The 57,671-nt window shown below is 37.6% G+C and carries 28 protein-coding genes (2 of these 28 cut by a window edge); all 28 read left to right on the top strand.

The features are described 5' to 3' along the window. Positions 1-1,548: the 3' portion of a sodium:solute symporter gene (locus ACM55M_RS16050; protein WP_416858696.1), read on the top strand. 33 nt of this gene lie to the left of the window's left edge; 1,548 of the gene's 1,581 nt are visible here — the last part of the coding sequence; its start codon lies off the left edge, out of view; it ends in the stop codon at positions 1,546-1,548. Between the two features lies 1 nt (position 1,549). Next, on the top strand, positions 1,550-3,730 hold the full coding sequence (locus tag ACM55M_RS16045; protein WP_416858694.1) for an alpha-L-rhamnosidase-related protein: 2,181 nt from the start codon (positions 1,550-1,552) through the stop codon (positions 3,728-3,730). Between the two features lie 4 nt (positions 3,731-3,734). Continuing rightward, complete coding sequence (locus ACM55M_RS16040) at positions 3,735-5,420, top strand: hypothetical protein (RefSeq protein ID WP_416858692.1); 1,686 nt, start codon at positions 3,735-3,737, stop codon at positions 5,418-5,420. Between the two features lie 224 nt (positions 5,421-5,644). Continuing rightward, complete coding sequence (locus ACM55M_RS16035) at positions 5,645-6,760, top strand: glycoside hydrolase family protein (RefSeq protein ID WP_416858690.1); 1,116 nt, start codon at positions 5,645-5,647, stop codon at positions 6,758-6,760. A gap of 117 nt (positions 6,761-6,877) precedes the next feature. Next, on the top strand, positions 6,878-10,240 hold the full coding sequence (locus ACM55M_RS16030) for a glycoside hydrolase family 2 TIM barrel-domain containing protein (RefSeq protein ID WP_416858689.1): 3,363 nt from the start codon (positions 6,878-6,880) through the stop codon (positions 10,238-10,240). A gap of 59 nt (positions 10,241-10,299) precedes the next feature. Further along, positions 10,300-13,719, top strand: coding sequence for a glycosyl hydrolase (locus ACM55M_RS16025; RefSeq protein ID WP_416858687.1), 3,420 nt, complete (start codon positions 10,300-10,302; stop codon positions 13,717-13,719). After that, complete coding sequence (locus tag ACM55M_RS16020) at positions 13,716-15,149, top strand: sialate O-acetylesterase (RefSeq protein WP_416858686.1); 1,434 nt, start codon at positions 13,716-13,718, stop codon at positions 15,147-15,149. The genes ACM55M_RS16025 and ACM55M_RS16020 overlap by 4 nt, the downstream gene beginning before the upstream one ends. 124 nt (positions 15,150-15,273) lie before the next feature. Next, positions 15,274-17,577 (top strand): DUF5703 domain-containing protein, encoded by a 2,304-nt coding sequence (locus ACM55M_RS16015; RefSeq protein ID WP_416858685.1) that lies wholly within the window; start codon positions 15,274-15,276, stop codon positions 17,575-17,577. A gap of 88 nt (positions 17,578-17,665) precedes the next feature. Then, positions 17,666-20,122, top strand: a complete 2,457-nt coding sequence (locus ACM55M_RS16010; RefSeq protein ID WP_416858684.1) for a pectate lyase family protein — start codon at positions 17,666-17,668, stop codon at positions 20,120-20,122. A gap of 73 nt (positions 20,123-20,195) precedes the next feature. Further along, the gene (locus ACM55M_RS16005; protein WP_416858683.1) at positions 20,196-22,217 is read left to right on the top strand and encodes an aceric acid hydrolase; all 2,022 of its coding nucleotides are present in this window, start codon (positions 20,196-20,198) and stop codon (positions 22,215-22,217) included. Positions 22,218-22,730: 513 nt separating this feature from the next. Further along, complete coding sequence (locus ACM55M_RS16000) at positions 22,731-25,946, top strand: SusC/RagA family TonB-linked outer membrane protein (protein ID WP_416858682.1); 3,216 nt, start codon at positions 22,731-22,733, stop codon at positions 25,944-25,946. A gap of 27 nt (positions 25,947-25,973) precedes the next feature. Continuing rightward, entirely contained in the window at positions 25,974-28,001 is a 2,028-nt protein-coding gene (locus tag ACM55M_RS15995; protein WP_416858681.1) for a RagB/SusD family nutrient uptake outer membrane protein, read from the top strand. 90 nt (positions 28,002-28,091) lie between these two features. Beyond that, positions 28,092-29,792, top strand: a complete 1,701-nt coding sequence (locus tag ACM55M_RS15990) for a polysaccharide lyase (RefSeq protein WP_416858680.1) — start codon at positions 28,092-28,094, stop codon at positions 29,790-29,792. Positions 29,793-29,899: 107 nt separating this feature from the next. Next, the gene (locus ACM55M_RS15985) at positions 29,900-30,568 is read left to right on the top strand and encodes a DUF3826 domain-containing protein (protein WP_416858679.1); all 669 of its coding nucleotides are present in this window, start codon (positions 29,900-29,902) and stop codon (positions 30,566-30,568) included. A gap of 42 nt (positions 30,569-30,610) precedes the next feature. Beyond that, positions 30,611-32,317, top strand: a complete 1,707-nt coding sequence (locus tag ACM55M_RS15980) for a polysaccharide lyase (protein WP_416858678.1) — start codon at positions 30,611-30,613, stop codon at positions 32,315-32,317. 94 nt (positions 32,318-32,411) lie between these two features. After that, positions 32,412-35,498, top strand: coding sequence for a DUF6298 domain-containing protein (locus ACM55M_RS15975; RefSeq protein WP_416858677.1), 3,087 nt, complete (start codon positions 32,412-32,414; stop codon positions 35,496-35,498). An 18-nt stretch (positions 35,499-35,516) separates the two neighbouring features. Continuing rightward, positions 35,517-36,926 carry a glycoside hydrolase family 140 protein gene (locus ACM55M_RS15970; RefSeq protein ID WP_416858676.1) on the top strand — a complete coding sequence of 470 codons (1,410 nt, stop codon included), beginning with the start codon at positions 35,517-35,519 and terminating at the stop codon, positions 36,924-36,926. Positions 36,927-36,980: 54 nt separating this feature from the next. Beyond that, positions 36,981-38,558 (top strand): glycoside hydrolase family 28 protein, encoded by a 1,578-nt coding sequence (locus ACM55M_RS15965; RefSeq protein ID WP_416858675.1) that lies wholly within the window; start codon positions 36,981-36,983, stop codon positions 38,556-38,558. Positions 38,559-38,671: 113 nt separating this feature from the next. Next, positions 38,672-39,646: a glycoside hydrolase family 43 protein gene (locus ACM55M_RS15960; protein ID WP_416858674.1), complete on the top strand. Its 975-nt coding sequence runs from the start codon at positions 38,672-38,674 to the stop codon at positions 39,644-39,646. Between the two features lie 84 nt (positions 39,647-39,730). Further along, a complete protein-coding gene (locus tag ACM55M_RS15955) occupies positions 39,731-41,593 on the top strand; it encodes a sialidase family protein (RefSeq protein WP_416858673.1) in 1,863 nt (620 codons plus the stop codon). Between the two features lie 45 nt (positions 41,594-41,638). Next, positions 41,639-44,434: a glycoside hydrolase family 78 protein gene (locus ACM55M_RS15950; RefSeq protein WP_416858672.1), complete on the top strand. Its 2,796-nt coding sequence runs from the start codon at positions 41,639-41,641 to the stop codon at positions 44,432-44,434. 13 nt (positions 44,435-44,447) lie between these two features. After that, positions 44,448-45,878 (top strand): alpha/beta hydrolase family protein, encoded by a 1,431-nt coding sequence (locus ACM55M_RS15945; protein ID WP_416858671.1) that lies wholly within the window; start codon positions 44,448-44,450, stop codon positions 45,876-45,878. Next, entirely contained in the window at positions 45,862-48,339 is a 2,478-nt protein-coding gene (locus tag ACM55M_RS15940) for a glycoside hydrolase family 95 protein (protein ID WP_416858669.1), read from the top strand. Before ACM55M_RS15945 ends, ACM55M_RS15940 begins: the two co-directional genes overlap by 17 nt. 317 nt (positions 48,340-48,656) lie before the next feature. After that, positions 48,657-50,225, top strand: coding sequence for an MGH1-like glycoside hydrolase domain-containing protein (locus ACM55M_RS15935; protein WP_416858668.1), 1,569 nt, complete (start codon positions 48,657-48,659; stop codon positions 50,223-50,225). Between the two features lie 223 nt (positions 50,226-50,448). Further along, positions 50,449-53,205 carry a glycoside hydrolase family 78 protein gene (locus ACM55M_RS15930; protein ID WP_416858667.1) on the top strand — a complete coding sequence of 919 codons (2,757 nt, stop codon included), beginning with the start codon at positions 50,449-50,451 and terminating at the stop codon, positions 53,203-53,205. A 3-nt stretch (positions 53,206-53,208) separates the two neighbouring features. Then, complete coding sequence (locus ACM55M_RS15925) at positions 53,209-54,357, top strand: sialidase family protein (RefSeq protein WP_416858666.1); 1,149 nt, start codon at positions 53,209-53,211, stop codon at positions 54,355-54,357. 133 nt (positions 54,358-54,490) lie between these two features. Continuing rightward, on the top strand, positions 54,491-55,363 hold the full coding sequence (locus tag ACM55M_RS15920) for a sugar phosphate isomerase/epimerase family protein (RefSeq protein WP_416858665.1): 873 nt from the start codon (positions 54,491-54,493) through the stop codon (positions 55,361-55,363). A gap of 151 nt (positions 55,364-55,514) precedes the next feature. After that, positions 55,515-57,671 carry the 5' portion of an alpha-d-galacturonidase gene (locus ACM55M_RS15915; protein ID WP_416858664.1) on the top strand. Its footprint extends 570 nt past the window's final position, so only the first 2,157 of its 2,727 coding nucleotides appear in the window; the start codon lies at positions 55,515-55,517; the stop codon falls past the right edge of the window.

Genomic DNA, 57,671 nt, shown 5'->3' with positions numbered 1-57,671 from the left:
GATTTTATAATTGTTGCTATTTATTTAGTGACCTTATTGGTCATTGGTTATATGGTAAGTGTGAAACAAAGTAAGAAAAACGAAACTCTTTTTCTGGCTGGGAATTCCCTTAATTGGTACAATATAGGATTTAATATGTGGGGGACTAATGTTGGTCCATCTTCCTTATTGGCTTTTGCGAGTATTGGATATGCCACAGGAATTGTAGCAGGAAATTTCGAATGGTATGCTTTCGTTTTTTTATTGCTGTTAGCAATGGTTTTTGCCCCGCGTTATATTGCAAGCAAGGTCAGCACCATGCCCGAATATATGGGTAAACGCTATGGCGACAGCACCCAAACCATTTTGGCTTGGTATGCGATGGTGAAAATTTTGGTAAGTTGGTTGTCTTTGGGATTATTTAGTGGGGGTATTTTGGTACGCCAGATTTTAGGAATACCCATGTGGCAAAGTGTGACTGTTTTAGTGATTTTTTCAGGGATTTTTACTTTTGCCGGAGGTTTGAAAGCCATTGCAAAAGTGAATGTGTTCCAAATGATTTTACTAATTGTGGTGTCGCTTACATTATCTTATCTAGGATTGCAAAAAGTAGGAGGTATTGAAGCTTTGATTGCCAAAACACCTGCAAATTTCTGGAATTTAGTGCAACCGGCAAACGATGCACATTATCCTTGGCCTGCAATTTTATTGGGTTATCCTGTTGCGGCAGTGGCATTCTTTTGCACCGATCAATCGATGGTCCAAAGTGTATTGGGAGCAAAGAATTTGGAGCAGGGTCAACTTGGAGTTAATTTTATTGGTTGGTTAAAAGTAATGGCGTTGCCTTTATTTATTTTGCCGGGGATTCTGTGTTCTGTTTTGTATCCGGAACTAGGAAAAAATTCCGATTTGGCGTATATGACAATGGTTACCAATTTATTTCCTAGCGGAATGAACGGTTTGGTAATTTGCGTTTTAATTGCAGTTCTAGTGGGTACCATTGGTTCATCGCTTAATGCGTTGAGTACGGTTTTTACCAATGATATTTATGTAAAAAAAATCAATCCGGCGGCAACTATTAAAGAACAAATAAAAATTGGTCGCATCACGATTGCTGCCGGATGCGTGTTTGCTATTCTTATCGCGATTGCGATTGACAATATAAAAGGTCAAAATTTATTCAATATTTTTCAGGCGGTTTTAGGGTTTCTTGCTCCGTCTTTGTCGGTGGTATTTTTATTGAGTATTTTTTGGAAACGCACCACAAAGAAAGCCGTAAATGGTATTTTATCTTGGGGATCTGCATTTAGTCTGTCAATTGGTGTACTGTATTTATGGATTTTCCCTGCCGATGTTTATACCGCTTGGCCTCACTTTTTACTGATATCATTCTACATTTTTGTAGTCTTGTTAGTAGCGGCAATTATCATTTCATTGGTTGATAAAAATCCAGAAACCACTTTTGTAAGCGAAACTAATGTTCCTAAAACCAGCAAACGAGTGAAAATATTATTTGCCTTATTGGGACTAACTATTTTGAGCTTATACCTCATTTTTAATTTTAATTAACATGAAAATATTGTCTTCTTTACAACAGAGTTTTAAAACGGTTGTTTGCGTTTGTGCATTATTATTTTTGTCAGAGGTTGCTTCGGCGCAAACTTGGATTTGGTATCCGGGGGATTTCGAAGTTTGGCTAAGCAATAAAATGCAAGTAAGACGCACAGAACGCGAAGCAGTATTTCCCCCGCTTTGGCAATATTACAGTCCTTACGCCTTGGTAACTTTTCAAACAGAAGTTAATATTCCAGAACCAGACGAGGTAAAAATCTACTCGGAAGGATCTTTTCAATTACTTTTAGATGGTGTTCAGGTTTACGGGCAGCCAAAATCAATAAAAATTCCTGCCGGAAAACACAAAATTTCTTTTAAAGTTTACAATCAGGAAGTTTTGCCGGCTATTTATATTGCGGGTAAATATGTTAAATCTGATGCGTCCTGGAAGGTGACCAATGAAGATAAGCTTTGGATTAATGAAGCCGGAAAGGCACAACAATCGGGGACACCATGGGTGCCTGTTGGTTCCTGGAATTTTGATTCACCAGAGAATAAGCCTTCCGGGTTTAAACTAACAACCACACCCTGGAATGCCAAAAAATCAGAAAAAATAGGAGCTGGTCAGTTGGTAGATTTTGGTAAAGAAACTTTTGGTTATATTAAAATTCACGGTTTAAAAGGAAAAGGTAAAGTAGCACTTTATTATGGTGAATCTCGGGAGGAAGCGCTGGATTCTGCCAGATGTGAAACACTGGACCATTTATCTTTTGATGGAAACCAGCCCGAAACCTACACACATGATGGGTCGAAAGCATTCCGCTATGTTCAGGTACAAGCAGATGCAACGGTAAAATATGATTCTATTTCGATGCTTTATGAATATTTACCATTGGACTATCGTGGAGCATTCAAATCTTCAGACCAAGTATTGAATAAAATTTGGGATGTGTCGGCTTATACGATGCATTTAACATCTCGCGAATTTTTTATAGACGGAATTAAACGCGACCGTTGGGTTTGGTCTGGTGATGCTTATCAAAGTTATTTAATGAATTATTATTTATTCTTTGATTCGGCTTCGGTAGAACGAACGCTGTTGGCGCTTCGTGGTAAAGAACCTGTGACGGCTCATATTAATATCATAATGGATTATTCGCTGTATTGGTTTGTGGGTGTTTACGATTACTATTTACACACTGGCGATACGAAATTTATCAAAACTTTTTATCCACGAATGAAATCACTTATGGAATTCTGTTTAGAAAGAAGAAACAAAAACGGATTCTTGGAACCATTAGAAGGCGATTGGGTTTTTATTGATTGGGCGAACGGATTACCAAAAACCGGCGAGGTTAGTTTTGAGCAAATGCTTTTAGCGAGAAGTTTAGAAGCCATGGCAGTTAGTGCTGAAATTGCAGGTGAAAAGGATGACCAGAAAGAGTATAAAAAATTAGCGGATGATTTAAAAACAAAATTATTTGATGTGTTTTGGGATAAGAAAGAAAACGTTATGAAGCACCAGCGTATAGACGGTAAAATGCAGGATATTGTAACCAGATACGCTAATATGTTCGGTATTTTTTTCAATTATTTTAATGAAGAACAAAAACAAAGTATAAAAAAGAAGGTGTTGCTCAATGATGATATTCTTCAAATCACAACACCCTACATGCGTTTTTACGAGCTGGAAGCATTGTGTGCTATGGGCGAACAAGATTATGTGTTGAAAGAAATGAAAGACTATTGGGGAGGAATGTTAAAAGAAGGCGCTACTTCTTTCTGGGAAGAATACAATCCAAACAAAAAAGGAACAGAACATTTAGCTATGTATGGACGCCCTTATGGAAAAAGTCTTTGCCATGCTTGGGGTTCCAGCCCAATTTATTTGCTTGGAAAATATTATTTAGGCGTAAAACCTACTGCTCCGGGTTATGCTGAATTCGAAGTGAAACCTAATTTAGGTGGATTGGAATGGATGGAAGGAAAAGTGCCAACACCAAACGGAGAAGTGGCCTTGTATGTAAGTAAATCAGAAATCAAAGTAAAAGCGGCTGAAGGTGAAGGAAAATTGGTTTTCGAAAGTAAAAACAAACCTAAAACTAATTCTGGAACAATTACAGAATTGTCTAAAAACAAATACCAATTAACTGTACAACCGAATGTGGATTACCAAATCAGTTATAAAGCACTTTAAGGAAATGAGTCTAAAAAGTAAATCTATTTATAAGTTACTCTTGGTTTTTTTGAGTTTTTCAGTTTTGGCTCAAGGCCCAAAAACCGATGGAGTTAAAAATTCCAGCTGGCAAGAGGCTTCTTTTGAAGTTGTCAAGTCTCATTACAAGACATTCAAAACAACTCAATACGCACACGTATTCTCTGGAAGTAAACACAATATTGTTCGAATTCCTCCAGAATTACAAGGACTAACTGGTGTGGTACTTCCTTTGGATAAATATAAAAATGGAACAAATACTCCATTAAAATTAAAATTTAAGGAATCGGTACAAGTGCTTATCGGTATTTTCCAAGAAAAAAATAACGTCGAATACCTTCAATTAAATAATCAAACTAATGCCAAATTGGTTCTTGAAAATGGAGTGACAATAACAGGTTTGCCTCCGGTGAATGTATATGCAATTTCTTTTCCTAAAGGAACACATATCATTAATCTTGAAGGAAAAGGACTGTTTGCAGTCTTGGGTGTAATAAAAAATAATCAACAACCCCTTTCTCGTAATGTGGAATTTCCAGATGGAAAACTTTGGAATCCAACGTTTATAGTAGAAGGATTTTCAGATGAGAAGCCACTTTTTGAAATTATTGGCGGAGAAAATAAACCAGTAATTGATGAAGGATTTCCTGGTGCCGAAGGAATTCAAGGCGGTTTTGAAGGCGGTCGTGTGGTAAAAGTTGGCGATAGCTACCATATGTTTCCAACGGAAAGAGCTGGTGAAAAAGGGGTAGAAATGTATTACGACCGTGTAAAAACCAAAATTGGGCATTGGACAAGTAAGGATGCCATTCATTGGAAAAGAGAATCGACTATTTTGCAAGCCAGTGGAACGTATGCCATCACAGAAGACGACAATCCGATGAACGATCGACGTGCTGCGATTTGGTCTTATATGCCTGTTTTTGATGAAAAAGCAAACAAATGGTACGGCTATTATTTAGCTTATACCGTTCATAAAGAAATTCAACCCAATCACTCTTTTGGAAGAATTTGGAGATGTGAATCAACTGTTGATGGGATCACCGGAATTGGCGGCCCTTATGAAGATATGGGAATCATTATGGAACCTGGTTTAGATTCTCAACCTTGGGAAGGGCGTCAGGGCGTGGCTTCTTTTTTTCCATACAAAGTAGGAGATAAATACCTTGGGTTTTATAGTGGAGCCTATCCATTTGAATCTTGGGCGGATTATCCGAAGAAATCTGGAAAAGGTTGGTTTGTGGCATTGGCCGAATCGAATAGTTTAGAAGGTCCGTGGCAACGTTTGAATAAAGGATTAGAACCTATAAAAACGATACATCCGTCATTTGTTGAAAATCCAATTGTGAGTCAGTTGCCAAACGGCTTATACATCGCTATTTTTGATGGAGGCCCAGAAGGCTGGGGGCATCATCTACCGAATATGATTGGATATACACTTTCAAAAGATGGAATTAATTGGGGTGAAGCACGCTATCTGCCAATAGAAACTAAAGTAGATAAATGGTGGGACATTATGCGAACGCCACTTTGTTTAATTCCGGAAGGAAATGATGTGTACACAATTGTTTATAATGCCATTGATTTGAAAAAAAGATTTCACCCCACAGGAATGGTAAAAGTGAAATTGAATAGAGAAGTTATGGATGCCCGATTGAAGGAATTGAAATAAAAAAATGGAACACGGATGACACGGATTTACTTCGTAAAGCACAGATTAAAACGGATTTGTAGCAATTTAAGATAATAACAATCTGCTAAAATTCTTTTTAAATCTGCGTGCCAAAAAAATATAGCACGCAGATTTAGCAGATTTTATGTTATAGATTAAAGAAAAATCTGCGAATATCAGTTTAATCCGCATCATCTGTGTCCCATCAAAATTAAAATTAGAAAATGAAAAATACAATACAATATCTCGTTTTGTTAATCGCAACTTTGTTAATCGCAAGCTGTGCAACTACCAAATACAAAAAAAGAGAAATCAACGAAACCGTAATGCAGGAGATTTACAACGAAATCAAAACGCCTTATAAATACGGTTTGGTGATGGTGCCAACGGACAACTCTTATAAAATGGATTGCCCAAGCGTATTCAGGAAAGATGGAAAATGGTTCATGACCTATTTGATTTATGGAGGAAGAGGCTACGAAACCTGGTTGGCTGAAAGTGATGACTTATTGCATTGGAAACATTTAGGAAAAGTGATGTCCTTTTCTGAAAATGAATCGCATTGGGATGTCAATCAAAAAGCGGGATATATTTCGTTGCAAGACCCAACTTGGGGTGGGAGCTACGAATGGGAAAAGTATGATGATAAATATTGGATGAGTTATTTCGGCGGAGACAGCAAAGGTTATGAAGCTGGCGTCTTGTCAATCGGGATGGCATATACCAAAGAATCGCCGACAAAAGCACACGAATTTGAGCGTTTGGACAAGCCCGTTTTAACGCCAAAAGATGCTGATGTAAGTTGGTGGGACAATAGCACGATGTATAAAAACACGGTGATTAGAGACAAAGAAAAAATTACGGGACACAATTTCATAATGTACTACAATGCCCGTGGCGATAGTTTGAAACCGGCAAAAGGCGCAGAAAGAATTGGAATGGCAGTTTCTGATGATATGAAAAACTGGAAACGTTACGGTAAAAATCCATTGTTGAATAATCACAAAGGAATAACGGGAGATCCATACATTCAACGAATTAATGATACTTGGGTAATGTTTTACTTTGGCGCTTTCTGGAAACCGGGAGCTTTCAACCGATTTGCTGTTTCGAATGATTTAGTTCACTGGAACGACTGGAAAGGGGAAGACTTGATAAAATCATCTGAACCTTATGATGATTTGTTTGCCCATAAATCTTTTGTTGTAAAACACGATGGAGTTGTCTATCATTTCTATTGTGCGGTGAATAAAGGAGAACAAAGAGGAATTGCAGTAGCAACTTCGAAAGATTTAGGTAAAAGTGAAACGAATTTTGTTGTTTTAGAAAAGAAGAAGTAGAGTATTAAGTAGGAAGTATCAAGTGTTAAGTTGTTAGAAGTACAACTTTATTGGGTTTTTCCAGTTTCGTCTCCCTCCCCTTCGGGGTGGGATTTTATAAGTTAAATAAATAGTGTTATGATCAATTTAGTTCAATGGTTTTTAGTAAAAAAATGTTTGAAATTTGTAGTGTTTTCAAACCTAATTCGTATTCCTGCTTTTGTCTTAATGCTTAATACTCTTTTCTTAATACTTCCATTTTGCACCATACAAGCGCAATCCGTAACTGGCGAGCCGGCAGGAATTCCGGAATTACATAAAAAACATGAGTTTGCCCCTTGGGAAGACCCGACAGTGACGAGTATTAACAGGCAGCCTTCCAGAGCAACAGGGTATTCCTATACCAATGTTGAAGATGCTCTAAAAGGCGACAGAACAAAAAGCCGACTCCAAATGCTTAATGGCGACTGGGATTTTAAATATGCGGTGAATCTCAAAGAAGCTTCGAAAGATTTTTATAAAACAAAAGTATCCGGTTGGGATAAAATTCAAGTGCCTTCCAACTGGGAGTTAAAAGGCTACGATAATCCTATTTATAAAAGTGCGGTGTATCCGTTTAGACCCATAAATCCTCCTTTTATTCCGAAAGATTACAATGGTATCGGTTCTTATCAACGTAGTTTTACTGTTCCCGAAAATTGGAAAGACATGACCATAACCTTGCATTTTGGAGCCGTGAGTTCTGGTTTTCAGGTTTGGTTGAATGGAGAATTTCTGGGTTATGGAGAAGACAGTTGTTTGCCGTCAGAATTTGATATTACCCCTTATTTGAAAGAAGGCGAAAATGTGGTTTCGGTTCAGGTGATTCGCTGGGCAGATGGTTCGTATCTGGAAGATCAAGATCATTGGCGCGTAAGCGGAATCCAACGTGAAGTGTTCATTATGGCAGAGCCAAAATTGCGCATTCAGGATTTCTTTTATCAAACCAAATTAGACAAGGAATATAAAGATGCAGTTTTCCAATTAAGACCAAAAGTCGAAAACTTGACGGGTAAAAAAATCAAGGATTATACTTTTCAGGCACAATTGTATGATGCCAATAACGTTCCTTTATTCAAGGAACCGCTCCAAAAACCGGTGATTGAAATGATCAACGAAAGTTATCCTCGTTTGGATAATGTTCGTTTTGGAATGTTTGAAGAAACCATCAAAAACCCATTGAAATGGAGCTCCGAAGAACCAAATCTTTATACTCTGGTCGTATCCATAAAAGACCCGAATGGCAATATTACAGATTCAAAAAGCTGTAAGGTTGGTTTTCGTTCTATCGAATTTTCCAAAGAAAACGGAAAAATGCTCATCAACGGAAAAGAGACTTATGTATATGGTGTCAATCGTCACGACCATCATCCAACCCGTGGAAAAGCCGTTACAAGAGAAGACATTAAACAAGATATTACAACGATCAAGAAGTTTAATTTCAACTTTATCCGTACCAGTCACTATCCAAATGATCCTTATTTTTATGAATTATGTGATCAATACGGAATTATGGTAATGGATGAAGCGAATCAGGAAACACACGGAATTGGCGGAAAATTAGCCAATGATCCAAAATGGACAAACGCCTATTTGGAGCGTATGACCCGAATGGTCGAAAGAGATAAAAATCATCCGTCTGTGGTGATGTGGAGTTTGGGTAACGAAGGAGGAAAAGGGCCAAATCATTCGGCAATGGCAGGTTGGGTTCACGATTTTGATTTAACCCGTCCTGTGCATTACGAACCGGCGCAGGGGAATCCGAGATTGGAAGGTTATATTGATCCCCTTGACAAAAGATATCCTAAAACGATTGACCACGCCTATCGATTTGAAAATCCGCAAGACGAACCTTATGTCGATATGGTGAGCCGATTTTACCCAGGGGTTTTCACGCCTAAATATTTGGTGGATCAAAAGAAAGATACCCGACCAATTATTTTCGTGGAATACTCTCATGCAATGGGAAATTCCGTAGGGAATTTAAAAGAATTATGGGATGAATTCCGTTCGGTTTCAAGAGTTATTGGCGGATGTATCTGGGAATTCAAAGATCAGGGATTGGTAAAATTCGATTCAAGATCAGGTCAGGAATATTTTGCCCACGGTGGAGATTTTGGAGAAAAATACCACGACGGGAATTTCAACACCAAAGGAATTGTTGATTCTAACGGAAAACCAAAAGGTTCGATTTTTGAAAATAAATGGGTGTATCAGCCTGTCGTTTCTACATTAAAAGAAGGGTTTCAATTGGAGATTAAAAATCGCCAAGCGACAAAATCTTTGGCAGAATACATTCCGGTTTTGAAAATATTGGAAAACGGGAATGTTGTCAAAACCCAGATATTAAAACCTTTCAATTTGGAAGCAGGACAATCTACAATTTTGAATGTGAGTCAGTATTTGCCAAAAATGAAAAAAGATGCCGAATACTTTTTGAATATTGAATTCCAGCTTTCGAAAGATGAACTTTGGGCTTCGAAAGGTTACGCTGTTGCAGAAGATCAGTTTCTGCTGAAAAAGAAAGAAGCAATTTCTGAATTTAAAAAATCAGGATCAATTAATGTTTCAGAATCAGATTCTGATTTTAACATCAAAGGAAAAGCTTTCGACATAAAAATTAATAAAGCAAACGGAGCGTTGAGTTCGTATGTTTTCAACGGAGAAGAACAGGTTTTTTTGCCATTACTGCCTAATTTTGTTAGACCACTTACCGATAATGACAAAAGAGGATGGAAATCGCAAAAGCTTCTGAAACAATGGTACAAAGCCAAACCAAAATTGACGAATATCAAGATTGACAAGTCAAATGCGGAGATTAGAATCATCAGCGACTACGAAATAATTAAAGATAGTGCCAATGTTAGCGTGGTTTACAACATCAAACAAGATGGAACGATAAAGGTTGATTACCGTTTAAAAGCTTCTAATAAATTACCAAACATCCCGAAAATTGGGATGCAAATGGGAGTTCAAAGAAAGTTCGACCAAATTTCGTGGTATGGAAAAGGAGAATTGGAGAATTATAGCGACCGAAGTTTTGGATCGTTTGTAGGGAAATATTCGTTGCCAATTAATGACTTCATTGAGCATTATGTAAAGCCACAAGAAAATGGTAACAGAACCGAAGTAAGATGGATGGCGCTTACAACACCTCAAAAAAATAAAGGATTGTTGGTTGTAAATGATGCTAAAGTTTTAAGTATGAGTGCGTGGCCTTATGTCCAAGAAAATTTAAGTGCAGCCACCCATACTTTTGATTTAAAAGATCCTGGGTTTTTGACCGTAAATGTCGATTTAATTCAAATGGGTGTTGGTGGAAATGACAGCTGGTCTCTAGTGGCTCAACCTATGGAGAAATACCAGATTCCTTCTGGGAATTATGAGTACAGTTTTTACATTGTTCCTTTCACCGGTTCAAAAAATGAATTGGGAAGTAACTTGAAGAAATTTAAATATTAGAATTTAGACCTGACAGGTTTTTAAAACCTGTCAGGTCTAATGATTAAAAAACAACAATAATGTTTCAAAAAAAACACTTCTTTTTTATTTTACTTATTGCGGGATTCGTTTCCGCACAGGAGATTCATAAAAAAGAAAACACCTCATTTCAGCCTACAACCGAATCCTCAAGACCTTGGGTGTACTGGTATTGGATGCAAAGCGCTTATTCTAAAGAAGGAATCACAGCCGATATAGAAGCAATGAAGCAAGCAGGAATTGGAGGTGCTTATTTGATGACCATTAAAGGGCCAGCAAATCCGCCGTTGATCGACCCACCAGTTTTACAATTAAGCAAAGAATTCTGGAATTTGGTTCATTGGGCATTGACAGAAGCAGACAGAGTAGGTGTGAAAATTGCATTCCATCCCGCTGATGGTTTTGCCGTTGCCGGAGGGCCCTGGATAACTCCTGAAATGTCGATGCAAAAAGTGGTTTGGGCCGACATTACAGTAAATGGAAATAGCATTAAAAACCTGAAACTACCAGTTGCGAATCATTACAAAGATCATTATAAAGATATTGCGGTGTTTGCCATTCCGGTAAAGGATACGTATGTCACATCAAATAAAAATCGTCCAAAAATCACTTGTACCGTAGCCGATTTTGACGCTTCATTTTTAAGTAATTCAGATAAGGATGATCAATTTAGATTAAAGGAAAAAGGATGGGTTCAGTATGAATTTGATAAGCCATTTTTGTGTAAATCGATTCAGATAGAAACCAAGGGAAACAACTATCAGGCGCATCGTTTACTAATTGAAGTAAGTGATGATGGTAAAAACTTTATAAGCCTTGGTCGATTAACAACACCAAGACACGGTTGGCAAGATGTTGATGCATTTTACACGCATAGCATCGTTCCGACAAAAGCCAAATATTTCAGGTTTGTTTACGATCCCGAAGGAACTGAACCAGGTGCAGAAGATTTAGATCCTGCAAAATGGAATCAGGGACTAAAAGTCGCTAAAATACTTTTGTCTAGTGAACCATTAATTGATAATTATCAGGGGAAATCAGGAGCGATTTGGCGTTTGAGTCCACAAACTTCTGTTGAACAAATTGGTAAAAGTGATTGTGTCGATCAATCAAAAATGATTAACATTTCTAAGTTTGTTGATGAAAATGGCGTTTTAAATTGGAAAGCTCCTTCTAAAGGAATGTGGCGAATTCTGCGTCTTGGCCATACATCAACAGGTCACGAAAATGCTACTGCAGGTGGAGGAAGAGGATTAGAAGTAGATAAGTTTAATGCGGAAGCGGTTCGTTTTCAACTGGATCATTGGTTTGGAGAAATGCTTAGAACTGCGGGACCGGAACTGGCATCTAAAGTGGTAAAAATTCTCCATATGGACAGTTGGGAATGTGGCAGTCAAAACTGGTCGCCCGTTTTTCAAGTTGAATTTAAAAAACGCAGAGGCTATGATATTGTAGATTATTTGCCGGTTATGGCGGGGATTCCTTTAAATGATATTGAAACTTCGGAGAAAGTATTGTATGATGTTCGGAAAACGATATCAGAATTAATTGCCGATAATTTCTTTGGAACGCTGGCTGATGAAGCTAAAAAAGCAGGAGTGAAATTTAGTTCGGAAAATGTAGCGCCGACGATGATGAGCGATGGACTTTTACATTTTAAATATATCGATTATCCAAGTGGGGAATTTTGGTTGAAAAGTCCAACGCACGACAAACCAAATGATATGCTCGACGCTATTTCAGGCGGACATATTTACGGAAAAGATATTATTCAGGCAGAAGCTTTTACAGAGTTAAAAATGGATTGGGATGAACACCCTGGAAATTTGAAGACTTTGGCCGACAGAAATTATGCACTCGGAATTAACCGATTTTTCTATCACGTTTTTGTACATAATCCGTGGACGGACAGAAAACCCGGAATGACTTTAGATGGTGTGGGTTCTTATTTCCAAAGAGACCAAACTTGGTGGAAACCTGGAAAAGCCTGGGTTGATTATTGTCAGAGAGTTCAATTTCAATTGCAAAAAGGGAAGCCAGTTATTGATTTGGCAGTTTTTATTGGAGAAGATTTGCCTTCGCGTTCGGTTCTTCCGGATCGATTGGTGCCATTTATTCCTAATGTTTTTGGGAAAGAGAGAATCGCAAGCGAGGCTATTCGATTGAAAAACGAAGGTCAGCCTTCGATTAAAATTCCTAAAGAAGTATCTTCTTCTAAAAATTCAACCGATATGTCGCAATGGACAAACGCAATGAATGGCTATCAATACGACTCTTTTAATGCCGATGTTTTGTTGAATAATACTAAAGTTAAAAATGGGAAAATAGTTTTTAGCAATAGTATTGAATATGGTGCTTTACTATTTCCGGGAAGCCATAAAATGGCGCCCAATAAAATGATTTCTTTGGCTGTAGCCAAAAAAATATTGGAATTGGTAAGAGAAGGAGCGACAGTTTTTATTGATGAAAAACCGGATTTACAACCGGGAATGCAATTAGAAGCAGAACATAAAAAGTGGCAAAGTACAATTGATGAAATTTGGAATAATAAGTCTAATGCAACTTCTTGGAAAATAGGAAAAGGAACTGTAATTAAACTGCCTTATTTAGGAAATGATTTTGCATCAATTGGAATTCAGCAAGATGTTTATTTTCCTAAATTAAATCGAGCCGATGCAGAAACTATTGCTTGGACACACCGTAAATCCGAGATTGAAGAAATTTATTTTATTTCGAATCAAAAAGAAGAAAAAAGACAAGTGGAAGCTTCGTTTCGAGTGGTTGGGAAAATGCCGGAATGGTACAATCCTGTTACTGATAAAACAACCGCTTTAATAAATTGGAAAATAGAAAATGGACGCACGATAATTCCATTAGTATTAGAAGCAAATGAATCTGGTTTTGTTGTTTTTAAAGATAAAACGAAAGAGATAATTGCTAAAGGAAATCAAAATGGTTCTGAATTTGAAACCATACAAACGGTGGATGAAAATTGGGAACTACAATTTGACCTTGCATTTCATGGCCCGAAAAAATCAGTTAAAATCAACAAACTTTTTGATTGGAGTATATCAGCTAATGATAGTATTAAATATTATTCTGGAACGGCAACCTATGAAAAGGAATTGATTTGGAAAGGGAAAACCAAAGATAAAATTTGGTTGGATTTAGGTGCAATTGCCAATATAGCTGAGGTCAGCATCAACGGAAAAGATTGCGGCACACTTTGGACATATCCTTATAAAGTAGATATTTCAGAGGCGCTAAAAAAAGGAAAAAACACACTCATTATAAAGATTACCAATACTTGGGCAAATCGATTAATAGGCGATCAAAAATTGCCAAAAGAAGAAAAATTAATTTGGACAACCGCTCCTTTTAGATTGGAGGGGAATCCACTGCTGAAAGCGGGATTGTTGGGACCAATTACAATTGTAAAAGAAAAAACAGAAAAAAAATGATAAATTTTAGAAACAGTATTATTGTGATTCTTTTGATTTTAGGCAGTTTTCAAATCAATGCCAAAATCAAATTACCGGCTTTGTTTTCGGACAATATGATGTTGCAGCAAAAGTCTAACGCGCCAATATGGGGCTGGGCAGAAAAGAATGAAAACCTTAGTATAAAAACTTCTTGGGATTCCAAAATCTATAAAGCCAAAGCTGATAATCAAGGGAAATGGAAATTAGAATTGCAAACTCCTGTTGCAGGAGGACCATTTATTATTGAAGTTAGCCAGGGAAAGGAAACCATCGTTGTGAAAAATGTGTTGATTGGGGAAGTTTGGTTGTGTTCGGGTCAGTCTAATATGGAAATGCCGTTAAAAGGTTTTTCAGGGCAACCAGTTAAAAATGGCAACGAAATCATCGTCAGATCAACAAACACAAACATTCGTTTGATTACGATTCCAAGAGCTACAGTGCTTGAGCCTTTGGATGATTTTGAAGGAAAATGGGAAACAGCCTCGCCGAAATCTACGGCTAATTTTAGCGCAACGGCTTGGTATTTTGGTTCGCTTTTGCAACAAGTATTAAACGTTCCAGTAGGATTGATTCACGTTTCCTATGGTGGTTCCAGTATGGAAGCCTGGATGAATCAGGAAATGTTGAAAGACTTCGAGAGCGCCAAAATCCCTACTAAAATAGAAGATTTGGCAAAAGACCCAAACCGCGTGGCAACAACTTTATTTAACGGAATGCTTTCGCCAGTTATCGGTTATGGAATCAAAGGTTGTATTTGGTACCAAGGAGAATCGAATTACGAAAGAGCTTCTGAATATAAAGCCTTAATAAAAAAAATGGTAAGCAGTTGGAGAACTTTATGGAAACAGGGAGATTTCCCTTTTTATTATGCCCAAATTGCTCCTTTTAATTATGCTCAATTTCATCCAAAAGATAATTTAGAAAAATACAATTCGGCTTATTTGAGAGAAGCACAATTGAAAGCTTCAAAGGAAATTCCAAATGCAGCAATGGCTGTTCTAATGGATATTGGCGAAGAAAATAATATTCATCCAATAGACAAAGAAAAAGGAGGAAGTCGTTTGGGGTATTTGGCTTTGGCTAAAACTTACGGTGTGGAAGGCTTTGAATTTGAAAGCCCGAAATATAAAGCTTTGGAAATAAAAGATAATTCAGCTACGGTCTCTTTCGATGATGCACCGAACGGAATTACGGCTTTCGGAAACGAAGTGACTGGCTTTGAAATCGCCGGAGAAGACAAAGTTTTTTATCCTGCCAAAGCGGAAGTTCGCAGAAAATCGGTGGTGTTGACTTCGGATAAAGTAACAAAACCAGTTGCTGTTCGTTATTTATTCAAAGATTATACAAAAGCCGAATTATTTAGTACGGGAGCATTGCCAGTTTCGTCTTTCAGAACGGATGAATGGTAGTGATTTTAACCATAAAAGCATATAAGCGATTGAAGCTAAAACTTAAATGATCTTATTTGCCTTATATGGTTGCAGAAAACCTTAGTTTGTTAATGATTTAGGATTTTGAAACAATTTTTTTTAGATGAAATACTCAACGATTTATATCTTTCTTTTTTTTACGCTTTTGACCAAAGCGCAAATTCCTGTGCTCGATAATTACAATCAAATTTGGAGAACACAAAGTAACAATTCGTCGGAATCGATGCCTTTGGGTGGTGGCGATATTGGTTTAAATGTTTGGGTAGAAAAAGGCGATTTGTATTTTTATTTCTCCCGAAGCGGAACTTTTGATGAGCATAATGCCTTATTGAAACTAGGACGCATAAAAGTTACTTTAACTCCAAATCCGTTTAAGGATAGCGAAGGTTTTCATCAAGAATTGGTATTGAAAGACGGATATGTTACGATAAGACATAAAAACACCAAAATTAAACTTTGGGTGGATGTTTTCAAACCTGTAATTCACTTGGATTTGGATAGCAATACGCCTTTGCAACTGACTGCTTCTTACGAAAGTTGGCGATATAAAAACAGGGATTCTAAGGGGAAAGCGAATAATGCCAATTCCTATAAATGGGCTCCTCAAGGCGAAATTGTGACTTTCAAAGATTCAATTGCATTTGAAAATAACGGCGTAAAATTTTACCATAGAAATCGGGAGCAAACCGTTTTTGATGTTGCTGTTAAACAGCAAAAAATGGAATCGGTGAAAGACCAGATGATAAATCCGTTGGTGAATCTCACTTTTGGAGGCTTTATGACCGGAGATAATTTAAAACCAGACGGAACATATTTGGGTAATTATCAAAATACGGATTTCAAAGGATTTAGTTTGTCGAGTGTGAAAGCTTCCAAAAAACAAGCTTTGGAAATTCATTTACAGACTAGTCAAAATGATATTAATTCTTGGAATAAAGATCTAAAAAATCAAATTTCGGACTATAAAATCAAAGGAAAACAGGCAGAAAAAAACACGATAAAATGGTGGAATAATTTCTGGAACCGCAGTTTTATTTATACCCAAAAAAATCAATCATCTGCAAAAGATTCGGTGTATCAAATAGGTCAAAATTATCAATTGTTCCGCTATATGTTGGGTTGCAATGCTTATGGAAAATACCCGACTAAATTCAACGGCGGACTTTTTACGGTTGATCCTGTTTTTACGAATCCCGACTTAAATTTCACGCCTGATTTCAGGAATTGGGGAGGCGGAACGATGACGGCCCAGAACCAGCGATTGGTTTATTTTCCGATGGTGAAAAGCGGTGATTTTGATATGATGAAATCACAATTGGATTATTATTTGAGTTTACAAAAAAATGCCGAATTGCGTTCGCAGGTCTATTGGAAACACGGCGGAGCTTCTTTTACAGAACAACTGGAAAATTTCGGTTTGCCCAATCCTGCCGAATACGAATGGAAACGCCCAGCCGATTATGATCCGGGAATGGAATACAACGCTTGGTTAGAATACGAATGGGATACGGTTTTTGAGTTTTGCCAAATGATGTTGCAGCAAAAAGAATATGCCGGCAAAGACATTCAAAAATATAATCCGTTTATTATCAGTTGTCTTCGTTTTTTTGATGAACATTATCAATACTTGGCTAAAGAAAGAGGCAGAAAAGCCTTGGATGCCAATGGCCATTTAATTCTTTATCCGGGTTCCGGTGCGGAAACGTATAAAATGGCGTATAATTCCAACAGCACCATTTCTGCTTTGCAGGTAATTACAAAACAGCTTTTAAACCTTTCAGAAAAAGAATTGTCAAAGGAAGCGTTAGATTATTTGAAAGGCTTTCAAACACGAATTCCGCCTTTAAATTTCAGGACTTTTGACGGACATACAACATTGGCTCCAGCCAAATCGTGGGAACGGGTAAATAATTCAGAAGTGCCACAACTGTATCCTGTTTATCCTTGGGGAATTTATGGAATTGGAAAACCCGATTTAGAAATCGCCCAAAATACGTGGAATTATGATACGGATGCTATTAAATTCAGAAGTCATATTGGTTGGAAACAGGATAATATATTTGCGGCTCGTTTAGGTTTAACCAATGAAGCAGCAAAATACAATTTGTTGAAAATGGCTAATTCGGGTAGACGATTTCCAGCATTTTGGGGTCCGGGTTATGATTGGGTTCCAGATCATAATTGGGGAGGTTCTGGAATGATTGGCATGCAGGAAATGCTGTTGCAGGAAGCCGATGGGAAAATTTACCTTTTTCCGGCTTGGCCAAAAGACTGGAATGTACATTTCAAATTACACGCTTCCCAAAACACAACGATTGAAGCAGAACTTCAAAACGGCGAGTTAAAAGTTTTAAAAGTAGTTCCCGAAGAAAGAAAACAGGATATAATAAATAGGTTGAATAATTAGTGTAAATAAATTAAAAAAATCACAATTCCGGTTTCGGCACCCTCCCCTTGGGGGAGGGCTGGGGAGGGAATAAATTTAAATTAAGAAGATGAAAAAATTAGTAAGTGGTTTGGTTTTGTCGGCTATTTTGGCCGTAAATACACAGGCACAAGCATTAAAAAGTGGAACAGAAAAACAAATCGTAAAAGTTGATTTCGATTTTTCGCAGCGAAGATTGGAAGAAGTGAACGACACCAGTTATAATTCCTGGCCGATAAGCGAACAAAAACAGGCCGAGAAATCTTTCAATGCTCTAACGTTCAAATTGAAAGGGAACTTTAATGCAAAATGGTACAAAGTTGGAATGAACGCTCCGTTTTACAGCAAATTGGCGAGTGATGGTTTGGCTACAGCCGAAAACTTGGAATTGGTTATCAGTGGGCTAAAAGCAGGACAACATTCGCTGCTTACTTTTCACAATACCTTTGACAAAATCGAAGGCAAATCATTCTCGCCAGTAAAAATTTACGTGAATGGTACATTGGCTGAAACCGTTACACCAAGTAATCGTTCCAATTCCAAAATAGAAACCGCGACGGCTTATATTTTGTTTAATGCTGAAGCAAACAAGGACGTGGTAATCCGTTTTGAATTGGATGCAAAATCAAGTGATTTTATCCAACAAATGGTAATCAACGGATTTGAAATTGACACTCCAAATTTGAAAAAGCAATCGCATACACCGAAGCCTTCAACTGCGGACGAACACGTGGTGATTGACAACAATTTGATATTGAATTGGGAATCGGCAAAAGATGCAGTAGCGCACCAAATCTATTATGGAATCGATAAAAATGCAGTTTCAAACGCCACCGAAAAATCTCCTGAATTTAAAGGAAATTTAACCTCGAACAAATTTGAACTAGGAAAATTATACAGCGGAACAACCTATTACTGGCGTGTGGACGAATTGGATGCCAAAGGAAATACAACATTGGGAACCGTGTGGTCATTCAAGCCAGCGCAATTGGCTTTCCCGGGAGCCGAAGGATATGGTCGTTTTGCCGTTGGAGGAAGAGGCGGAAAAGTTATTGAAGTAACGAACTTGAATGATGGCGGTCCGGGTAGTTTGCGTGATGCTGTTGATCAGCCTATTGGCCCAAGAACTGTCGTGTTTAATGTATCTGGAAATATAAAATTGGCTTCAAGATTAGTGGTGAATCAACCGTATATAACAATTGCTGGGCAAACTGCTCCAGGCGAAGGAATCACTATCAGTAGAGCACCTGTTGGACTGACAGGAAATGACGGAGTAATCCGATTTTTGAAAGTTCGAATTGGCGGCGGAACTACTTACGACGGAATGGGACTTACGGGTGCCAATCACAGTATTATTGACCACTGTTCTATCAGCTGGACGATTGACGAATCTTTTAGTTCTAGAGGATCGCATAATATTACGTTGCAACGTACCTTGATTTCAGAAGCCTTGAATGTTGCAGGTCACGATAAATATCCGGCAGGAAAAATGCACGGTTATGCCGCTACTATTGGTGGTGATGTGGGTAGTTTTCATCATAATTTATTGGCACACAATGAAGGCAGGAACTGGAGTATTGGTGGAGGACTGAATGGTGATGGTTTTTACGGTGGACGAGTGGATATTCGTAATAATGTGGTGTACAATTGGGGACACCGAACTACAGATGGTGGTGCGAGCGAAGTGAATTTTGTCAATAATTTTTATAAACCGGGTGTTTCAACGAAAATTTTTGTGGCGCTAAATGCACAAATTGAAGGTGTTGGAAAAGGAAAACAGCAATATTATTTTGATGGAAACGTGATGCCGGGTTATTTTAATGAAAAGAATCAAGATAAAGGGAGAAAGTTTACAATATCTAATAAAGCGATTGTGGATTATCCGGTGTTTTTGCCAAAACCATTTTTCGAATCGTTTGTAAACACTCAAACTGCACAAGCAGCTTACAAGGATGTGCTTTCGGATGTTGGTGCTAATCAGCCTTTCTTCGATAAACACGATGTTCGAATTGTTGATGAAACTTTGAAAGGAACTTTTACTTTTAAAGGAAGCAAAAGTGGTTTGGGAGGAATGATTGATAACGAAGCCGATGCTGGTGGATGGCCAAATTTTGCAAATGAAAAACGCCCTGCAGAGTGGGATACCGATCACGACGGATTGCCAAACTGGTGGGAAGAAGCAAAAGGATTGAATGTGAATTCGGCTGCGAATGATTTTTCAGATGCCAATTTGGATAAAGACAAGGACGGTTTTACCCAATTAGACGACTATTTAGACTGGATGGTAAAACCACACTTTTTCATCAATTCAGGTGGAAAATTGGCATTGGATGCCAAAGATTATTTCAAAGGATACGAGAAAAAACCAGTATATACTTTCTCTGATGTTACGAACGGAAAAGTTACAGCAAAAGGTTCAACGATCGAATTTACAGCGGCCAAAAAAGGATTGGCCTCTTTTAAAATAACAGTAGCCGACAAAGACGGAGACACGATGAGTCGAATTATAAACGTGTTTGTGAAATAGTTTGGTTGTTAACCCTGTCAGGGTTCAAAACCCTGATAGGGTTGAATCACGAAATTTAAAATAAAATATTAAGATGAAAAAGCAAATCATTCTATTATCAACCCTACTTTTTTCTACAGCTTTTGTGGCTCAAAATAAAGGTTTGGTTGCCAATTCTGAAAGTCCTTACTCCAAATTACAAAGTGTCAATTTACAAGATGTGAAATGGACGAACGGTTTTTGGAAAGAACAATTTGATGTGGAAACTAAAAATACCTTACCTTATATGTGGGATTTGTATCATAACGATTCAATTTCGCACGCTTATAAAAACTTCGAAATTGCGGCTGGTGAAAGCAAAGGAACTTTCAAAGGACCTTCTTTTCACGATGGGGATTTTTACAAGATTTTTGAAGGAATGGCGGCGACTTATGCTGTAAGCAAAGACAAGAAATTGGATGCAGAAATGGACAAAGCCATAGTATTATTTGCGAAAGCACAACGCAAAGACGGCTATTTGCACACGCCAGTTTTAATTGACGAACGCTGGGGAACTTTGGGGCCGGAAGAAGTAAAAAAACAATTGGGTTTTGAGAAATACAATATGGGACATTTAATGACGGCTGCTTGCGTACATTATAGAGCCACCGGAAAAACTAATTTTTTGAATATTGCGAAAGGCGTAGCTGATTTTCTTTATGATTTTTATAAAAAAGCATCTCCAGATTTAGCTCGAAATGCCATTTGTCCTTCTCATTATATGGGAATTGTCGAAATGTACCGCACTACGAAAAATCCAAAATATCTGGAATTGGCCAATAATCTGATTGATATTAGAGGTACAACCAATGACGGAACCGATGACAATCAGGACAGAATTCCTTTCAGAAAACAGACCACGGCAATGGGTCACGCGGTGAGAGCCAATTATTTGTATGCAGGTGTAGCCGATTTATATGCCGAAACGGGAGAGAAAAAATTATTGGACAATCTGGAATCCATTTGGGATGACGTGACGTATCGAAAAATGTATATCACGGGAGCTTGCGGTTCTTTGTATGACGGCGTTTCTCCAGACGGGACTTCGTATAATCCTGCAGATGTGCAAAAAATTCATCAGGCTTATGGAAGACCTTTTCAATTGCCAAATGCGACTGCTCATACGGAAACTTGCGCCAATATTGGGAATGTTTTGTGGAATTGGAGAATGCTTCAAATCACCGCAGATGCTAAATATGCCGATATTGTAGAATTGGCATTGTACAATAGTGTGTTGTCGGGAATTAGTTTGGAAGGGAAGAAATTCTTTTATAACAATCCGTTGAATGTTTCTAAGGATTTACCTTTTAAACAAAGATGGAGCAAAGAACGAGAGGGCTATATTGCTTTGTCGAATTGTTGTGCGCCAAACGTGACAAGAACCATTGCCGAGATTAGTAATTACGCCTATAATCTTTCGAAAGAAGGAGTGTATGTCAATTTATACGGTAGCAATCATTTGAACACGTTGACTTTAAACGGAGAAAAATTAGAGGTAGAACAACAAACCAATTATCCTTGGGATGGTAAAATAACATTGAAAATCTTAAAAGCCCCAAAAGATGCCCAAGCTTTTTTCTTGAGAATTCCGGGATGGAGTCTGGGAACTACGATTTCAATTAATGATAAAAATATTAATGCTGCTATTGTTTCTGGTTCGTACCAAAAAATAGCGCAAAAATGGAAAAAAGGAGATGTCATCGAACTGAATATTCCTATGCCGGTTGAATTAATGGAAGCCAATCCTCTGGTAGAGGAAATTAAAAATCAGGTAGCCGTAAAGCGTGGTCCTATTGTGTATTGTTTAGAATCGGATCAATTGCCTGAAAACACAAGTGTGAATGATGTGGTTTTGAATACAAATTCCCAATTTACTACTGATTTTATTGAAATAGCCAATAGAAAATTACTTTCCATTACTGTTAATTCATTAATTAATAAAGATGCTTCCTGGGAAAAAAAGTTATACAGACCATTTTCTCAAAAAGAGGTCAAACAGTACGAAATCAAATTAATTCCATATTTTGCCTGGGGCAATCATAAAAAAGGAGAGATGACGGTTTGGCTGTCACATTGATCTAAACTTAAAATAATTTTCAAATCTATTATTCTTATAGCTAGGTTTTTATAGTACTAAAAAGTTGTACTACGAAACTAGTTGTAAGAATTTTACTTTTTTAGAAAAAAAACTTTTATTTGTGGGTGTTTTTTCTTTAAGGTTTAAAACAAATGCTAACTTACCTTAGGCTAGTTTTCTAATTGCTCTTTAAAATAGGGATAAGAACACCGAATAATATGCAAACTAATTCTTTATTTTTTTTGTTTAGTATATTTTATTCGTCTTTTTTTTATTAATATGATTTATTTACTACATTTTTTATTTGATAATAGCATTAAAGCAGGACAGTACAGGACAGTTGCAATGTTTTAAGATTATATATTTGGGCCATAAATAATAAATGTCTTTTTGACACTTAACAATTGCATTGAAATTTAACATTAAATGAAGTGTTTTTTCGTAATTTTATTCAAATCGCAAAGACAGGTTTATTCACTAACAAACTATTAACTAATTAACTAAAAAGCACTTATGAAACAAACGATCGCAAAGAGATGTGGTTTAATTTTGTTTGCACTAATGAGTTTTTCGAGCTTTGCCCAAAAAACTAACCAAGAAAAAATTGTAACTGGAAGCGTAATCGATTACGCCGGAGGAACAGTTCTAGGAGTAAATGTAAATGTAAAAGGAACAAAAAATGGAGTGATTACAGACTCTAATGGACATTATGCTATAAACGTAAAAAAAGGAGATATTCTTTCATTTGCTTACATAGGAATGGTTACAGTAGAAAAAACTGTTGGCAACGAAGCTGTTATTGATGTTACGATGAAAGAAGATGCATCTGAACTGGAGCAAGTAGTTGTTGTAGGTTACGGTAAGCAGAAAAAGGCGCATTTAACGGGAGCTGTTGCGACCTTAAAAATGAGCGAAATTGAGGATTTGCCAACTGGAGATTTGGGTGTTGCTTTGGCAGGACGTGTTCTTGGTGTTGGAGTTTCAGGCGGTTCTGCAAGACCAGGGAATAAATCGACTTTGAAAATACGTAATCCGATGACATTTTCAAAAGATGGTGGTAATGACCAGCCTTTATATGTTATAGATGGAGTTTTGCAACTTGATCCTCAAGGGAAAAGTGACAGTACTTTGTTTGATAACTTAGATGCTTCTGAAGTAGAAAGTATTTCGTTTCTTAAGGATGGTTCTGCTGCTGTTTATGGATCTAGAGCCAGTCAAGGTGTGGTTTTGGTAACTACTAAAAGAGGTAAAAAAGGACCTACTAAATTTACTTATAGTGGTACTTATGGTACGAATGACTCTACCTATCGTACAAAAATGATGGATGCGAATGCTTTTGGACGATATATTAACACGATGAATGGGCCTAATGGTGCAAATGCTACAGCTCCAGATGCAACTAAATTCTTCTCTGATGATGAGCTTGAGTTTTTCAAAACTATAAATTATAACACTTTAGATCAAGAATGGTCTCCTTCGTACACTATGCGTCATAATGTTAATGCTAGTGGAGGTTCAGATAAGGCTACTTATTTTGCAGGAGCTTCTTATTATAAACAAAATGGTAATTTAGGGACTTTAGATTATAATAAATGGACGTACAGAGCTGGTGTTGATGTCAATTTATCCAGTAATCTAAAAGCAGGTATCCAAATTTCTGGTTTCAATTCAGATCAAACAAAAACATTTAATAAGATTGGAGCAGAAAACGAAGAAAATGATTATATCACTTTGCTAACGGATTTGCCTTATATTCCTCAATATATCAATGGAAATCCAGTGGAGCCTTTAGGAAATAATGATGCTACAACTAGATATCACTATCAGGAAATTCAACGTTTGAATAACTTAGCTACTACCAAGGCGAGTACTATGACACTTAATATGTATGCTGAATATGCAGTTCCTTTTATTAAAGGTATGAATATTAAAGGGGCATATGCTCGTAATATGGGTAATGGTAGAGGAACGCAAGTGGGTACTGGTTATACTTTGTATCAATATACGGGAACAGGAACGAATGGCCATATTTTTGACGACAATGCTACCTTGAAAAGTAGTAAATTCTACACAAATGGAGATCGTTTGTATTTTGCTAACTCTAATTCTTTGTCAGTACAATATAGTTTAAACGCTTCTTATGCTCGTGATTTTGGGAAGCACAGTATTAGTGGTTTAGTTGCTATCGAAAGATCAGAGTCAGAGGGTACTAAGGAAGTTGTTTTTAAAGCGGGTCCAATACCTGCCACAAATGGTCAATTTGGTTCGGCTTTTGGTGCAGTAGATGGGAGTACTGAGAGAAATCAATCAGGTTCATTAGGGTATATTGGAAGGTTGAATTATGTGTATGGAGAAAAATATTTAGCTGAAGTTCTGTTCAGATCGGATGCTTCCACTAAATTCGCTCCTGGAAATTATTGGGGTAACTTCTTTAATGTGTCAGCGGGATGGATTATATCTAAAGAAGATTTTTTCAAATCTAAAGTTATAGATTTCCTAAAGGTTAGATATTCTATTGGAAAGGTTGGAAAAGACGATACTAAAGCGTGGTTGTGGAGACAAAGATATACGTTTCAAAATGGTCAAGGCGGTGTTTTTGGAGGTACATCAAACGTTGGAGCATCTACAGGTATGAAAATGGAAGCGTCTCCTAATCCTGATGGAACATGGAGCGATGAGCTAAAAACTAATTTTGGTTTAGAATCTAGATTTTTAAACAGTAGATTGTCTTTTGGAGTAGATTCATTTTACAATATAGGTACTGATATCCTTATGGAGCGTACTGGAAACGTACCTTTTACAGTGGGAGGAACCGTGGCTTCTGAAAATTTTGGAAAAGCAGATTTCTTTGGGTATGAATTTGAATTAGGTTGGAATGATAAAATAGCAAAAAAAGTAAGTTACGGTATAGATCTTCGTTTTGGTTGGTCAGATAACAAAATAATTCAGAGTAATTTTAATGCTGCTGATATCTTGCTTCCTTGGAACGCTAAACCGGGTCAGTCTAGTGATAATGGTCAGTGGGGTTACGATTATATGGGTATGTTCCAAACACAACAAGATGTAACAGATTATGTCACTAAATATAATATTAAATCTGTTTTTGGGACACTAGCTACAGCACTTAGACCAGGAACTCTTTATTATAGAGATGTTAGAGGTGCTTATTTGGGGAACGGACAGTTTGCTGCTCCAGACGGAATCATTGATGTAAATGACCAAGTTCAATTGTCTAAAAGAAGATCAACTAAATACGGTGCAGGCACTACTTTAAAAATTGGTTACAAAGGATTTAGTATCAATGCTGTTGTAGGTGCTTCATTTGGTGGAGGATGGTCTGAGATTGATACTAACGCTAGAAAACCTTTGAAAGCTACTATAAGTTCTAATACGGTTAATAAACCTGAGATTTGGAATAATATTTATGATCCAGTTCTTAATCCAACCGGTACAATGCCAAACCCTTACTTTAGTGCTATTAATATGGATCCAACATCTACTTTTTGGAGAGTTGATTCTTTTAGTTTAAATTGTAGAAATATTACAATTGCATATGCATTGCCTGAAAAAGCGTTGACTGCTATGAATTTAAGTTCGTGTAAACTTAACTTAGTGGGTTTGAATCCGTTTAATCTTTATAATCCTTATTCCTATAAAAATGGTAGTGGAGCTTATGATGTTTATCCTACTTTACGTACGATATCATTAGGACTTAATGTTGGATTCTAATTAGTGATCAATCAAAAAAATAAAGTTATGAAAATAAAAAATATAAAAAAGATAGGGTTGTTTACAATCGTAACAGCTTTTTCTCTAGTGAGTTGTAATGATGATTTCCTTGCTGAGAAAGAAGATTTTGGAGGCGTTAATGAACAGGTTTTTCAAGATCCGTCATTAGCTACGGCTTATGTAGATTATATCTATAAATCAATTCTGCCTCCGGATAATGCTGCCGCCATGACTTGGGATCTTGCTGCAGGTGGTGCGGATACCTTTAGTAAAACTTCAGATGAACTTTTTGGAGAAACTAATTATAATAAGGTTTATGCGACATTAAATGCGACAACCAATTCCCTTCCCTATTTAGGGACAAGAATGGGTACAAGTATTGCCAATAATACATGGACCAGAATGAAACAAATTAATATTTTCCTGAATGAAGTTGATAAATATACAGGAATAGATGATGCTAAAAAAAATCAACTGAAAGGACAATTGTATTTTTGGAGAGCTTGGCAATATTATGATATGGTGAAGTTGTATGGTGGTGTTCCATTGGTTTTAACGGCACAGAACCCTATTTTAGATGCTGCTTCAGATAGTCAAATTGCAAGAAGTTCCACATCTGCATGTATCGAACAAATTGTTGCTGATTTAGATATGGCTAAATCATTATTGCCAGGAAAATGGGTTAACGGTGCAGATTGGGGTAGAATTACAAGTGGTGCAGCTGCGGCCTTCAAAGGGCGTGTGTTGTTAACATGGGCAAGTCCTCTTTTTAATCCTAATGACGATACTGCACGTTGGCAACGTGCTTATGATGCTAATTTAGCTGCAAAAACACTTTTAGAAGCGAATGGTTCTGGACTTTTTGCTGTAGGTGGAACTGCTAATGGTAAAGCTTGGGGTGATATGTGGTTTACAGAAGCTAATAATCCAGAAGCAGTAATTGTTTACGGTTTTAATAATTCAGTTACAGATCAAATTAAGAGAAACAATGGTTGGGAAAAAGCATGTCGTTCTAAAGAAGTTACTGGAGGTGGTTCTGTAGCTCCTACTAAACAAATCGTAGATGCGTTTCCAATGGCAGATGGAACTAGTATTGTAGGTAATGCATCCTATAATCCTGTTTTATTCTATAAAGGCAGGGATCCAAGGTTTTATAAAACGTTTGCATATAATGGTGCAACTTGGGGGTATGCTGAAAAAACTACCTTTAAACAATGGACTTATTCTTATACAAAAACAGGAACTGCTTCTGCTACACCAGCAACTTTTACTGAAACATTAGGGGATAATAAAACGGCTGTTTATTTGAGTAAATCCACTTCGCCATCAGCAAGTATTGCTAATAGTTTTGCTTATAGTGGAACTGATTTTATGGAAATGCGTTTTGCTGAAGTAGTGTTAAATTTAGCGGAATGTGCTATTGGGATTAACAAATTATCTGAAGGAAAAGATTTAATAAGAACCATTAGAGTTCGTGCTGGCTTAGTTGTTGGTTCTTCTGATTATGGTTTAGCTAATGTATCTTCTAGAAATCAACATTTTGCAGCTGTTCTTAATGAAAGAAAAATAGAATTAGCTTACGAAGGAAAACGTTTTTATGATTTAAGACGTTGGAAACTTTTTGATGCTAGTGCTGGAACTACAACAAGATTAGGTGTAACTCCTATAAATGGTACTAGAAGAACAGGTTTTTATTTCATAGCCAAGAATACTGCTGGAGCTAGATATGTAGGTGCAACAGATCCTTTCTTACCAAATGCAGCAGGTGTTGCTACAATAGTTAATAGAGAGCCTGTATTTCCATACACTATCCCAGCAACAGGAAAACTACCAGGAACAATTATTACTACTGAAGCGTTGTATTTAGAATACCTGTATACTAACTATTTCGAGATAGTAGAAAGAGATAATATAGAGGCGACTACTCCTGCTAACTGGTCTTTTAAATGGTACAACGAATATTATTTCTTTGGTATTCCACAAGGTTTATTAGATACGGCACCATATTTGGAACAAACACAAGGGTGGGGTGGAACGTTTAATCCACTTAATTAAAATATATTGATATATTACTTCTTCACCTGTATTTCTCTTTTTAAATACAGGTGATTTAGTTCTAAAACAATACCATAATTAAAAAGTTACATGAAAAAGTTCAGTTTTATTTTATTTATTTTACTAGCGGGATTTACTAAAAGTTATGCCCAATACCCATCTCTTTCTGCTGAAGTTCAGGCAAAATCCAAGATTATTATGGATGATGCTTCCAAACGTTCTGATGAAGCTTGGGAAAAAGCACTTGTAATTATAGAACAAGAAGCCAAACAAGGAAAACCATTCATCCCGTGGGCATCTAGACCTAATGATTTGCCACAAGCGGAAATCCCAGCTTTCCCTGGAGCCGAAGGTGGGGGTATGTATACTTTTGGTGGCCGAGGAGGTAATGTTTACACGGTGACCAGCTTAGAAGATAACGGACCTGGAACCTTGCGTGAAGCATGCGAAAAAGGTGGAGCAAGAATCATTGTTTTTAATGTTTCGGGAATTATTAAAATTAAAAGTCCTTTAATCATCCGTGCTCCTTATATTACTATTGCAGGACAAACAGCACCTGGTGATGGGATTTGCGTTGCAGGAGAATCGGTTTGGATAAATACCCATGATGTAGTTATTAGACACATGCGTTTTCGCAGAGGCGAAACTTTTGTAGGGCGTAGAGATGATGCTATTGGTGGTAATCCGGTAGGGAATATCATGATAGATCACGTTTCTGCAACTTGGGGCTTAGATGAAAACATGTCAATGTACAGACACATGTACAGTCCGGGCGCTGGTTATCCAGATGAAAAGAAAGGGACTGTAAATATTACAATTCAAAATAGTTTGTTTGGAGAAGCTTTGGATACTTACAACCATGCATTTGGAAGTACTTTAGGAGGAGAGAATTGTGCTTTTATTAGAAATATGTGGGCAAATAATGCCGGTAGAAACCCTTCAATAGGGTGGAATGGTATTTTCAATTTTGTGAACAATGTTATTTTTAATTGGTATAACAGATCGACTGATGGTGGCGATTATACAGCCAATTATAATATTATTAATAATTTTTATAAACCAGGACCAGTAACTAATTTAAATGAGCCTATAAGCTATAGAATTTTGAAACCTGAATCAGGAAGAAGCAAATTGCCTTATATGGTTTATGGTAGAGCTTACGTTAATGGAAATGTAATTAACAATAACGAAAAAGTAACCAAAGACAACTGGGATGGCGGTATTCAAATCGAAAACAAAAAAGGGGAATTAATGTCTTATGATGAAGCCAAACCATTTTTTGACAAAATGAAAAGCAACAAACCTTTCCCAATGCCTTGGTTTAATAAAATATTAAAGGCTGAAGAAGCATACGATTTTGTACTTAAAAATGTGGGTGCGACTTTGCCAATAAGAGACAATGTTGACGAACGAATTGTAAGAACGGTAAAAACAGGAGTTCCTGAATATGCGAAAGGATTAGAGAAAAAAACATTTTATCAATTTGAGCACAGACGCTTAAAGGCAGACTCTTATAAACAAGGTATCATAACAGATATTTCTCAAGTGGGTGGATATCCGGAATACAAAGGAAAACCTTATGTCGATACTGATAAAGACGGTATGCCAGACAAATGGGAGAAAAAATATGGGTTAAATCCAAATGACCCATTAGATGCCAAAGGTGATTTGAACAACGATGGCTACGCCAATATTGAAGATTACATAAATGGTGTGAACCCTGCAATAAAAGTGGATTGGAAAGATTTAAGCAATAATCATGAGACTTTAAATAAGCCGCTTTTGGAATAATTTTATAAATGTGTTTTTTTTCAAAGCATTCTTATTCCATGATTTATGTTATGGCGTAAGAATGCTTTTAAGTAAAAATAATATATGAAACCTCAAAATTTTAAATCATGTCAATAAAAAATTTAAGTGTAAGCATATTGTTCCTATTCATATGCTGTACAATGAACGCGCAACAATATCTAGATCCAGAATATATAAAAGTTACCAATGAGCGTGCAACCAAAATTGTTGCTAAATTAGCTTTATCGAATACTGAAAAAGAAAAAGTTGTAACCAATATCATTGCACAACAATCTAGAGATTTAAGTAAAATTCAAGACGAAAGAGATGCTGAAATTGCAAAAGTAAAAATTAGTGCTTTAGCAAAAGAAAAGCAAAATGTATCGATTGAAAAACTGAAAGCGAAAGCCGATAAATCAATTGCTAAATTGCATAAATCCTATTTAAAAAAATTAGGAACTCAATTAAATGCAGATAAAATCACCGAAGTTAAAGACGGAATGACTTATGGTGTTTTGCCAATTACTTACGCAGGATATCAAGATATGTTGCCTAATTTAACCAAAGAACAAAAAGAATATATCTATAAAAACTTGGTTGAAGCCAGAGAACACGCTATTGATGGTGGTTCTTCCAAAGAAAAGCACGGTTGGTTTGGTAAATACAAAGGAAGAATCAATAATTATTTATCAGCTCAAGGATACGATTTAAACAAGGAAAGTACTGATTGGCATGCACGCACAGCAGCTCGAGAAAAGGACAAATCAAAAAAGTAAGTTGCCAAATTTTATAAATTCTAATTCTTAACAGCGATTCTAATGCTTAACATTTTTCAAAAAAACATTGTGAAACGGGCTATTGTGACAATTTCATTTTGCCTGTCTTTATCATCAGTATTTGCTCAATATCCTGTAATTTCGAATGAACTACAAGCTAAAACTGACACCATTTTAGCAAAAGAAGAAAAACGTTTAAGCGAGATCTGGGCAACTAATTCCAACATTCTTAAGGAAGAAGCAAAACACGGTAAGCCTTATTTACCTTGGGTTTCTTATCCTAAAGATTTTGTGCCAGCAGAAATTCCTTCTTTTCCTGGAGCCGAAGGCGGAGGTGCTTTTACTCAAGGAGGTAGAGGTGGAAAAATATTCGTGGTAACCAGTTTGGAAGATAGCGGTAAAGGTACTTTTAGAGAAGCTTGCGAAGCCGTGGGTGCGAGAACAATCGTATTCAATGTTTCAGGAATTATTCGATTAAAAAACCGCATCAGTATGCGAGCCCCTTATGTTACTATTGCAGGACAAACAGCACCTGGTGACGGGATTTGTATTGCAGGAGAAACGTTAGAAGTAGATACGCACGACGTTATCATCAGACACATGCGTTTTAGAAGAGGCGCAACCGATGTGACTCGAAGAGACGATGCACTTGGAGGAAATCCTATTGGGAATATTATCATAGACCATTGCTCAGTAAGTTGGGGGTTGGACGAAAATATATCGTTGTACAGACACCAGTTTAAAGCAAATGAAAAATCAACATTAGAAAAATTACCAGCCTGTAATATTACCATTCAAAACACGATTTCTTCAGAAGGATTGGATACTTATAATCATTCTTTTGGAAGTACTATTGGAGGTTTGAACAGCACTTTTATGCGAAATTTATGGGCAGATAATATTTCCAGAAATGCTTCGATCGGAATGTATGGTGACTTTAATTTTGTAAATAACGTCATATTCAACTGGTGGAATCGTTCCTTGGACGGCGGAGATTATCGCTCGTTGTTTAATATAATCAATAATTATTTTAAACCAGGGCCAATAACTCCCACAGATCAACCTATTCGTTATAGAATCTTGAAGCCGGAATCGGGTTACATGAAACCAAAAACCTTTGGTAGAGCTTATGTTTCTGGGAATTATATAGTAGGAGCTCCAGAAGTTACGGCTGATAATTGGAATGGTGGAATTCAATTAGAAGATCTTTCATTGGAACAATCTAAAGAATATTTAGAATATATTAAACAACCAAAACCATTCGTAATGCCTCATCTTACCATAATGAAGGCAGAAGATGCGTATGAATTTGTGTTGAACAATGTAGGGGCAACATTGCCAAAAAGAGATGCAGTTGACGAACGAATTGTCAAACAAGTTAGAACAGGAAAAATTGAGGCTAAAGATGGTTTAGAGAATAAGATAGGTGCAGCATTTATCAAAAGAAGATTGCCTGCTGATTCTTATAAAAAAGGAATTATTACCAGTCCAAATCAGGTTGGAGGTTATCCGGAATATAAAGGAAAATCCTATAAAGACTCGGATAATGATGGAATTTCTGATAAATGGGAAATCCAATACGGACTGAACCCAAAAGATCCATCCGATGCCAATAGAGATTCGAATGGTGATGGGTATACCAATATTGAAAAATATTTTAATGGTATAGATCCTAAACAAAAAACAGATTGGTCGAAAACGGAAAATAATACCGATACATTGGCACAGTCAAAAGGATTACTGCAATAACGAGTTAACCTATAAACAATATTTTAAAGTGAATTTTAGTCTGAAAAATATAATATTTAAAAAACATGATAAACTAGTTTTGTCATGTTTCTTTTTGTTTTTTATCATTAACAATAGTATTGCACAAAGCACATTTCCGGATATTACAAAAACGAAAGAAGGGAAACTTTCTTTTACTGCTGATAATCAAGGAAACCAAATTCCTGATTTTTCCTATGCCGGATATATGGCTTCTGAAAAAGCAATTCCAAATGTGGAGAATAAAATTTTTGTTCCAAAACAAGAAGAAGATGCGACTCAAAAAATACAATCGGCAATTGATTATGTCAGTAATTTAAAACCTGGTAAATCAGGATTTCGCGGAGCTGTTCTTTTAGATAAAGGAACTTTTAAAATCAGCGGAACGTTATACATCAAAAAATCGGGTGTGGTATTGCGTGGAAGTGGAAACACTGAAAACGGAACGATACTTTTAGGAACCGGACTAGAAAGAGAAGCTTTGATCAAAGTTTTAGGAGTTGATGATAGAAAGTACGGAGATACTTTTGAGTTTTCTACTTCTTATTCACCACTTGGTACACAAAAAATCCAATTAAAAAATGCCTCAAAATTAAAACCATCTGACGAAATTACCATCAGCAAACCGTTGACCGATAATTGGATCAAGCAATTGAAGATGGACGATTTTGGAGCAGAAACAGGTTGGGTTGGATGGAAAAAAGGGGATTGGGAAATCACTTGGAACAGAGTGGTGACCAAAATCAATGGAAATGAAGTGACTTTAAGCGCTCCTTTGACAATGACTTTAGATGATACTTATGGAATTTCAAAAGTAACAGCATACACTTGGTCAGGAAGAATCGAACAAATTGGAATCGAAAATATTTTGATGAAATCAACCTATGATGCCTCGAATCTAAAAGACGAAGAGCATAGATGGTTAGGAATCAGCATTGAAAACACAAGAAATGCTTGGGTGAAACAAGTTGCTTTCAAGCATTTTGCGGGTGGAGCTGTTTCCTTGCTAAAAACGTCGCAACAAATTACTGTTGAAGATTGTATCGCAACCGAACCCATTTCGGAAATTGCAGGTTTTAGAAGACACACTTTTTATACCGAAGGACAACAAACGTTGTTTCAACGTTGTTACTCCGAATACGGTTATCACGATTTTGCAGTGGGTGGATTTGGAACTACGGGACCAAATGTTTTTGTACAATGCGAATCGCATTTGCCTTTCAATAACAGTGGAGCCATCGGTAGTTGGGCCACGGGCGTATTATTTGATATTGCCTATATTGATGGCAATTCATTGAGCTATAACAACAGAGAGCAAAACGGTAGAGGTGCTGGTTGGACGGCTGCCAATAGTGTAATTTGGGAAACTTCAGCCTCTAAAATAGAATGTTACAATCCACCGACGGCACAAAACTGGGCTTTTGGAGTTTGGGGCGGCATTATGGCTGGAGACGGTCATTGGAAAGAGGTAAACGGCCATATTAGTCCCAGAAGTTTGTTTTATGCACAGTTAGAGAATAGACTTGAAAAACTTCCGGTAGATCCGCATATTTATGATTTAGGCTCAGAGCCTTCTTCAAGTCCTGCCGTTGAAGTGGCACAAGAATTAACTAAAAATTCAGTGACTCCAAAGCAAAGTTTACCAGAATTTATTGCCGAAGTGTCAAAATTAAATCCGATTAATACTAATGCTTCAGGGCTTAAAAACGCCAACGATTTAAAAATAAATGAGGCAATTGCCGACAATAAATCTAAAGTAATAACCAAAAACGGTTGGCTTACTTATGAGGATAAAATAATTGCCGGAAACCGATTGAGTGTGCCTTGGTGGCGAGGAAGTCTTAGAGACAGTGATGTATCCAAAGCAGTACCTGATGTTACCAGATTTGTTCCAGGCAAAACTGGCACAGGATTTACAGATAATATCAATGAAGTTGTAGATTATTTGACTGCTAATAATATGGTAGCCTTAGAACATAATTACGGATTGTGGTATGAGCGAAGAATGGATGATCACGAGCGTGTTCGCCGTTTTGATTCGGATGTTTGGCCACCATTCTACGAACAACCATTTGCCAGAAGCGGTCAAGATCTGGCTTGGGATCAATTGAGTAAATATGATTTAACCAAATTCAATGACTGGTACTGGGATCGTTTGTCTCTTTTTGCCAATTTAGCGGAAACTAATGGGCAATTGTTGGTCAATCAACAGTATTTTCAGCATAATATTATAGAAGCTGGTGCGCATTGGTCGAGCTCGCCTTGGCGTTCGGCTAATAATATTAATACTACTGGATTCCCGGAACCGCCGCCTTATGCAGGTGATAAACGGATTTTTATGGCGGAACAATTTTATGATGTTAGCAATCCAGCGAGAAGAAAATTACACCAACAATTTATCCGAAAATCATTAGAAAATTTTCAGGGTAATTCTAATGTTATCCAGTTGACCAGTGCCGAATATACCGGCCCACTTCACTTTATGCAATTTTGGTTGGATGAAGTCCAAAAATGGAAAACGGAAACAGGTAAAAAAGGAATTATTGGCTTGAGCGCTACCAAAGATGTTCAGGATGCTATTTTGAGCGATGCCAATAGAGTCAAAACAGTTGATGCCATTGATATTCGGTATTGGTATTACAAAGAAGACGGAACGGCTTATGCTCCACAAGGTGGCGTAAATTTAGCACCAAGACAGCACGCCCGAAAGCTTAAAACCGGAAAAGAAACCGAAGACCAAGTGTATAGAGCTATTCGGGAGTATCGCGAAAAATATGCTGAGAAAGTAATTTTGTATTCTACAGATGGATCTTCGCGATTTGGATGGGCAGTTTTAATGGCGGGAGGATCGCTGCCAAATATTCCAAAAATCCAGCTTCCGGCATTCTATTCGGAGATTAGTGGTATGAAATTTGTAAATGGAAACAAGTTCTCGGATAACCTTTGGACCTTGGAAAATAAAGGAAAAGCCTATCTTTTATTCGCAAAGAAATCCCAAGATATTTCAATTGACCTTTCTAATTATAAAGGAGATTTCGAAGTCTATGCGATTAATCCAACAACTGGAAGCGTAGCAAAAAATGTAAAAATTAACGGAGGAAAAAAAGTTACAATTCCTGCTTCTGATGTTAAAGAAAAAGTACTTTTCATAGTAAAAAAATAATTCAAAATACTTTCAAAAATGAATCTGAAAATTAAATATCTATACGTTTTTTTTATATGTTTTTTGTTCACAGCGCAAAATGGCTATTCGCAAACAAAAACAAAATCAGCAAACACAGACTTGCTAAAACTTAAAGTTTCAAAAAACCAACACTATTTTACTACAGAAGACGGAAAACCATTTTTCTGGTTGGGTGATACCGGTTGGTTGACCTTCGGAAAACTGGACAGAGCAGGTGTAAATAAATATCTTCAAGACAGAAAAGCAAAAGGATTCAATGTGGTTCAAGTGATGGTTTTACATAACATCAATGCGGTTAATGTGTATGGAGATGCAGCCTTGGTCAATGAAGATGTTTCGAAACCATTAACCACTGCAGGCAATAATTTCAATAACAAAGGAGAATACGATTATTGGGATCACGTAGATTATGTTTTGGACGTGGCACAGAAAAACGGAATTTATGTTGGGATGGTACCCGTTTGGGGAACCAATGTGGCAAAAGGAGATAAAGTGAGCAAAGAACAAGCTATAAAATATGCCCAGTTTTTAGCCAATCGCTATAAAAACAGAATCAATATTATTTGGTTGAATGGTGGTGATACACACGGTAACGAATTTAAAGATATCTGGAATGCTATCGGAAGTACATTAAAAACCAACAATCCGAATCAATTAGTGACTTTTCACCCTTTCGGGCGAACTGATTCCTCTGACGATTATCATACTGCGACTTGGTTGGATTTCAATATGTTTCAATCGGGTCATCGCAGATACGATCAGGATACATTGCCAGGTTCTTTCAAAGAAGACAATTACAAATTCGTTCAAAGAGATTTGACTTTAAAACCGACAAAACCAACGCTTGACGGAGAACCATCTTACGAAGGAATTCCACACGGTTTACACGACACTTTACAGCCATTATGGAAAGCAAGTGATGTGAGACGTTATGGTTATTGGTCTGTTTTTGCTGGAGCTGCAGGGTACACTTACGGACACAATGCCGTGATGCAAATGTTCAGAAAAGGGGACAAACCAGCTTACGGAAATAAAGTATTTTGGTACTATGCCATCAAAGCGCCGGGAGCCGGACAAATGGTTTATATCAAAAAATTAATGCTGGATTTTCCTTATTTGGAAAGAGTTCCGGACCAATCATTGGTTGCGAATCAAGGAGAGAAATATGATTATTTAGTTGCCACCAGAGGAAAAAATTATGCCTTGATTTATACGTATACAGGTAGAAAAATTGCCGTGAATATGGGTAAAATTGCTGGAGAAAAAGTAACTGCAAGTTGGTACAATCCAAGAAACGGACAAAAAACTAAAATAGGAATTGTAACCAATAAAGGAGTTCAGGAATTTCAGCCTACTGGCAAAAAAGAAGATGGAAATGACTGGGTGCTGATTTTAACGACAAAGTAATAATTAAAAAAAATCTGCGAAAATCTGCGAAATCTGCGTGCTAAAAAAAACACTATGAAAATCAAATCCATACTAATCATCTTCTGTTTCATAACAGCATTCAATACTGCTTTTGCAGGCAACGATGGCTGGTTAAACATCCTTAACGAAGGCGGAAATAACAAAGGAATAAAATGCACCGAAGCCATTCAAGGCGCCATCGAAAAAGCATCTAAAAACGGAGGCGGAACTATTTTTTTTCCTGCCGGCGAATATTTAACAGGAGCTTTAAAACTGAAAAGCAACATCACCATTTATTTGGATTCAGGCGCGCTTTTGAAATTTTCAGAGAATTTTGATGATTATCTGCCGTATGTAGAAATGCGTTATGAAGGAATCGTGATGCAATCTTTTTCGCCCTTGTTCTATGCGAAAGATGTCGAGAATATCACCATCAAAGGAAGAGGTGTCATTGACGGACAAGGAAAAGCGTGGTGGAATGAAGTCTATCGAATAGAAAGCGCCAAAGGACCAATTCCACAAACCAAATATCAAACGATGTGGGAGGAACAAAATAAAGGGATTGTGTATTCTCCTTATTATCAAAGAACGATTGACAAGAAGTTTTTTAGACCTTCTTTTTTCCAGGCTTACAATTGCAAAAATATTTTAATCGAAGGCGTTACGTTCAAAAACTCACCTTTCTGGACGATAAACCCTGAATTCTGCGACAATGTAACCGTAACGGGAATTACAATTAATAATCCGCATTCGCCAAACACAGACGGAATCAACCCTTCGTCTTGTACAAATGTTCATATTTCAAACTGTCATATCAGCGTGGGAGACGATTGTATTACCATCAAATCGGGCAGGGATGCAGACGGCCGTAAATACGGAAAAGCAACCGAAAATGTTACGATTACCAATTGCACAATGTTAAGCGGTCACGGAGGTGTTGTTATCGGAAGCGAAATGTCGGGCGGAATCAAAAAAATCACGATATCCAACTGTATTTTTGATGGTACCGATCGTGGAATACGCATCAAAGCCGCTCGCGGAAGAGGTGGCGTTGTAGAAGACATTCGCGTAGACAATATTGTAATGAAAAATATCAAAGAAGAAGCCATTATTTTGGATTTGTTCTACGATAAAGATAATGCGCCAGAGCCAGTAACAGAACGCACGCCAATTTTCAGAAACATTCACATCAGCAACGTTACGGGTGGAAACGTAAACAAAGCAGGATTTGTTCGCGGAATTTCTGAAATGCCAATTCAAAACATCTCTTTTTCGAATATCAATATGGATGGCAAAGAAGGTTTTACGGTAATTACAGCAACAGATGTTGAATTTCACGATGTAAAAGTGAATGCAACTGTGGGTTCCTCTTTCAAAATCTCTGATGCTAAAAATCTTATTTTGGACAACGTAGGTTCTTCAACACCGTTAAAAGGAATTCCGGTTATCAAAATTGACAACGCTTCGAATATTATGATCAACAACAATTTTCCTTTCAACGCCACCGATATTTTCATCGAAGCCAATGGAAAAGACACCAAAAATATCTTCCTGAAAAACAATGTATTTAACAACGTAAATACGGTTGTGAAAAAAGGAAAAGACTTAGATAAAAAAGCAATTACAGAATAAATCTTCACCCCAGCCCTCCCCGAAGGGGAGGAAGCCGAAGCTGGAAAGTAGGAATATAAAAAGCTTATTAAGTTCAAAATAGAAATGCCATAATTTCGATCATAAGAAAAAAAATGATGACAAAAAACAAAGTACATTCTAATAATCAGGTCTCGGCTCCCTCCCCTTCGGGGAGGGCTGGGCTGGGGATTTTTATTTTCTTTTTCTGTTTTTTAAGTTACGCCCAAAAAACCAAGGAAATTTTCCTTTTCACATCGTTCAGAGAACCAGCTACAGAAGGTCTGTATCTTGCGTACAGCGAAGATGGCTACAATTGGAAAGGTTTGGAAGGTTCAGTTTTAAAACCGGAAATAGGCGCAAGCAAAATAATGCGGGATCCTTCTATCACAAAAGGAAAAGACGGAACCTATCATATGGTTTGGACTACGGACTGGAAAGGCGGAAACGGTTTTGGATATGCCAGTTCCAAAGATTTGATTCATTGGTCAAAACAGGAATATATTCCCGTAATGAAAAACGAGCCAGAAGTTGTAAACGTTTGGGCTCCGGAAATTTTTTATGATGATGTCAAAAAAGAATACATTATTATTTGGGCATCAACGATTCCATTCCGATTTGCAAAAGGAGTGGAAGAAGAGAAAAACAACCACCGAATGTATTATGTAACCACCAAAGATTTCAAAACCTTTTCGGATACGAAATTGTATTACGAACCCGGTTTTAGTGTGATTGATTGTGTGATTGTAAAGAAAGGCAAAAAGGATTATGTTTTGGTTTTGAAAGACAACACCAGACCAATGCGAAACATTAAAGTAGCTTTTGGAAAATCACCTTTAGGCCCATTCAATAAAAGTTCAGAGCCATTGACGGAGTATTTATCAGAAGGACCAACGGTGGTAAAAGTCGGTAAAAATTGGTTGCTGTATTATGATAACTATGGCTCAAAAAATTACAAAGCTTTAAGCACTTCAGATTTTAAACATTTTGAAGATGTTTCTTCAAAAATAAAACTTCCGGAAGGGCATAAACACGGAACGATTACCACTATTTCGAAGGAAGTTTTGAGAGGATTAATAGAAAAAAAATAACGGATTAGTCCAGTTTCGGCTCCCTCACCTTTGGAGAGGGCTGGGGTGAGGATAAACATAACAGATTGAAATATATCAAAAACAATGATTAAATTTAATAAAATAAAAAGTATTGCGCTAACAGTCGCCTTTTGCGGAAGCATAAATACGATCCAAGCCCAACAGGATACCATTCGATATGTAGGCAAAACACTCTCTAATGTCGATTACCACCACGGGCAATTGAGTCCAGCGGTTGGGGTTCACGCTACCCAGATTATGCGTGCCAGCAGAGAACATCCTGAAAAAGCAGATGGTTTTGGCTGGACATACAACCACCAGTCGATGATGGCGTACTGGAATAATACCTTTTTCTTACAATATTTGAGTGATCCAACTGGCGAACACATTCCGCCGAGTCAAACTTTTTTGATGATTTCCAAAGATGGTGAAAAATGGAATAAGCCAACAGTGCTTTTCCCAATTTATCACGTTCCTGACGGATTTAAAAAAGAAGGAGTAGAAGGAGTCGCCAAAAATCTGGATGCGATAATGCACCAGCGTATGGGTTTTTATGTTTCATCTGACAATAGGTTGCTGACTTTGGCTTATTACGGAGTGGCGATGGACAAAAAAGACGACCCCAATGATGGAAAAGGAATCGGTCGTGTGGTAAGAGAAATTTATAAAGATGGAAGTTTTGGACCGATTTATTTTATCAGATACAATAAAAACGGGAATCCACTGCCAACAACATTTCCATTTTATACCAAAAGCAAAGACAAAAAATTTATTAAAGCTTGTGACGAATTACTTTCTAAACCATTGTTAATGCAGCAATGGGTGGAAGAAGCGGATAGAGATGATGCTTTAATTCCGTTAAAAAAACAATTTAAGGCCTTCAATTATTACCATTTACCAAATGGAAATGTAGTTGGTTTATGGAAATTTGCCCTGACTTCTATCAGTAAAGATGAAGGAAAAACTTGGAAATACAGTCCGGTGAGAGCGCCTGGTTTTGTGAATAGCAATGCCAAAATCTGGGGACAAAAAACATCGGATAATCGTTATGCAACGGTGTATAATCCTTCGGAATATCGATGGCCATTGGCTATTTCAACCAGTGATGATGGGTTAAATTATAAAGATTTATTATTGGTTCACGGAGAAGTAAGTCCGATGCGTTACGGAGGAAATTACAAATCCGCCGGCCCACAATACGTTCGTGGAATTCCTGAAACCGATGGGACTCCGCCAGACGGAAAACTTTGGGTAAGTTACAGCGTGAACAAAGAAGATATTTGGGTGGCTTCAATTCCAGTTCCCGTGACAAGTGAAGTAACTGAAAATGCCAAAGATGTTTTTAATGAACTTCCGAATGGACAAGAATTAAAAATGTGGAATACATACGATTTGTCTTGGGCTTCCGCCAAAGTAGAAAAGAAAACCGATGGCAAAAAATGGCTGACATTAAGAGACCAGGATGCTTTTGATTATTCTCGTGCAGAGCGCGTGATTCCGTTTGCAGAAAAAATGGAAGTGACTTTTACAGTAAAACCGGAGCAAAATAATCACGGTCTATTGCAAATTGAATTTCAAAACAAACAAGGACTTCCTGCGATTCGATTAGTGTTTGATTCGGATGGAGAATTAAAAGTTAAACACGGCGCTCGCTTCGGTGGAATTACAAAATACGAAGCAGGAAAAGAATATACGCTTACGGTCAAATTAGATGTTACATCTCGTTCCTATACTGTAAAAGTGAATGATAGCAAAGAGACTTTTAAGATATTCTATGCTCCGGTAGATGGTATTTCACGCATTATGTTCCGCACCGGTGAACAGCGTTTTACGCCAAATCCAGATACAGCTCCAGATACACCCGATTTCACCGATTTGCCAGATGTGGGTAAATTAATTCCTGAAGCGGTGTTTAATATTCAGTCTCTGATTACAAAAAAGCTTTAAAACAGAATCTGCGTAAATCTGCAAGATCTGCGTGCAACAAAAACTATGAAGAATATAAAAAACATATTACTCCTCTTTTGTCTTTTAGTAGCTTTTAGTTCTAATGGACAAATTACCGCTGACCATTTAAAATGCGAAATGGCCGAAAATCCATTGGCAGTAATTCAAAATCAACCTAGATTAAGCTGGCAATTGGTTTCTACAGCATCGAATGTGTCGCAAACTGCGTATCAGATTTTGGTAGCTTCTTCCGAAAAAAAAATGCAGAATAATGAAGCCGATGTTTGGGATAGTGGTAAAGTAATTTCGAATAAAAATCTTCAAATAAGTTGCAAAGGAACTCCTTTAAAAAGCGAAACCCAATACTTCTGGAAAGTTAAAGTTTGGAATCAAAAAGACAAATCTTCTCATTGGAGCAAAACGGCTTTTTTTAGAATTGCACTTTCCGAATCAGATTTGAATCCAACTTGGATTGGCGCGATTACAAAAGCAAACAGTCATTTGCCGGAAGGCAGAAATTACCATACGGCGACTTTCAAAAAAGAGAAAAAAGAAGCCATAATCAATGCTTCCGATTCTCTGGCACGCAGAAGTATTATGCTTCGCAAATCATTCGCGGTCACCAAAGAAATCAAGGAAGCCGTGGTTTATATTTCGGGTTTGGGACATTATGAATTGACTATAAATGGAAAAAAAGTTGGCAATAGCGAGTTTACGCCGTTGTGGACTGATTACGACAAAACAGTCAATTACAATACCTATGAACTTAAAGCTGATGCCTTGCAAAAAGGAGAAAATGTAATAGGAGTGCTGTTAGGAAACGGGATGTATAATATGGTTGCCGAAAGGTATGCCAAGTTTTTTGTGAGTTTTGGCCCTCCGACTTTATTTTTCAAGATGAAAGTGATTTATAAAGACGGTTCTACAGCTATTATAAAATCGGATGAAAGTTGGAAATACAGCAAAAGCCCAATTACTTACAACAGCATTTTTGGAGGAGAAGATTACAACGCCAATTTAGAGCAAAAAGGGTGGGACGAAACAGGATTTAACGATTCAACTTGGAAAAAAGTAGTTCTTCAGGAAGCTCCAAAAGGGATTTTGGGAGCGCAAACTGCACCGCCAATTACCATACAAAAAAAGTATGATGTTAAGGAAGTAAAAGAAATTAAACCGAATACCTATGTTTTTAATATGGGACAGAATCTTTCCGGATTCACCACCATAAAAGTAAAAGGAAAAAAAGGACAAACGGTTCGGGTTTGGGTAGGGGAAAGCTTGAATGAAGACGGAACGGTCGGACAGGGAAAAACAGGGAAACCGTATTATTATGATTATACATTAAAAGGTGACGGCGTAGAAGAATGGCAACCTAAATTCAGTTATTATGGTTTTCAATATGCTCAGATCGAAAACATCAATTATAAAGAGATCCAGAATGAAAATCTTCCGACAATTTTAGACCTAAAATCTAATTTCATATACAATTCGGCTGGCGAAGCAGGATCTTTTGAATGTTCGAATGATATCTTCAACAAAACCCATGAATTAATTAATAATGCCATCAAAAGTAATTTTCAAAGTGTATTGACCGATTGTCCGCACCGTGAAAAATTAGGTTGGTTAGAGGAAATTCACTTAAACGGACCGGGTTTACTTTTCAATTATAATATGGAAACCTATTTTCCAGCCATGATGCAAAACATTGCCGATGCTCAAAGAGAGAACGGTTTGATTCCGACTATCGCTCCCGAGTATGTGGTTTTTGGAGGCGATTTTACCGATTCTCCGGAATGGGGCGTAACGGGAATTATCTTGCCTTGGATGTATTATGAACAGTATGGAGACGCTTCTTTATTGGAAAAATATTATCCCGTAATGAAAAGATATGTTGATTATTTAGGGACGAAAGCCACCAATCATATTGTATCTCACGGTTTGGGCGATTGGTACGATTATGGTACGCATCCAGCGGGTTATTCAAAAAACAGTCCCATTGCACTTTCGGCAACTTCTCATTATTATTATGGGACACATTTGTTGGCAAAAGCAGCAAAATTATTGAACAAAGGAGGTGATATTGCGAAATACGAAACACTGGCTTCTGATATTAAAACGGCTTTCAATACCGAATTTTTCAACAAAGAAACCAAACAATACGGTACGAGTAGTCAGTTTAGCAACGCTGTTCCTGTTTTTATGGATATTGTAGAACCGCAATACAAACAAGCGGTGATGGATAATTTATTGGAAGATATTAAAGCCAAAGGGAATCGATTGTCTACAGGAGATGTTGGGAACCGCTATTTATTTCAAGCTTTGGCTCGAAATGGTGAAAATGAAATGATGTATAAAATGAACAATCATTATGATGCGCCGGGGTATGGTTTCCAAATAAAATTTGGATTGACCACCTTGACCGAGCAATGGGATCCACGCAAAGGAAATTCCTGGAATCATTTTATGATGGGGCAAATTGAAGAATGGTTTTACCAAAGTTTGGCCGGAATTGTTTCAGATGATGAAAATCCTGGATTTAAACATTTCTTTATCCAACCGGAAATGGTGGGCGATATGACTTTTGTAAAAGCAAACTATAAATCAATTTATGGTAAAATCACTTCCGAATGGGAGAAAAAAGATGGAAAATTATTCTTGAAAATTGAAATTCCAGCCAATACATCGGCGACAGTAAAATTACCAGTTGAGAGAAATACGAAAATAAAAGTAAATGGAAAATCCCTGGGAAAATTGAAATTAAATTTGGGTTTTGATGCGAATCAAAAGAAATCCACTTTGAAATTAGGTTCTGGAATTTATACAATAGAATGCAAATTATAAAGAATATAGAATTATGAATACCATTAAAAACATAAAGCGTGCGGTACTAGTTTCAATTTTCGCATTGCTATTTTCCAATGTTCAAGCACAAACTTCAGATGAAAATTTCAGAAAACCGGTTACGGAAACCATCAAAAAGATTGAAACTATTTTTCATATCACCATTACGGATGATAGAGGTTTATTAAAAGGAAAAGAACTGGACTATGCCGATTGGAGAATTGAACAAGGCAATTTGGAAGTTTCTTTGGCCAATGTTTTAGTTCCTTTTGAGTTGACTTATTTCAAGCAACCCGATGGAAGTTATCTGGTTCGAAAATTTGAAAGTCATAAAGTTTCTGTTGATAAAGGAAAAGAACGTCTGGATTTTTTGACCAATTTATATCCAAAATTATCCGATTGGGAAGCGAGAAAAAAAGAATTGAAAGCCTGTATGCGCACTTCATTTGGTTTGGATAAAGCACCACTTATGCCAAAATCAAAACCAATTTTAACTCCAAAAAGGATTTACAAAGACTATAGTGTAGAAAATATTGGGTTGGAAATCCTTCCGGGTGTTTACGTAACAGGTTCGATATACAAACCCTATCCTTTAAACAAAAAAGCGGCTATTATTTTAACGCCTGATGGACATTTTGGAGACGGTAGATATAGAAATGATGAGCAATACCGTTGCGCTATAATAGCCAAAATGGGCGCAATAGTAGTGAGTTATGATTTGTTTGCCTGGGGTGAATCCTTGCTCCAATTTCCGGAAGAAACACACCGAAATAGTATTGCATCAACAGTGCAAGTGTTAAGCGGAATGCGATTGTTGGATTATTTGGCAACGATTAAAAATGCAGATGTTTCTCGGATTGGCGTTACCGGTAGTTCTGGTGGCGGTTCGCACACGATGTTTTTGGCTGCTTTAGATGACAGGATTACGGTTTCTGCTCCCGTTGTAATGGTTTCGTCCCATTTTTCTGGAGGTTGTCCCTGCGAAAGCGGTCGTGGCATTCATTTGTGTGGCAACGGAACCAATAATGCTGAAATCTCGGCAATGATGGCACCAAAACCACAATTGATTGTTTCGGATGGAAAAGATTGGACGCTGGCTGTTCCAGAATTGGAATTCCCATTTATCCAACATACTTATGGTTTTTATGGTAAAAAAGATCTAGTGGAAAATGCGCATTTTCCTAATGAAGGACACGACTTTGGGGTTTCAAAACGGATGGCTTTGTATCCGTTTATGGCCAAATATTTAGGTTTGGATTTAAATAAAGTGAAGAATGCAAAAGGCGAAATCGACGAATCAACCTGTGTGATGGAACCCAAAGAAAAAATGTTTGTTTTTGGCGACAAAGGTGAAAAATTACCTGCCAATGCCTTAAAGGATATCAACAAATTATATGAAATGTTTGGAGAAAAAAATCATAAAGTATATGAAATTAAGAAATAAAATTGCCAATGTTTTTTTCGGGATACTGTTTCTTGTTGGAGCCCAGAAGATAACTGCACAAACCACAGGGGAACTGAAACTTTGGTACAATAAACCAGCCGCCATTTGGAATGAAGCGTTGCCTTTGGGGAATGGTCGTTTGGGTGCAATGGTTTTTGGAGATCCGGCTGTGGAACGTTTACAATTAAATGAAGAAACCATTTGGGGTGGTTCGCCAAACAGTAATGCGCATCCCAATGGATTGAAATCTTTGCCTATAGTGCGACAGTTGATTTTTGAGGGTAAATACGATGAAGCCCAAGCTTTGACCGACAAAGAAATGATGTCGAAAACCAATAACGGAATGCCGTATCAAACTTTTGGGAGTGCCTATATTTCGTTTCCGGGACATCAAAAATATACCAATTATTACCGAGATTTAAACATTGATAATGCTACTGCAAAAGTAAAATACACCGTCAATGGAGTAGAATTTACAAGAGAAATACTTTCGTCATTTTCAGATCAGGTTATTGTGGTAAAATTGTCGGCAAGCCAGCCGGGGAATATTACGTGTAATGTGTTTATGAACAGTCCGTTTGACAAAACAGTTCCTGCTACCGAGGGAGACCAAATCGCATTGTCTGGAGTTTCAGGCACCTTCGAAGGACAAAAAGGGAAAGTGAAATTTCAAGGAAGAATTCAAGCCAAAAACAAAGGCGGTGAAGTTTCCGCAAGCAACGGAGTTATTAGCATCAACAAAGCCGATGAGGTGACGCTATATATATCAATTGCCACTAATTTCAAAAATTATCAGGACATTACCGAAGATGAAGTGGCTAAAAGTAAAGCCTATTTGGCGCAAGCCATTACCAAAGATTTCGGAACTATAAAAAAAGCGCACGTAGCCTACTATCAGAAATTCTTCAATAGAGTTTCTTTAGACTTGGGAACAAATGAAATTGCGAAACAAACGACAGACGAAAGGATACGAAATTTCTCGAAACAATTCGACCCGCAATTGGCTTCGTTGTATTTTCAATTTGGACGTTATCTTTTAATTTCGAGTTCACAACCGGGAGGACAACCTGCCAATTTACAAGGAATTTGGAATGATATGCTTTCTCCTCCTTGGGAAAGCAAATACACAATGAACATAAATGCCGAGATGAATTATTGGCCGGCTGAAGTAACCAATCTTTCTGAAATGCATGAGCCTTTTGTCCAGATGGCAAAAGAATTGAGTGTCACCGGACAGGAAACAGCCAAGACGATGTATGGAGCCAATGGTTGGGTGTTGCACCACAATACCGATATTTGGCGTATAACAGGGCCAGTAGATTTTGCTACTTCGGGAATGTGGCCTACAGGTGGTGCTTGGGTTTGCCAAGATTTGTGGGAAAGATATTTGTACACAGGCGATAAAAATTATCTTAAGGAAGTTTATCCCATCATGAAAGGTGCGGCTACTTTCTTTCTTGATTTTATGGTTGCTGATCCCAAAACAGGATTTCTGGTAGTGGTGCCTTCCAATTCTCCCGAACACGAACACTTTGGTGGTTCTGGAAAAGCAACTCTTGCAGCAGGGACGACTATTGACAACCAATTGGTTTTTGATTTGTTTACCAATGTGATTGCGGCAACAAAAATGGTTTCGGAAGAGGATGCATTTGCCCAAAAATTGAGTCAGGCGTTGGCTAAAATGGGACCCATGCGAATTGGAAAATACGGTCAGTTACAGGAATGGATGGAAGATTGGGACAACCCGGAAGACAAACATAGACATATTTCTCATTTATATGGTTTGTTTCCAAGCAATCAAATTTCGCCTTTCAAAACTCCGGAATTGACACAAGCGGCCAAAACTACTTTGGCGCAAAGAGGCGATGAATCTACAGGTTGGTCTATGGGTTGGAAAGTAAATTTTTGGGCGAGATTATTAGACGGAAACCATGCCTATAAATTATTACAGGATCAGTTGCATTTGGTTACGCCGGAGCAACGTAAAGGAGGAGGGACGTATCCAAATATGCTCGATGCGCACCAACCGTTTCAAATAGATGGGAACTTTGGTTGCACCGCAGGAATTGCCGAAATGTTGATGCAAAGTCAGGAAGGAGCGATTCATTTGCTACCAGCTTTACCTAGCGTATGGAAAGATGGCTCTGTGAAAGGACTGGTTTCAAGAGGCGGTTTTGTAATCGATATGGTATGGAAAAACAATACAGTTTCGACTTTGAAAATTTATTCAAAAATTGGAGGGAATTGCAGACTGCGATTAGAAAATACTTTGCGTGGTAGCGAGGGAATCCAAATTAAAAAAGCAAAAGGGAAAAATCCAAATCCGTTGTTTTTGGATGTGAATGTCAAGAAGCCAATCATTTCGGAAAAAGCAGTTATCAAAACAGTGGAATTACCAAAGTACAATGAATATGATGTGGAAATGAAAGCTGGAGAGACTTTTACTTTTTATGGGAATTAAATACAAAAAGCAAGTCTAGTTTGTCATTCCGACGCAAGAGGAATCACACAAGTTGAGCACGCACTGTTGTGGAATATTGGATGTGTTTTCTACATCGAAATGACAAAAACAGGAAAAAAAAGATCAAACCTAAAAGGTCAAAAAAGACCGTTCAGGAGTAGAAATTGAATAAATGTTGTTGTGTCCGCGTGAGTGATGGCAGTGGAGCTCTTTTTTTGAGAGGCTTTTTTTGCCGATCAAAAAAAAAGCGGGAACGTACAGCACGACCCGAAGTTTTTCACTAAGGGTCACGCCCAAATAAATAAAATAATTTGAATATGTTACACCATTTTAAATACAGAATAATTGCTTTCGTAATCTTGATGGTTGCCTTGAATAGCGGTTGTAAATCAGGTGCAGGTCATTCCAAAAAGGAAACTGCTGTTGTTTTGAAAGCCGATAATTTTAAGCATTATGTTGATTATTTCAACACGATGGAAGACGAGAATATAAAAGCAGCCATACCAAATGACAGTGCTTGGACTTGGATGGAAAAGAATGTTCCGTTGTTTGAATGTCCACAGCAAAATTTTGAGGAGATTTATTATTATCGCTGGTGGACGGCTCGAAAACACATCAAGAAAACACCGCAAGGATATGCGATTACGGAGTTTTTGGTGGACCGTTCGTATGCCGATAAATACAATATGATTAGTTGTGCTTTGGGGCATCACATCAATGAATTCAGATGGTTGCATAATTCGGAATATATTGAGCAAGACGTTCATTTATGGTTTAGAGGAAATGAAGGCAAGCCGATGAAAAAGTTGAGAACCTTTAGCAGTTGGACTGCCGATGCTTTGTACAACCGCTATTTGGTAAATAAAGATGATAAATTTCTGTTGGATATGTATCCGGATTTAGTGAATGAATACGCTGCTTGGGAAGGAGACAGAAAACGTAAAGACGGATTGTTCTGGCAGTTTGATGTAAAAGACGGAATGGAAGAATCTTTGAGCGGGGCTAGGAAATTCAGAAATGCCCGTCCGACGATTAACAGCTATATGTACGGAAATGCAAAGGCTTTGGCTAAAATTGCCAAGTTGAAAGGCGATGCGAAACAGGAAAGCTATTTCTTGGCAAAAGCCGATACGCTTCAAAAATTAGTGGAAACGAAATTGTGGAATCCGAAAAGTGAGTTCTTTGAAACGTTTACGGAGAAAGATACTTTGGCGCAGGTTCGGGAGGCGATTGGATTTATTCCTTGGTATTTTAATCTGCCACAAAAAGATAAAGGTTTTGAAAAAGCTTGGTTGCAAATCAAAGATGAAAAAGGGTTTTCGGCTCCTTTTGGATTAACAACTGCAGAACGCAGAAGTCCTCGTTTTAGAACACACGGAACTGGAACCTGCGAATGGGACGGAGCGATTTGGCCTTTTGCCAGTTCACAGACTTTGACGGCTTTGGCGAATGTTTTGAATAATTATAATCAGAATTTCGTTACGAAAACCGATTATTTCAAGCAGATGGATTTGTATGTGCAATCGCAATATTACAGAGGGAAACCTTATCTTGGGGAATATTTGGACGAAACGACAGGTTATTGGTTAATGGGCGACAGGGAACGAAGCCGTTATTACAATCATTCAACTTTCAATGATTTAATGATTACCGGAGTAGTGGGATTACGACCTAGAGCAGATGAGAAAATAGAGGTGAATCCATTAATTCCACAAGATAAATGGGATTGGTTTTGTTTGGATAATGTGTTGTACCATGGAAATATCATCACTATTCTTTGGGATAAAACAGGGGAAAGATACCATAAAGGAAAAGGGTTTAAAATTTTCAAAAACGGAAGGGAAATTGCTGTTTCAGAAAAACTAGAGAAATTAGTATCGGAATAAAAAAAATGTACCGATCCTACGGCTCTTTTTTATAGTGTTTAGCATTATAAACTGGACTAAAGTCCAGCCCTACAAAATAATCCGAGCCTACGGCTCTAATACATAATGCGAGAGTTCCTTAGGAACGGGACATATTGTAGCAACGGATTTTAATCCGTGGGAACGAGACATATTGTAGCAACCGATTTTAATCCATTGAGAATTAAATTATAAAATAAAGTTTATGAAAAAAACATTTCTATATACCTTCATCTTAATTGCATCGCTCTGTTTCTCTTTGGCGAAAGCCCAAAACAAAATCAGCGTCACGAATCTGCGATGCGAAATGCTGAACGATCCGGAAGGAATTGATGTGGTGCAACCACGCATGAGTTGGCAATTAAAGTCGGATGTTAATGATCTAAAACAAACAGCCTTTCAAATTATAGTGGCTTCGACTTTAGAAAATCTGAATGCGAATAAAGCCGATTTATGGGATAGTGGTAAAGTCGAAAACAATGAATCTGTCAATATTATTTATAACGGAAAACGATTAGAAAACAGACAAAATGCGTTTTGGAAAGTAACGGTTTGGACGAATAAAGGAGAGATTAAATCGAATGGGAGTGCTCATTTTAGCATTGGAGTTTTGACCTATTCGGATTGGAAATCGACGCGTTGGATAGGATATGATAAAGTATCTCCTTTGGATAGTGTAAGTCAGTTCGCCAGATTGTCGGCTCGTTATTTAAGAAAAGAAATCAATTTAAAAGCGCCAATCAAAAGCGCCAAAATCTATATTATTGGGATGGGTTTGTACGAGTTGTACATTAATGGAAATAAGATTGGCAATCAGGTATTGGCTCCCGTTGCAACAGACTACACCAAAAACGTAAAATACAATGTTTTTGATGTGACTTTCCAATTGAAAGAAGGCAAAAATATGTTGGGAACGATTTTAGGAAACGGACGTTTTTTTGCGATGCGTCAGGATTACAAACCGTATAAAATAAAATCATTCGGTTTCCCGAAAATGGCGTTGCAGTTATTTATTGAATATGCTGATGGAAGCAAAGAAGTAATCAGAACAGACGATACTTGGAAATTAACCACGGACGGACCTATTTTGTCCAACAACGAATATGACGGCGAAGAATACGATGCCCGCAAGGAAATGAAAGGTTGGAACACCACCAATTTTGATGATAAAACTTGGGTTAATGCCAGGTACGTGCAGGAACCGGGGGGGTTTTATGAAGCCCAAATGACGCCGAATATGAAAATAATGGGCGAAGTAAAACCAGTTTCGATAAAAGCTACTCCAAAAGGAACTTATATTTTGGATATGGGCCAAAATATGGTGGGCTGGTTGCAACTGAAAGCAAAAGGAAAAAGTGGCGACCAAATCACGATGAAATTTGCCGAATCTTTGCAGGCTGATGGTTCGCTTTATATTGCCAATTTGCGGGATGCTAAAACAACGGATGTTTATACGTTGAAAGGCGAAGGAGAAGAAATTTGGGAACCTCGTTTTATATTTCACGGTTTCCGATTCGTAGAAATTTCAGGTTATACCACCAAACCACCATTGGATAATTTCATGGGGAAAGTGGTGTATGACGACATCAAAACAACTGGAACTTTTGAATCTTCGGATGCCACGATGAACCAAATTTTTAAAAATGCCTATTGGGGAATCAGGGGAAATTACAAAGGAATGCCGATTGACTGTCCGCAACGAAATGAGCGTCAGCCTTGGTTGGGAGATAGAACGACAGGCGCTTATGGCGAAAGTTTTCTATTTAATAATCAGACTTTGTATGCCAAATGGCTGGATGATATTAAATATTCCCAAACCCAGGATGGAGGATTGCCGGATGTAGCACCTGCATTTTGGCGTTATTATGGTGATAATGTGACCTGGCCAGGAACTTACATTACGGTTGCCGATATGTTGTACCAACAATTTGACGACAAGGAAGTCATTAAAAAACAGTATCCATCAATGAAAAAATGGATGACGTATATGGAGGAAAATTATTTGGTGAACGATTTAATGGACAAGGACAAATATGGTGATTGGTGTGTTCCGCCAGAATCATTAGAATTGATTCGGTCCAAAGATCCTGCACGTTTAACCGATGGGCAATTGTTATCTAGTGCCTTTTATTATCAGCTGTTGAGAATAATGAAAAAATTTGCCAAAATCGCGAATGCCGATGCTGATATTGCACATTATGATGATTTGGCAACAAGAATCAAGAAAGCATTTAACGCCAAATTTTTGAATACTGAAAAAAACTACTACGCCAATAATACGGTAACGGCAAATGTTCTGCCTTTGGCTTTCGGGATGGTTCCTGAAAACCTAAAAGAGAAAGTGTTTCAAAGTATGGTTCACGAAGTTGAGGTTACTAAAAAAGGACATATTAGCACCGGCGTCATTGGAACACAATTTTTGATGCGAACGTTGACGAATTTTGGAAGAGGAGATTTGGCTTATAAATTGGCTTCCAACAAAACCTATCCAAGTTGGGGTTATATGGTCGAAAACGGAGCCACCACTATTTGGGAATTATGGAACGGAAATACTGCAGATCCAACAATGAATTCGCAAAATCACGTGATGCTTTTGGGCGATTTGTTGATTTGGTATTACGAAAATATGGCGGGAATCAAGAGCAATCCTGAAACTCCGGGATTCAAGCAAATCATTATGAAACCTGATTTTGAGGCTGGATTGACGTATGTAAATGCATCTTATGAATCGATACACGGATTGATTAAAAGTGATTGGAAGAAAAATAAAAATACTTTGCAATGGAAAATTACCATTCCAGCCAATTCATCGGCCATGGTGTATTTGCCAACAACGAATGCTTCGGATGTGAAAGTAAATAATGAAAAAGTAGCGAAGTCGTATAAAATCGAAAAAAACAAATTGGTTCTTGAATTACCATCGGGATCTTATCAAATAAATGCAAATAATATAAAACAATAAATAATGAAAACCTTAAAGACAACCCTTCTCCTTTTAACCGTAATCCTTTTAGGAAGCTGTAAATCTGCTTTGGAAAAAAAGACTTGGAAAGAAGGAATTCTAGTTGATGAATTCATATACGATAAAGCACCGTATCCTTCCTGTCACGCCGCTACAATCGTGGAAGTCACCAATGGAGATTTAGTAGCCTCTTGGTTTGGAGGAACCGCTGAAAGAAATCCTGATGTGTGTATTTGGGTAAGCCGAAAAGCGAAAGGCAGCGATAAATGGAGCGAAGCGATAAATGTAGCCAATGGCATTATGAAAGAAGGGCCAAGATTGCCAACGTGGAATCCTGTTTTGTACCAAATTCCGGGTGGTGATTTAATGCTTTTTTATAAAATTGGGCCAAAACCATCGGAATGGTGGGGTGTAATTAGAACTTCTTCAGATGGTGGAAAAAGCTGGTCAGATGCTAAAAATATGCCTAGTAAAGATTTCTTGGGACCAATAAAAAACAAACCGGTTTTGTTAAGTGATGGCACCTTAATGTGTCCTTCGAGCATCGAAGGTGACGGATGGAGACTTCGAATGGAAACCAGTCCAGATTTTGGAAAAACATGGCATATGGGAGACACCTTGTCCAGAGGAAAAAAACAAATAAATGCGATTCAGCCAAGCATACTTTTTCATAAAGATGGAAAAATACAGGCGATTTCCAGAACCAGAAATAGAGCTTTGGCTTCGACTTTTTCAAGCGATAACGGAAAAACATGGACAGATTTAGAGTTGCTGGATTTGCCAAACAATAATTCAGGTACCGATGCCGTAACGCTTAAAAACGGAAAACACATGTTGGTTTACAATCACGTATTGCCTCCTGGGGATTTAGCAAAAGGACCTAGAACGCCATTGAATGTTTCAATTTCAAATGACGGAATTCATTGGAATGCAGCCCTAATTTTAGAAGATTCAAAAATCAGTCAGTATTCGTATCCGTCGATGATTCAAAGTTTAGACGGGATGGTGCATATCGTTTATACTTGGAGAAGAGAAAAAATCAAATATGTAAAAATCGACCCAAGGAAATTAGTGGCTTTAACAATCAAAAACGGAATCTGGCCTGGAGATGAGAAAAAAGTAGTGACCGCCGTAAAAGCTGAGGAAGAATAAAATAAATAAACTACTTGTTTTTCCAGTTTCGGCTCCCTCTGCTTGGAGAGGATTGGGGAGAGGATTTTACAACAGTATTTGTGCTAAAAAAAACAATATGGAGATGAGTAATTTCAGAAGGGGTTTTAAAAAAATGGCGGTGATAGTTATCATGGCTGTTTTTGCCGGAATGTTTAATAGTTGTGTTTCTGCTCAATCATCAACTGCAAAAGAACGTTATAAAATTGCGGTATGTGATTGGATGATATTAAAAAGACAAAAGCTTGGAGCTTTTGCATTAGCAAAAGAAATCAATGCTGATGGTATTGAATTAGACATGGGTGGTTTAGGTGCCAGACCAACATTTGACAGCAAATTAGGAGATCCGGTTGAAAGACAAAAATTTCTGGATAAGTCAAAAGAATTGGGTGTAGGAATTAGCTCTATTGCTATGTCTGGTTTTTATGCGCAGTCTTTTGCCAAAAGGGAAACCGTAACGCTCATGATCGAAGATTGTATCAAGGCTATGAAAAACATGAACGTAAAAGTGGCTTATTTACCGCTTGGTACGCAATGTGATTTAGTGAAAAATCCAGAATTGCGTCCCGAAGTTATAAAACGATTACAATGGGCTGGCAAACAAGTCGGTAAAATAGGCGGTGTCATCGCTATTGAAACATCACTTAGTGCGACCGAAGAGAAAAAGCTCCTTGAAGAAATAGATTCTAAAAACATAAAAAGCTCTTTCAATTTTGCCAATGCGGCAGATAATGGAAGAGACGTATCTAAGGAATTAAAAATACTTGGCAAAAAACATTTGGCACAAATTCATGCTTCCAACACGGATGGTTTTTGGTTGGAAAATGACAAAGCCATCGATATGCCCAAAATTAAAAAAACGCTGGACGATATGAATTGGAAAGGTTGGTTGATTGTAGAGCGCTCCAGAGATGTAACACAGGTACATAACGTAAAGGTCAATTACGGTGCAAACGTGGCCTATCTAAAACGTATTTTTCAGAATTAATATAAAAAATAATCTGCGAAAATCTGTTAAATCTGCGTGCCAATTTTTTACGTAGATATAGCAGATTCGGCAGATTTTTAAAACAGATAAATTTTTTAATCTGTGAAAATCAGTGTAATCTGTGGCAAAAAAAAACAAAATTACAATACAAATGAAATATCTAAGTTTACTTTTTTTAGGATTATATGCAACTATTGCATCAGCGCAAAACATCACCATTGTTCATGATGCGAAAGCGCCTAGAGCTCAGTTTGGTGCCGAAAAACTATCGGAAATAGCAACAACTAAAGGATTCAAAGTAGTTTTTACAGAGAAAGCTCCTAAAAAATCAAAAGACAAGGTAATTGTCATTGGTGAAAAAGGAACTGATTTTTGGAAACAAAATTCAAAAAGCGCTAAAATAGACGATACCAAACTGACCAAAAAGGAAAGTTTTCAAATTCGTACACAGAAAAACATCATTTACATTGAAGGAAAAGATGCCACCGGAGCCTTGTATGGGGCTATGGAATTGGCAGATCGCATAAAAAGTTCAGGGCAAATCCCATCGGAAATTAATATCGAAGACAGTCCGGAAATGGTCTTGAGAGGTTCGTGCATCGGAATGCAAAAAACAGCGTATCTTCCGGGTAGAGACGTTTATGAATATCCATATACACCTGAAACATTTCCTTGGTTTTACGATAAAAAACTATGGACGAAATATCTGGATATGATGGTCGATAACCGACTTAATTCTTTGTATTTATGGAACGGTCATCCTTTTGCTTCGTTGGTAAAACTAAAAGACTATCCGTTTGCGCTTGAAGTGAGCGAGGAAGATTTCAAAAAGAACGAGGAAATTTATAAATACCTTACCGAAGAAGCAAACAAAAGAGGAATCTGGGTCATACAAATGTTTTACAATATCATTGTTTCCAAACCATTTGCGGAGCATTATAATATAAAAACACAAGATCGTTCGCGTCCTATTACACCGGAAATTGCCGATTATACCAGAAAATCAATCGCCGCTTTTATAGAAAAATATCCAAATGTGGGATTGTTGGTGTGTTTGGGCGAAGCCATCAACACGATCGATGATGATGTGGAATGGTTCACAAAAACGATCATTCCAGGTGTTCAGGATGGTATGAAATCCTTGGGAAGAACCGACGAACCGCCAATTATTCTTCGTGCGCACGATACCGATGCACCGCTGGTGATGGAGAAATCACTTCCATTGTATAAAAACTTGTACACGATGCACAAGTACAATGGCGAGTCATTAACGACTTATACGCCTCGTGGACCTTGGGGAGAGATTCACAAAAAGTTAAGTGCATTGAATTCGGTGCATATTTCCAACGTTCATATTTTGGCAAATTTAGAACCTTTCCGTTACGGTTCTCCGGACTTTATACAAAAAACGGTTAAAGCAATGCACAATATTCACGGGGCCAACGCACTTCATTTATATCCACAATCTTCTTATTGGGATTGGCCTTACACGGCGGATAAAACTGATAAACGATTGCTCGAAATGGATCGCGATTGGATTTGGTACAAGGCTTGGTCACGATACGCCTGGGACAGCAAAAGAGACCGTGGTCAGGAAATCCAGTATTGGGACAAGCAATTGGCGGAGAAGTACGGAACAGATACCGAAGCCGGAAACAATATTTTGAAAGCCTATGAAGAAGCCGGAGAAATTGCCCCAAAAACGTTGCGACGTTTCGGAATTACCGAAGGAAATCGTCAAACTTTATTATTAGGAATGTTCGAAAGCCAGTTGGTCAACCCAGCAAAATGGCGCGTTTATCCCGGATTCCACGAATCTTGCGGACCTGTTGGCGAATTGCTTTTGGAGTACGCCAAAAAAGAGTGGAATCACGAGCCGCACATTGGAGAATTGCCAACACAAATCATTGCCGAAATCACGCAACATGGTAAGTTAGCCGTTGAAGCCATCGATAAAGCCGAATCAAAAGTAACCAAAGACAAAGAAGAATTTCTGCGCCTTAAAAATGATATGCATTCTTATAAAGCCTTTGCCGATTTCTTTTCGGAGAAAGTGAAAGCTGCTTTGCTTGTCTTGCGTTACAGCTATTCCAATGACATTTCAGATTTGGATAAAGCGCTTCCGCATTTGGAAAAAAGTATTGAATATTACCAACAATTGGTGAATTTAACCAAAGACCATTATTTGTATGCCAATAGTATGCAAACTGCACAACGCCGAATTCCAATTGGCGGGGACGACGGAAATAACAAAACGTGGGCAGAATTGTTGCCACATTACGAACGGGAGTTAGTAAATTTTCAACGA

Origin of the sequence: Flavobacterium galactosi, from assembly GCF_048158585.1 — a bacterium.
GTDB classification, from domain to species: domain Bacteria; phylum Bacteroidota; class Bacteroidia; order Flavobacteriales; family Flavobacteriaceae; genus Flavobacterium; species Flavobacterium galactosi.
This window is presented reverse-complemented; position numbering and strand designations above follow the sequence as displayed.

Coding starts and splice junctions, on each gene's coding strand:
- ACM55M_RS15920 (WP_416858665.1), top strand. CDS start 54,491: ATGGCGGTGATAGTTATCATGGCTGTTTTTGCCGGAATGTTTAATAGT.
- ACM55M_RS15960 (WP_416858674.1), top strand. CDS start 38,672: ATGATGACAAAAAACAAAGTACATTCTAATAATCAGGTCTCGGCTCCC.
- ACM55M_RS16020 (WP_416858686.1), top strand. CDS start 13,716: ATGATAAATTTTAGAAACAGTATTATTGTGATTCTTTTGATTTTAGGC.
- ACM55M_RS16040 (WP_416858692.1), top strand. CDS start 3,735: ATGAGTCTAAAAAGTAAATCTATTTATAAGTTACTCTTGGTTTTTTTG.
- ACM55M_RS15950 (WP_416858672.1), top strand. CDS start 41,639: ATGAAGAATATAAAAAACATATTACTCCTCTTTTGTCTTTTAGTAGCT.
- ACM55M_RS15980 (WP_416858678.1), top strand. CDS start 30,611: ATGCTTAACATTTTTCAAAAAAACATTGTGAAACGGGCTATTGTGACA.
- ACM55M_RS15990 (WP_416858680.1), top strand. CDS start 28,092: ATGAAAAAGTTCAGTTTTATTTTATTTATTTTACTAGCGGGATTTACT.
- ACM55M_RS16005 (WP_416858683.1), top strand. CDS start 20,196: ATGAAAAAGCAAATCATTCTATTATCAACCCTACTTTTTTCTACAGCT.
- ACM55M_RS15935 (WP_416858668.1), top strand. CDS start 48,657: ATGTTACACCATTTTAAATACAGAATAATTGCTTTCGTAATCTTGATG.
- ACM55M_RS15925 (WP_416858666.1), top strand. CDS start 53,209: ATGAAAACCTTAAAGACAACCCTTCTCCTTTTAACCGTAATCCTTTTA.
- ACM55M_RS16045 (WP_416858694.1), top strand. CDS start 1,550: ATGAAAATATTGTCTTCTTTACAACAGAGTTTTAAAACGGTTGTTTGC.
- ACM55M_RS15995 (WP_416858681.1), top strand. CDS start 25,974: ATGAAAATAAAAAATATAAAAAAGATAGGGTTGTTTACAATCGTAACA.
- ACM55M_RS15965 (WP_416858675.1), top strand. CDS start 36,981: ATGAAAATCAAATCCATACTAATCATCTTCTGTTTCATAACAGCATTC.
- ACM55M_RS15970 (WP_416858676.1), top strand. CDS start 35,517: ATGAATCTGAAAATTAAATATCTATACGTTTTTTTTATATGTTTTTTG.
- ACM55M_RS15930 (WP_416858667.1), top strand. CDS start 50,449: ATGAAAAAAACATTTCTATATACCTTCATCTTAATTGCATCGCTCTGT.
- ACM55M_RS15955 (WP_416858673.1), top strand. CDS start 39,731: ATGATTAAATTTAATAAAATAAAAAGTATTGCGCTAACAGTCGCCTTT.
- ACM55M_RS16015 (WP_416858685.1), top strand. CDS start 15,274: ATGAAATACTCAACGATTTATATCTTTCTTTTTTTTACGCTTTTGACC.
- ACM55M_RS16030 (WP_416858689.1), top strand. CDS start 6,878: ATGATCAATTTAGTTCAATGGTTTTTAGTAAAAAAATGTTTGAAATTT.
- ACM55M_RS15945 (WP_416858671.1), top strand. CDS start 44,448: ATGAATACCATTAAAAACATAAAGCGTGCGGTACTAGTTTCAATTTTC.
- ACM55M_RS16010 (WP_416858684.1), top strand. CDS start 17,666: ATGAAAAAATTAGTAAGTGGTTTGGTTTTGTCGGCTATTTTGGCCGTA.
- ACM55M_RS16000 (WP_416858682.1), top strand. CDS start 22,731: ATGAAACAAACGATCGCAAAGAGATGTGGTTTAATTTTGTTTGCACTA.
- ACM55M_RS15940 (WP_416858669.1), top strand. CDS start 45,862: ATGAAATTAAGAAATAAAATTGCCAATGTTTTTTTCGGGATACTGTTT.
- ACM55M_RS16035 (WP_416858690.1), top strand. CDS start 5,645: ATGAAAAATACAATACAATATCTCGTTTTGTTAATCGCAACTTTGTTA.
- ACM55M_RS16025 (WP_416858687.1), top strand. CDS start 10,300: ATGTTTCAAAAAAAACACTTCTTTTTTATTTTACTTATTGCGGGATTC.
- ACM55M_RS15985 (WP_416858679.1), top strand. CDS start 29,900: ATGTCAATAAAAAATTTAAGTGTAAGCATATTGTTCCTATTCATATGC.